The organism is Paenibacillus sp. J22P218 (assembly GCF_056269195.1).
On sequence record NZ_JBWDNL010000009.1, the window covers coordinates 115,344 to 173,014 of the forward strand.

The 57,671-nt window shown below is 49.3% G+C and carries 56 protein-coding genes, 1 pseudogene and 1 other annotated feature (1 of these 58 only partly in view); of the genes and pseudogenes, 12 read left to right on the plus strand and 45 right to left on the minus strand.

Annotated elements, in window-relative coordinates; genetic code table 11:
- Positions 1-83 precede the first annotated feature (83 nt).
- From AC0YN0_RS29040 to AC0YN0_RS29055, 4 genes are read right to left on the minus strand one after another with little or no spacing between them, the layout of a single operon-like run.
- Positions 84-1,148 carry a molybdopterin-binding protein gene (locus tag AC0YN0_RS29040; RefSeq protein WP_475824427.1) on the minus strand — a complete coding sequence of 355 codons (1,065 nt, stop codon included), beginning with the start codon at positions 1,146-1,148 and terminating at the stop codon, positions 84-86.
- Positions 1,145-1,639, minus strand: a complete 495-nt coding sequence (locus AC0YN0_RS29045; RefSeq protein WP_337100964.1) for a MogA/MoaB family molybdenum cofactor biosynthesis protein — start codon at positions 1,637-1,639, stop codon at positions 1,145-1,147. Before AC0YN0_RS29045 ends, AC0YN0_RS29040 begins: the two co-directional genes overlap by 4 nt.
- Before the next feature lie 27 nt (positions 1,640-1,666).
- Positions 1,667-2,146 (minus strand): cyclic pyranopterin monophosphate synthase MoaC, encoded by a 480-nt coding sequence (gene moaC / locus AC0YN0_RS29050; protein WP_475824523.1) that lies wholly within the window; start codon positions 2,144-2,146, stop codon positions 1,667-1,669.
- A gap of 36 nt (positions 2,147-2,182) precedes the next feature.
- On the minus strand, positions 2,183-2,791 hold the full coding sequence (locus AC0YN0_RS29055) for a 5-formyltetrahydrofolate cyclo-ligase (RefSeq protein ID WP_475824428.1): 609 nt from the start codon (positions 2,789-2,791) through the stop codon (positions 2,183-2,185).
- Between the two features lie 158 nt (positions 2,792-2,949).
- Between AC0YN0_RS29055 and AC0YN0_RS29060 the strand changes: the two genes are divergently transcribed.
- Positions 2,950-4,884: an ABC-F family ATP-binding cassette domain-containing protein gene (locus tag AC0YN0_RS29060; RefSeq protein WP_475824429.1), complete on the plus strand. Its 1,935-nt coding sequence runs from the start codon at positions 2,950-2,952 to the stop codon at positions 4,882-4,884.
- 153 nt (positions 4,885-5,037) lie between these two features.
- Here AC0YN0_RS29060 and AC0YN0_RS29065 read toward each other — a convergent pair whose 3' ends face one another.
- From AC0YN0_RS29065 to yyaC, 21 genes are all read right to left on the minus strand, one after another.
- A complete protein-coding gene (locus AC0YN0_RS29065; protein WP_442052064.1) occupies positions 5,038-5,688 on the minus strand; it encodes a response regulator transcription factor in 651 nt (216 codons plus the stop codon).
- Positions 5,666-8,065: a sensor histidine kinase gene (locus AC0YN0_RS29070; RefSeq protein ID WP_475824430.1), complete on the minus strand. Its 2,400-nt coding sequence runs from the start codon at positions 8,063-8,065 to the stop codon at positions 5,666-5,668. Before AC0YN0_RS29070 ends, AC0YN0_RS29065 begins: the two co-directional genes overlap by 23 nt.
- A gap of 39 nt (positions 8,066-8,104) precedes the next feature.
- Complete coding sequence (comX, locus tag AC0YN0_RS29075) at positions 8,105-8,278, minus strand: competence pheromone ComX (RefSeq protein WP_442051348.1); 174 nt, start codon at positions 8,276-8,278, stop codon at positions 8,105-8,107.
- 127 nt (positions 8,279-8,405) lie between these two features.
- A complete protein-coding gene (locus AC0YN0_RS29080) occupies positions 8,406-9,335 on the minus strand; it encodes a polyprenyl synthetase family protein (RefSeq protein ID WP_475824431.1) in 930 nt (309 codons plus the stop codon).
- A gap of 50 nt (positions 9,336-9,385) precedes the next feature.
- Positions 9,386-9,622, minus strand: a complete 237-nt coding sequence (locus tag AC0YN0_RS29085; protein ID WP_475824432.1) for a hypothetical protein — start codon at positions 9,620-9,622, stop codon at positions 9,386-9,388.
- Positions 9,623-9,645: 23 nt separating this feature from the next.
- Positions 9,646-10,431 carry an ABC transporter ATP-binding protein gene (locus AC0YN0_RS29090; protein ID WP_442051351.1) on the minus strand — a complete coding sequence of 262 codons (786 nt, stop codon included), beginning with the start codon at positions 10,429-10,431 and terminating at the stop codon, positions 9,646-9,648.
- Between the two features lie 484 nt (positions 10,432-10,915).
- Positions 10,916-11,728: a class I SAM-dependent methyltransferase gene (locus tag AC0YN0_RS29095; RefSeq protein WP_475824433.1), complete on the minus strand. Its 813-nt coding sequence runs from the start codon at positions 11,726-11,728 to the stop codon at positions 10,916-10,918.
- Between the two features lie 23 nt (positions 11,729-11,751).
- Positions 11,752-13,317: a 2-isopropylmalate synthase gene (locus AC0YN0_RS29100; protein WP_475824434.1), complete on the minus strand. Its 1,566-nt coding sequence runs from the start codon at positions 13,315-13,317 to the stop codon at positions 11,752-11,754.
- Between the two features lie 56 nt (positions 13,318-13,373).
- Positions 13,374-13,631 (minus strand) — a binding site (T-box leader).
- 465 nt (positions 13,632-14,096) lie between these two features.
- Complete coding sequence (gene tsaD / locus AC0YN0_RS29105) at positions 14,097-15,158, minus strand: tRNA (adenosine(37)-N6)-threonylcarbamoyltransferase complex transferase subunit TsaD (RefSeq protein WP_475824435.1); 1,062 nt, start codon at positions 15,156-15,158, stop codon at positions 14,097-14,099.
- Positions 15,159-15,160: 2 nt separating this feature from the next.
- The gene (rimI, locus tag AC0YN0_RS29110) at positions 15,161-15,649 is read right to left on the minus strand and encodes a ribosomal protein S18-alanine N-acetyltransferase (RefSeq protein WP_475824436.1); all 489 of its coding nucleotides are present in this window, start codon (positions 15,647-15,649) and stop codon (positions 15,161-15,163) included.
- Complete coding sequence (tsaB, locus tag AC0YN0_RS29115) at positions 15,646-16,482, minus strand: tRNA (adenosine(37)-N6)-threonylcarbamoyltransferase complex dimerization subunit type 1 TsaB (RefSeq protein WP_475824437.1); 837 nt, start codon at positions 16,480-16,482, stop codon at positions 15,646-15,648. The genes rimI and tsaB overlap by 4 nt, the downstream gene beginning before the upstream one ends.
- Positions 16,479-16,967, minus strand: coding sequence for a tRNA (adenosine(37)-N6)-threonylcarbamoyltransferase complex ATPase subunit type 1 TsaE (tsaE, locus tag AC0YN0_RS29120; RefSeq protein WP_475824438.1), 489 nt, complete (start codon positions 16,965-16,967; stop codon positions 16,479-16,481). The genes tsaB and tsaE overlap by 4 nt, the downstream gene beginning before the upstream one ends.
- Before the next feature lie 18 nt (positions 16,968-16,985).
- A complete protein-coding gene (gene thiL / locus AC0YN0_RS29125; protein ID WP_475824439.1) occupies positions 16,986-18,047 on the minus strand; it encodes a thiamine-phosphate kinase in 1,062 nt (353 codons plus the stop codon).
- Between the two features lie 33 nt (positions 18,048-18,080).
- Positions 18,081-18,950, minus strand: coding sequence for a YitT family protein (locus AC0YN0_RS29130; RefSeq protein ID WP_475824440.1), 870 nt, complete (start codon positions 18,948-18,950; stop codon positions 18,081-18,083).
- Positions 18,951-19,092: 142 nt separating this feature from the next.
- Entirely contained in the window at positions 19,093-19,443 is a 351-nt protein-coding gene (locus tag AC0YN0_RS29135; RefSeq protein ID WP_442051359.1) for a hypothetical protein, read from the minus strand.
- Between the two features lie 110 nt (positions 19,444-19,553).
- A complete protein-coding gene (locus AC0YN0_RS29140) occupies positions 19,554-20,636 on the minus strand; it encodes an HD-GYP domain-containing protein (protein WP_475824441.1) in 1,083 nt (360 codons plus the stop codon).
- A gap of 129 nt (positions 20,637-20,765) precedes the next feature.
- Complete coding sequence (locus tag AC0YN0_RS29145) at positions 20,766-22,442, minus strand: histidine kinase N-terminal 7TM domain-containing diguanylate cyclase (protein ID WP_475824524.1); 1,677 nt, start codon at positions 22,440-22,442, stop codon at positions 20,766-20,768.
- Between the two features lie 122 nt (positions 22,443-22,564).
- On the minus strand, positions 22,565-23,743 hold the full coding sequence (locus AC0YN0_RS29150; protein ID WP_475824442.1) for a class I SAM-dependent methyltransferase: 1,179 nt from the start codon (positions 23,741-23,743) through the stop codon (positions 22,565-22,567).
- Between the two features lie 30 nt (positions 23,744-23,773).
- Positions 23,774-24,430, minus strand: coding sequence for a DUF6483 family protein (locus tag AC0YN0_RS29155; protein WP_475824443.1), 657 nt, complete (start codon positions 24,428-24,430; stop codon positions 23,774-23,776).
- Between the two features lie 13 nt (positions 24,431-24,443).
- The gene (locus AC0YN0_RS29160; RefSeq protein WP_475824444.1) at positions 24,444-25,307 is read right to left on the minus strand and encodes an alpha/beta fold hydrolase; all 864 of its coding nucleotides are present in this window, start codon (positions 25,305-25,307) and stop codon (positions 24,444-24,446) included.
- Positions 25,308-25,336: 29 nt separating this feature from the next.
- Positions 25,337-25,891: a spore protease YyaC gene (gene yyaC, locus AC0YN0_RS29165; RefSeq protein WP_475824445.1), complete on the minus strand. Its 555-nt coding sequence runs from the start codon at positions 25,889-25,891 to the stop codon at positions 25,337-25,339.
- 176 nt (positions 25,892-26,067) lie between these two features.
- Here yyaC and AC0YN0_RS29170 point away from each other — a divergent pair, with 176 nt between their 5' ends.
- A complete protein-coding gene (locus tag AC0YN0_RS29170; protein WP_442051396.1) occupies positions 26,068-26,295 on the plus strand; it encodes a DUF1128 domain-containing protein in 228 nt (75 codons plus the stop codon).
- A gap of 138 nt (positions 26,296-26,433) precedes the next feature.
- Here AC0YN0_RS29170 and AC0YN0_RS29175 read toward each other — a convergent pair whose 3' ends face one another.
- The 4 genes from AC0YN0_RS29175 to AC0YN0_RS29190 all read right to left on the minus strand — a co-directional run bounded on the left by AC0YN0_RS29175 (position 26,434) and on the right by AC0YN0_RS29190 (position 30,967).
- Positions 26,434-26,889, minus strand: coding sequence for a hypothetical protein (locus AC0YN0_RS29175; protein WP_475824446.1), 456 nt, complete (start codon positions 26,887-26,889; stop codon positions 26,434-26,436).
- Positions 26,890-27,092: 203 nt separating this feature from the next.
- Positions 27,093-28,682 (minus strand): UDP-glucose--hexose-1-phosphate uridylyltransferase, encoded by a 1,590-nt coding sequence (locus AC0YN0_RS29180; protein ID WP_475824447.1) that lies wholly within the window; start codon positions 28,680-28,682, stop codon positions 27,093-27,095.
- A 65-nt stretch (positions 28,683-28,747) separates the two neighbouring features.
- Entirely contained in the window at positions 28,748-29,737 is a 990-nt protein-coding gene (gene galE, locus AC0YN0_RS29185; protein ID WP_475824448.1) for a UDP-glucose 4-epimerase GalE, read from the minus strand.
- 57 nt (positions 29,738-29,794) lie between these two features.
- A complete protein-coding gene (locus AC0YN0_RS29190; protein WP_475824449.1) occupies positions 29,795-30,967 on the minus strand; it encodes a galactokinase in 1,173 nt (390 codons plus the stop codon).
- 250 nt (positions 30,968-31,217) lie between these two features.
- Here AC0YN0_RS29190 and AC0YN0_RS29195 point away from each other — a divergent pair, with 250 nt between their 5' ends.
- Positions 31,218-32,093, plus strand: coding sequence for an AraC family transcriptional regulator (locus tag AC0YN0_RS29195; RefSeq protein WP_475824450.1), 876 nt, complete (start codon positions 31,218-31,220; stop codon positions 32,091-32,093).
- A gap of 92 nt (positions 32,094-32,185) precedes the next feature.
- A complete protein-coding gene (locus AC0YN0_RS29200) occupies positions 32,186-33,415 on the plus strand; it encodes an NAD(P)/FAD-dependent oxidoreductase (RefSeq protein ID WP_475824451.1) in 1,230 nt (409 codons plus the stop codon).
- A gap of 68 nt (positions 33,416-33,483) precedes the next feature.
- Here AC0YN0_RS29200 and AC0YN0_RS29205 read toward each other — a convergent pair whose 3' ends face one another.
- Positions 33,484-34,056 (minus strand): hypothetical protein, encoded by a 573-nt coding sequence (locus tag AC0YN0_RS29205; RefSeq protein WP_475824452.1) that lies wholly within the window; start codon positions 34,054-34,056, stop codon positions 33,484-33,486.
- A 243-nt stretch (positions 34,057-34,299) separates the two neighbouring features.
- Between AC0YN0_RS29205 and AC0YN0_RS29210 the strand changes: the two genes are divergently transcribed.
- Positions 34,300-35,517 carry a CorA family divalent cation transporter gene (locus AC0YN0_RS29210; RefSeq protein ID WP_475824453.1) on the plus strand — a complete coding sequence of 406 codons (1,218 nt, stop codon included), beginning with the start codon at positions 34,300-34,302 and terminating at the stop codon, positions 35,515-35,517.
- A 65-nt stretch (positions 35,518-35,582) separates the two neighbouring features.
- Here AC0YN0_RS29210 and AC0YN0_RS29215 read toward each other — a convergent pair whose 3' ends face one another.
- The gene (locus tag AC0YN0_RS29215; RefSeq protein WP_475824454.1) at positions 35,583-36,551 is read right to left on the minus strand and encodes a Gfo/Idh/MocA family protein; all 969 of its coding nucleotides are present in this window, start codon (positions 36,549-36,551) and stop codon (positions 35,583-35,585) included.
- Positions 36,552-36,759: 208 nt separating this feature from the next.
- On the opposite strand from AC0YN0_RS29215, the gene AC0YN0_RS29220 reads away from it, so the two are divergent.
- Positions 36,760-37,578 (plus strand): lipase family protein, encoded by an 819-nt coding sequence (locus tag AC0YN0_RS29220; protein ID WP_475824455.1) that lies wholly within the window; start codon positions 36,760-36,762, stop codon positions 37,576-37,578.
- Between the two features lie 83 nt (positions 37,579-37,661).
- Here the strand turns inward: AC0YN0_RS29220 and trhA are convergent, their stop codons facing one another.
- From trhA to efeO, 9 genes are all read right to left on the minus strand, one after another.
- A complete protein-coding gene (gene trhA / locus AC0YN0_RS29225) occupies positions 37,662-38,306 on the minus strand; it encodes a PAQR family membrane homeostasis protein TrhA (protein ID WP_475824456.1) in 645 nt (214 codons plus the stop codon).
- A gap of 47 nt (positions 38,307-38,353) precedes the next feature.
- Entirely contained in the window at positions 38,354-39,055 is a 702-nt protein-coding gene (locus tag AC0YN0_RS29230) for a hypothetical protein (RefSeq protein WP_475824457.1), read from the minus strand.
- A gap of 60 nt (positions 39,056-39,115) precedes the next feature.
- Entirely contained in the window at positions 39,116-40,507 is a 1,392-nt protein-coding gene (locus tag AC0YN0_RS29235) for a glycoside hydrolase family 26 protein (RefSeq protein ID WP_475824458.1), read from the minus strand.
- Between the two features lie 147 nt (positions 40,508-40,654).
- A complete protein-coding gene (locus tag AC0YN0_RS29240) occupies positions 40,655-40,855 on the minus strand; it encodes a hypothetical protein (protein WP_442051378.1) in 201 nt (66 codons plus the stop codon).
- Positions 40,856-40,887: 32 nt separating this feature from the next.
- The gene (locus tag AC0YN0_RS29245) at positions 40,888-41,814 is read right to left on the minus strand and encodes a TRM11 family SAM-dependent methyltransferase (RefSeq protein WP_475824459.1); all 927 of its coding nucleotides are present in this window, start codon (positions 41,812-41,814) and stop codon (positions 40,888-40,890) included.
- A 24-nt stretch (positions 41,815-41,838) separates the two neighbouring features.
- Positions 41,839-42,210 (minus strand): LapA family protein, encoded by a 372-nt coding sequence (locus AC0YN0_RS29250; protein ID WP_475824460.1) that lies wholly within the window; start codon positions 42,208-42,210, stop codon positions 41,839-41,841.
- Positions 42,211-42,322: 112 nt separating this feature from the next.
- Positions 42,323-44,158, minus strand: coding sequence for an FTR1 family iron permease (locus tag AC0YN0_RS29255; RefSeq protein WP_475824461.1), 1,836 nt, complete (start codon positions 44,156-44,158; stop codon positions 42,323-42,325).
- A gap of 45 nt (positions 44,159-44,203) precedes the next feature.
- Positions 44,204-45,535 (minus strand): iron uptake transporter deferrochelatase/peroxidase subunit, encoded by a 1,332-nt coding sequence (efeB, locus tag AC0YN0_RS29260; protein ID WP_475824462.1) that lies wholly within the window; start codon positions 45,533-45,535, stop codon positions 44,204-44,206.
- 5 nt (positions 45,536-45,540) lie between these two features.
- Positions 45,541-46,398, minus strand: coding sequence for an iron uptake system protein EfeO (gene efeO / locus AC0YN0_RS29265; RefSeq protein ID WP_475824463.1), 858 nt, complete (start codon positions 46,396-46,398; stop codon positions 45,541-45,543).
- Between the two features lie 401 nt (positions 46,399-46,799).
- On the opposite strand from efeO, the pseudogene AC0YN0_RS29270 reads away from it, so the two are divergent.
- Together AC0YN0_RS29270 and AC0YN0_RS29275 are read left to right on the plus strand one after the other, a co-directional pair.
- Positions 46,800-46,937 (plus strand): annotated as a pseudogene (locus tag AC0YN0_RS29270) (YiaA/YiaB family inner membrane protein); the annotation flags it as partial.
- Between the two features lie 30 nt (positions 46,938-46,967).
- Entirely contained in the window at positions 46,968-47,222 is a 255-nt protein-coding gene (locus tag AC0YN0_RS29275; RefSeq protein WP_475824525.1) for a YiaA/YiaB family inner membrane protein, read from the plus strand.
- 92 nt (positions 47,223-47,314) lie between these two features.
- Here the strand turns inward: AC0YN0_RS29275 and AC0YN0_RS29280 are convergent, their stop codons facing one another.
- On the minus strand, positions 47,315-48,394 hold the full coding sequence (locus AC0YN0_RS29280; RefSeq protein WP_475824464.1) for a Gfo/Idh/MocA family protein: 1,080 nt from the start codon (positions 48,392-48,394) through the stop codon (positions 47,315-47,317).
- A gap of 317 nt (positions 48,395-48,711) precedes the next feature.
- Complete coding sequence (locus AC0YN0_RS29285) at positions 48,712-49,278, minus strand: hypothetical protein (protein ID WP_337101015.1); 567 nt, start codon at positions 49,276-49,278, stop codon at positions 48,712-48,714.
- Between the two features lie 380 nt (positions 49,279-49,658).
- On the opposite strand from AC0YN0_RS29285, the gene AC0YN0_RS29290 reads away from it, so the two are divergent.
- The 4 genes from AC0YN0_RS29290 to AC0YN0_RS29305 all read left to right on the plus strand — a co-directional run bounded on the left by AC0YN0_RS29290 (position 49,659) and on the right by AC0YN0_RS29305 (position 51,688).
- Positions 49,659-50,603 (plus strand): hypothetical protein, encoded by a 945-nt coding sequence (locus tag AC0YN0_RS29290; RefSeq protein ID WP_475824465.1) that lies wholly within the window; start codon positions 49,659-49,661, stop codon positions 50,601-50,603.
- Between the two features lie 110 nt (positions 50,604-50,713).
- A complete protein-coding gene (locus tag AC0YN0_RS29295; RefSeq protein ID WP_475824466.1) occupies positions 50,714-50,956 on the plus strand; it encodes an NHLP leader peptide family RiPP precursor in 243 nt (80 codons plus the stop codon).
- A 33-nt stretch (positions 50,957-50,989) separates the two neighbouring features.
- Positions 50,990-51,232 (plus strand): NHLP leader peptide family RiPP precursor, encoded by a 243-nt coding sequence (locus AC0YN0_RS29300; RefSeq protein ID WP_475824467.1) that lies wholly within the window; start codon positions 50,990-50,992, stop codon positions 51,230-51,232.
- Between the two features lie 213 nt (positions 51,233-51,445).
- Positions 51,446-51,688 carry an NHLP leader peptide family RiPP precursor gene (locus tag AC0YN0_RS29305; RefSeq protein WP_475824468.1) on the plus strand — a complete coding sequence of 81 codons (243 nt, stop codon included), beginning with the start codon at positions 51,446-51,448 and terminating at the stop codon, positions 51,686-51,688.
- 27 nt (positions 51,689-51,715) lie between these two features.
- Here AC0YN0_RS29305 and AC0YN0_RS29310 read toward each other — a convergent pair whose 3' ends face one another.
- The 3 genes from AC0YN0_RS29310 to AC0YN0_RS29320 form a co-directional block, all read right to left on the minus strand.
- Positions 51,716-53,644, minus strand: a complete 1,929-nt coding sequence (locus AC0YN0_RS29310; protein ID WP_475824469.1) for an ATP-binding protein — start codon at positions 53,642-53,644, stop codon at positions 51,716-51,718.
- Positions 53,645-53,750: 106 nt separating this feature from the next.
- Positions 53,751-56,990: a UvrD-helicase domain-containing protein gene (locus AC0YN0_RS29315; RefSeq protein ID WP_475824470.1), complete on the minus strand. Its 3,240-nt coding sequence runs from the start codon at positions 56,988-56,990 to the stop codon at positions 53,751-53,753.
- Positions 56,983-57,671, minus strand: the 3' portion of a protein-coding gene (locus AC0YN0_RS29320) for a PD-(D/E)XK nuclease family protein (protein ID WP_475824471.1). It continues 2,293 nt past the right edge of the window; the window shows 689 of its 2,982 coding nt (coding positions 2,294-2,982); its start codon lies beyond the right edge, outside the window — the gene reads right to left on this strand; the stop codon is at positions 56,983-56,985. The genes AC0YN0_RS29315 and AC0YN0_RS29320 overlap by 8 nt, the downstream gene beginning before the upstream one ends.

Sequence of the window (57,671 nt, forward strand, 5' to 3'; positions counted from 1 at the left end):
AAAAACCTCCTATACAATAACGTAATTAGCAGTTGCGATCTCACAATTATTACCCTGTATGGCAAAACAATGCGAGGCTCGCTTTAACAGCCGTATAGCCCTCCGTACCCCATATCTACAATGTCGTCCTGCACAATCGTATCTCCAGCGAGAATACGAGGCAGCAGTACATCGAATGATGTATATGGATCATGCATAACGCAGCCTGGCAGTCCCATAATCGGCACGCCGTCCAAATAGCCGATCAATAGCATAGAGCCTGGCAGCATCGGCGTCCCGTAGCTGACAATGTGAGCACCGGCTTCCTTAATCGCGCCTGGCGTTCGATCATCTGGATCAACCGACATTCCGCCTGTTACTAGTATCATATCATACCGCTTGCCCAGCAAGTAGTGTATTTCCTTGACAATTATTTGTCGATCATCAGGGGCGAAGCGCTGTTCTGCGACTTCTGATCCGAGTGCTTCCAGCTTGCTCTTAACGGCTGGACCGAATTTGTCCTCGATTCGTCCACTGAACACTTCTCCGCCCGTCGTAAGCAATCCCGCCTTTAATGAACGAAGCGGACGCACACGGATGGGCGCGGCGCCATCATGTGTTGCCCGATATTCTTCAGCCAATCGTTCGACTTCCTCCACCTTCGCTTTCGGAACATACAGTGGAATCGCTCTCGTTGCCGCCAACTGCCTGCCTGGCTCAGCAATCGTATTCGTCTTCACCGTAGCCAGCGCGATTTCGCCAAGACGATTAATAGCATCCACAATTGAACGATCAATATGAACAAGTCCCTGAGCGCTCGCCTTCATGCTGACCTTGCCCTCATGCGGCTCATTAAGTACTATTCCTTCACCGTAAAGCGCTTTGGCCATCCGTATAGCAGCATCATCCTCATGGAGATCATTATCGCCAAGCTCCATGATGTAAATATGCTCTTTGCCAATGTCGAGCAGCTTAGGAATATCAGCTTCCGTCACCAAATGGCCTTTCTTGAATAACCTTCCCTTGAACTGGCCAGGGATAATCTGCGTTAGATCATGCGCAAGTCGAAGGCCGATCGCATCGTACACCGACACTTCCCTCAGCCTCGTCGATTGAACCAATGATGTAGATAAAGTCGTTATTTCCGAGCTATCGTTCGTGTTGCTCATGCTCTATGATCACCAAGTCTTCCCGACAAAATGTCCAACGCATGCGGCAATTGATCCATAATCGCCATCAAACTCTCATGTACACCCTTCGGGCTGCCAGGCAAGTTAACGATTAACGAGTTGCCGCGAATGCCGCATACACCTCGCGAGAGCATCGCACGTCTCGTCTTCTGCAAAGCGCCCATTCGCATAGCTTCAGCAAGTCCCGGCACGACACGATCGATCACCTTCATCGTCGCCTCCGGCGTAATATCTCTTGCGGCAAGGCCAGTACCGCCTGTCGTAAGCACGAGATCCGCATGGAAATATTCCGTCATTTCGATAATAGCGGCCATAATCTCATCCTGCTCATCTGGAACGATTCGATAATCGACGATTTCCCCGCCAAGCTCTTCTTCGATAAGTTCGCGAATCACTTGTGCGCTCGTATCCTCGCGTTCCCCGCGCGAGCCTTTGTCGCTTGCCGTCAGTATGGCTACTTTCCAACGCATCTGCCATTCCTCCCATCCCAAGTCCGATTACAGGTTTGTTGATATTCGGTAATCGCCGCTCTTGCCGCCGCTCTTCGCAACGAGCTGTGTCGGCCCGATTATCATATCCTTCTGCAGTGCTTTGCACATATCGTACACCGTCAGCGCAGCCGCAGATACTGCAGTTAGTGCCTCCATCTCAACGCCTGTCTTACCTGTCGTCTTAACTGTTCCTTCTATATAAAGCTCATCCGATCCATTATCAGTGAATACAATATTCACGCCTGTTAGAGGAATTGGATGACACATCGGTATCCAGTCTGATGTTTTCTTAGCAGCCATAACCGCTGCCACCTGAGCAACAGCAAGGACATCGCCTTTGCCGATTGTTCCTGCCTTGATGCGCGATAATGTGTCCGGATTCATCTTCACCAGCGTACTTGCTGTTGCCGAGCGAGCCGTAACTTCCTTATCCGATATATCCACCATGCGCGCGCGGCCTTGTTCGTTAAAGTGAGTCAGCTCCACCACTATTCGCTCCTTCTATCCATACTCTTCTGCTTCCTATATTGTCAAATATAGCTGACGCTGCGTCAATATTCCATTCATACGAATATCATGCGGCTCAAGCATCAATTCCTCTACCAATTGGGCTTCGAACGAGGCTCCTATCCACTGAACACGATGAGCAGCTCCCCCAGCATCATATAGCTTCGCAGCGAACCGATCATAATAGCCGCCTCCGTAACCCATTCTGCCACCGTTCAAATCGAAAGCAATACCTGGTACAAAAACAACCTGCGGCATCCGCTTAGGATTAAGCTCCTCGGCTGCAAGCGGGTCCGGTTCCATAATGCCATATTCGCCAGGCTTCAATTGATCCCAGTTCTTGAGTCGATAGAGCGTCATGGAGCGATCGGCAGTATTACACTTGGGAACGATCACTTCCAGCCCCTTCTCCCAGCCCCACTCGATAAGAGATGAAAGATCCAATTCGCTGCGGAAGGATACATACGCCATAAAAGCTTCCACCGAGCTCGCTTCCAAATACGCCGCTGCGTGTCCGCTGGCCGCGAGTGACCAAGCTCTCCGCTGCTCCTCGGCTATCCCATTCCGTAATCGCGTCATTTCCGAGCGGATAGCCTGCTTCCCATTCCGTTCCTTATCCTCCATTAGGGCAGACCACCTACTCTATGTCCCGTCATATGCTTTCATTTATTTTAGTTTACCACTCTTATACAACTTTCGCCAATGGAAGCGCCTTTTTATGGTAAACTAGAGAGGATGGCAAGCAACAAATTCTGATGCAATTATTGGCTGGAGGTTTCAAGATGCTGCTGCAAGTATCCAATATAACGAAGAGCTACGGCGTTGACGTCGTACTATCCAATATTTCAATGCAAGTGCTGGAGCGCGAACGTATCGGACTCGTCGGCGTCAACGGTGCAGGCAAGTCGACATTATTAAAAATTATTGCCGGCGAGATCACTCCCGATTCCGGTGATATTCATAAGGCGAAAGAAACCAGAATCGGTTACTTAGCGCAAAATAGCGGTCTTAACACGGATCGAACCATCGAAGCCGAGATGAGGGCTGTCTTCTCTCACCTGCTGGAGGCTGAGCAGGAGCTGCGCGATCTCGAAGTGAAGATTGCCGATCCTGCCTTGCATGACGATGAGAAGCGATATGCTGACACGCTTGAGAGATATGCGAAGCGTTCGGACTGGTTCCGCGAGCAAGGCGGATTCGAGATCAACACCCGCATTAACAGCGTACTGCACGGTATGGGCTTCGGACAGTTTCCGCCTGATACGCGAATCGCTACATTAAGCGGCGGACAGAAGACGAGGCTCGCGCTTGCCCGTATTCTATTGCAAGCACCTGATCTACTAATGCTCGATGAACCAACGAACTACTTGGACATCGAAACGTTGACATGGCTTGAGGGTTACCTGCGCGGATACTCCGGCGCAATCGTCGTTGTCTCTCATGACCGCTATTTCCTTGATGCGCTCGCCCAGACTATCATTGAAATCGAGCGGCATGTCTCTAAGCGCTATACAGGCAATTACAGCCGCTACATGGAGCTGAAGGCTGCCGATTATGAGAGTAATATGAAGCAATTTGAGAAGCAGCAGGACGAGATTTCCAAGTTGGAGCAATTCATACAAAAAAATATCGTACGTGCTTCTACGACAAAGCGAGCGCAGAGCAGACGCAAAGCACTGGAAAAGATGGATCGCCTCGACAAGCCGATGGGCGACTTGAAGAAAGCCCACTTCAGCTTCGAGATCGAGCGAATGACCGGCAAGGACGTACTTGACGTTAGCGGCTTGTCCGTTACATTTCCTGGACAACCGAAGCCGCTATTCAATAACGTCTCCTTCCAGCTATCCCGCAGCGAAACGGTTGCCTTAATTGGACCGAACGGGATCGGCAAATCAACATTGCTTAAAGTTCTTGTCGGACAGAACGAGCCATCCAGCGGTACCGTGCGATGGGGGACAAACGTGAAGATCGGCTATTACGATCAAGAGCATACCCGTCTGAACGGAAGTAACACCGTCTTGGAAGAAGTGTGGAGCGCCTATTCTCACATGGAAGAAGCTCGAATTCGCACTGTACTAGGCAACTTCCTGTTCAGCGGTGAAGATGTATTGAAGCGGGTCTCGTCACTAAGCGGCGGAGAGAAGGCACGAGTTTCGCTAGCCAAGCTTATGCTCGCGCAAGCGAATGTGCTTATTCTCGATGAGCCTACCAACCATTTGGACTTGTTCAGTAAAGAGGTGCTTGAAGCAGCGCTTATGGATTACGAAGGCACGCTGCTATTCATCTCCCATGACCGTTACTTCCTAAATAAGATGGCCGAGCGAATTGTCGAATTAAATCCGAACGGTACAGATCATTTCCTAGGAAATTATGACGATATGATAGAGAAAAAAGCCGAGATCGAGGAAGCTCGCCTTGAAGCGTTAGCGAAGCAAGCCACAAACGCCTCCAAATCGGCAGCAATTGACAATGCTCCCGTTACCTCGTATGAGGCAGACAAGCAAGCAAAGCGAGAAGAGCGAAGCCGCCAGCGGAAGCTTGAACAGCTCGAGCAAGATATCGCTTCCGAGGAGCAGCAGATCGCTGAATGGGAAGAGAAGCTGGCTGATCCGGCTATTTTTAACGATTATGTTCGCATTCAAGAAATACAAGCCGAGATTGAGAAGCATAAGACCGCTCTAGCAAGCGCATATGAGGAATGGGAGAAATATATGTAGCTACGAAACGGTAGAATCGTTTCATGCAGCATTTCAGCCATCCATTATCTGAGCAAACGATGCAATGGTTATCGAATATAATTGAACCCACAGCCCACATACAAACCAAGAAGCCGGCTGGACATGAATAACTCATGTCTAACCGGCTTCTTCTTAATACTGCTCCAAGCTTATTAAGCCTAAGCGTTGCGCCTCTTTGATCGCTTCTGAACGTGAGCGAACACTTAGCTTCTCGAATATTTTAGAAAGCTGATATTCAACGTTGCGCTGGCTCACGTGCAGCATTGCGGCAAGCTCCTTATTGCTGACGCCCGTCGCAACCTCGTGCAGGATCGTTTGCTCCTTCTCATTAATCGATACATCCTCGATCGACAGCTCCGGACGTTCAAGCTTAATCTCGTTCCTTCGCAGCTGCTTCAGGAGCGAGATTGGAATGACCGCGTCACCCCGCATCGCACAACGAATCGCATTATGTAATTGCTCCCTCGATATCGTCTTCGAGATAAACCCAGATACCCCTGACTCGATTAACAAGTTAAAGTGCGTGCCGATCTCATAACCGGTATAAATAATGACTTTCCGTTCAGCATCCTGCTGTATTAACCGCTTCGTTAATTCCAGCCCGCTTATTCCCGGCATGTTCAAGTCGCACAAGATCAAGTCGAAGCTTTTCGTTTGAATCATATCAAGCGCTTCTATCGCTGAGAGAACGACCGTTACTTCCATGTCGGGGTCTTGCTCAATCATCGTTTTTGTCCCTTCGCCTACAGAAGGATGGTCGTCAACTAATAAGATACGAATCACGCGAAATCCCCATTTCCGACAGCCCAGAGGTCATTTTCTCCGGTATCAAAATAATTACTTCGAGGCCTCTTCCCCGCTGCGAATGGAAGGTGATGTCGCCTTCAAGGCTTGTCACTCTCTCTTTGATGCCGGATAGCCCCATATGCTCGAATGTCGCAATCATCTGATTGACATCCATTCCAATTCCATCATCTTTATATCTGAAATAAATCATGTCATGCTTCATTTCCAGCTCAAGCCGAATGAGCTTAGCATTGGAGTGCTTGCCCGCATTCCGTAGTAGCTCTTGTACGATTCTGTAAATAGCAGTAATCTGCTCTTCATTAAGCGGACGGTCGAATGGCTTCGCTCGGAAATCAACCGCGAAGTTTACGCGCATCTGCGTAAGCTCAATAATGGATTCAACCGCCTCAATAACCCCCATTTCCTTCAGAAGAGGAGGACGAAGCTCATTGCACGTTTCCCGAATTTGATGAATAACGTCGAGCAAGCCTTCCTTAATATCCTGCAGCTCCGTCTCGAGCGTATCCGTCATTGGATGATCCATCATAATCGCTTCCAGCTTGCGATACCATAGAAGCTGATCCTGCAGCGCGGAGTCATGCAGATCGGCGGCAAGCTTCCGACGCTCGTTTTCGGACAGACAGAATAAGAGGCGCAGTACCCAAGGAGAAGTGTTATGCTCCTTCTTAAGTTCCGATTCCAAATCCTCGATCAAGCCTTCAATTAAATACAGATTTTCGAAAACAATGCTTGCGTAGTTGGACATCGTCTTCAACCAACGCAGCTCATCCGAATTGAATCTCGTATGATTCGTCTTCATGCCGATCCACAAAATATGATAGCGAGTCCTCTGACGTCCGATAACTAATCCCAGTCCGTAAGGAAGATCTATCAACTCGCCAACCTGCATAGAGTATGACGCCCCTAACAAAAACTCTCCCGTAATAAGCTCCTCGGGCGTCTCGCCTATTGGATATACGGCGTTTTCCGAGTAATCGACGAGCAAGAAATGAATGCCGCTTACCGGCAGAAGCTCATTGATCTCCTGCTTCAAGATTTCTTCTAAGTCGGCTTGCTTCATTACACGAGCAATTTTGCGGGAGAAGCGATCAAGACTATCTTGATAACTGTACATCGCTTTGAACAGCTTGGGACGATAACGATGGTCAATTTGTTCCTTCATGTACAAGAACAACGTCATACCGGTATAAATAACGACAAACATAACCAATCCGCTGCTCCATGTTGAATGGTAGCTAGTATTGCTCACGATAAACAACAATGCGGCAGCAATGGCCATCGAGGGCACAATCGCAAGCAACGTATAATATTTAAACCTTGTTAGGATAAAGTCGATATCGAATAGTTGATTGGAGGTCAACAAATAAAAATACACAATTGGAAGGACAAACAGAAAGAGCGCTGTGAAAGCTGCAGGCAGTATTTGACCTCCACCGACAAAAAGCGGAAGCAAATTCATCGTAGTAAATGGCGTAAAGGCAACAAGATGAGACATAAGCGTAATCTTAAATAACGAGATAAGTTTAGAATTACGATAAAACAAAAACTTTCGTACTAATTGCAATACGATAATAAAGTTGCCCACTAAAATGATGCCAAAGTAAAACATTTTCACATAAAAAAACGCATCTTGAGAAATCAGATCCGTCCATACGTATATGAGGCAGGATGCAGCTATGACCGCTGCAATTATCGACAATATGATCAGATGTTTCTTGGCTATGAACACAACCTTGAACCGGCTGAGATACTTATTCATGAATAACATAAATAGAATGGAGACGTAAGGCAGCAATAGATAAATAAAAGAGATACCCACCCGATCGCTTCGATAGGATGCAGCTGAGGAGTAATAGCTTAAGCCTATTACAACAAAAAACAAAATAAGCATAAGCGCCGCGCCATCATTTCTACGCTTCATATATAGAAATATCGACAATGCGGAGAAAAGCAAAAAAGAAATAAGCGGTATGTAGAGTTGGATGAGAAGCTCCCAGTTGGAGTGATCCCCTGTCCAGCCGCCGGTAAACGTCATGCGCTGAACATTGCCGTCCAAATGCTTAACGATTACAGTGTCGGCCATTTCAATTGAATTGAACTTAATTACGTTCTTGTATTGACCCGCCGGATCGCCATTAACCTCCATAATGAGATCTCCGGCACGTATTCCCTTGAACACGGCTTGTCCGGCAGGTTCAACTAGCTTAACAACGAATTGTCCGTCATCGTTTTTTACAACTTCTGCGCCTATGAAAGGTTCGCGAACGATAATAATGGTTAGGTAGGATAATATCGTTATTAAAACCAACAGGAATAGAAGAAATATGACTCGATTTGGTATGTAGGACTTCATGCTCTTTCCCCCATTGCCTGCACAAGAATATCTTATTTCTTATACCCAGAACGACAAGCGATAGTTTTCTTTTTTATCGTTTTTGTTTTTCAGTTCTCCGAAAAGAGCTTTTTGTTCAGCTACAGAAACACCCGCTAATTGCATTTGTCCACCCATAACCATAGACATTTTTTCTGTACTGCTTGCCAACTGACGAATCGTTTCTTTCAACATTTTAACTCCTCCGTTCCTCTATTAAAATCGATTTTTTATTACACACTTCTAATATAACAGGAAAAGATTCGACAGAAAACGCAAAAATGATTCGTATTTACCGAAAGAGATTTTGCGTGATTTGTTTTTATGCAATTTCACCGTTCAATATGTGCAAAAACTCAGCTTTCCAAGGACTTATTTCCTGCATGGAGTTCAGCAGTTCCTCGAAGCGATTATAGTGCATACGACTCATGACTGCCCCGTATAACAGGGTTCCCGATCGTTCGCATGCCTCTTCGAACAGCTCTGATCTTCGTTCTACTTCTTGCTTGCTGAGCAAGCCTTCGAAGTAATCAGCAATCCATTGATCGTCACCGGTTACACTCTCTATTATGTACATCGTTAATAACGTACGCTTGCGCTGCAAGAAATCGCTTTTCTCGTCCCATCTCAGCAAATCTCGCAGATCATTGCGAATTTGTGCGGCAATGCCGATCTCAATTGCATATTCGGCCACAATCGGCTGCCAGGGCTTTCCTGCAGCAATAACCCCCGTCATACAAGCGAACAGCAGCAGCGAGGCGGACTTCAATTTCACCGTCTCCAAATACGTTTCTTCATCCGTAGCATGATCCATCAGATCAAGCATCTGTCCATTAGCTGCTTGCAGAAGCTGTCTGTTCATTAGATCAACGAGCTCTAGTCGCACGGACGGGTCAAGCTTGCAGCTCTGCATTGCCTGCTGCGACAACGTCAACAGGGAAGTAGCGACGTGAATCGCAATCGGCCGCGGCACCTGCATCCAGCTTCTTCCCGGAGCATCCTGATCCTGCAAATCATCGATTATATCAGACGCTAATATGAACAGCTCGACCGCTGCAGCCGCTTGGTAGATAACAGGGTCTGCGCCTCCGAACATGCGATAGTGGAGAAGCGTCAACTGACCGAACTTAATCGTTTCGCTAAGCTTATCCTCCGTAAATTGAAGCGCATAACGCAACAGCGGTTCCGCCGTAAAATATTGCCCGATTAAGGCCCGCATATGCTGTTCTATTAACGTATTGCCGTTCATCATTCGCTTGCCCCCGAGAGATACAATTTATTACCAAGTATACTATGAATCTCTTAAGTAAACATACGATAAACGACATTTAACCATTTTTCAAGCCCAATCGCTTTCGATAGACGCTCCCTAATGCCTGCCTTCTTCTTCCCTTTGCAAACTTCGGCTGTTAATTTAATTTGTTCGTCATTCGCCTCCTCATCTGGTCGATTCATTAAACGCGATATCATCTCCATTCTCTTCTGATATAACTGTGTCTTGCGGGCTGACGGACTACTGGTGTGATCGCCATGATCCATGTGCGCAAAGCCCTCCTTGAGGTTTACATAAGCAAATTGAGCGCCCTAATGCTGTCATCCGTAATATGATGTTGTTGTTCTTTCTTATATTCAACCGCATACTGCATATATACGGCCTCCATTGTCATTCCTCCACCCGGCAAGTTGGAGATAAGAGCCGGCGGGCTATCGCATGCAACCAATTCCCCTTTGCGCATGACGGCAATGCGATTGCAATTGCGTTGGAGCTCCTCCATATCATGTGAAGCTACTACGATGGTCTTCCCTTGATGCTTAAGCTCAAGCAGAAGCGACCAATAATCCCTTTTGGCTGCCGGGTCAAGCCCGGTCGTCGGCTCGTCGAGAAATATAATATGAGGATCGTTAACAAGTGCAATAGCAAGCGCTGTACGCTGCCTCCAGCCGCCTGATAAACGCTTGACCATCTTGTCGACATAAGGCTCTAAACCGAATTGATTTATAATAAAATCGAGATCATTTTTTCGTTTGTAAAAGGATTGGAACAGCTCCAGCGCTTCGCGAACATTCATTTTATCGATCAACGTCGTGCTTTGCAGATGAATGCCAATGTCCTCTTTCAGCAAATCCGCCTCAAACAAAACATCGCGTCCGAGCACATGAATCGTACCCAAATCAGGCATTCGCAAGCCCATCAACATTTCGAGCAACGTTGTTTTACCGGCTCCGTTCGTGCCAACGATCCCGAACAGCTCACCTTTCTTCACTTGAAACGATACATTGTCAACCGCTGTGTTCGACCCATAATATTTGCTTATTGAGCTTACCTGAATGACTGTCTGCGTATCCATTTATGATTGGCCTCCATTCACGCTTAAGCGCAGTTTGAGATGCTCGTTTTCATAGAAATCATACTCTTACGATAACGTATACATCTCTATTTTTCACCGAAAACCTATCTCGTAATTTCCGCAAAAATTTTGCGCTCCGCAACAAATGCGCAAATTGGAGGCCAAAATTGGATACACAACGCCATCAGACTTATGCACATAGTTATCCACATATCTGCATAAATTGTTAGTTAATTCAGTCGATACCGACTATTTCGACATATTATAAATTCACGAAAAATATCGCCCGACTGTAACTGTTAACAATTCCCTTCTTAATTGTCCACGTTATCCACATTATCCACAAGAAGGCTGTGAAAAAACTATCCCCGTTTACCCCACATTTACAATGGATCGAAAACGTTGTTGTACCAAGGCTTTCACAAGGTTATGCACAATTCACTTTATCTATGTGGATAACCCTGTCCGCTGGGAAAAGATCCTTTTATATCCGCCGTCCAATGTACATCACATGAGGGGAGAGGCCTAGAACGCTCCGTTCTCCCGCCATTTCGGCCATTAGCTTTATAGCCTCATCGTACGCATAATCCCCTTGATTACGCCAATAATCGAGTTGTTCTTGTTGGAATAGACCCGCCGTGCTTGATGAACCGACCAGCTTGACGCATTGGAAGCCATGCCCCTCCATGAAGGGCTCAATCTCCTCGAGCTTATAGAAGTAAGCACCTGTGAACCGACCTTGATCAAGATGGTTGAACACACCTGTTTCAAGAAAAGTCCTAATCCCTTCAATCGTATCGTTCGGCTTCCAAGAATGCGGATACAGTAGCGATGTCATAACATGTCTCGTTCTCGTCATCATCGCAACGAATACGTAGCCGCCGCTTCGCGTAACGCGATGCAGCTCTGATGCAGCCTGGCAACGATCCTCTTCCCTCTGAAGGTGATATAAGGGACCGAGCATAAGCGAAGCATCAAATTGCTGATCGTCTAGTCCGGTTAGATCGGTTGCATTGAAGGAATGGAAACCTCTGAACTTACCTAGCACCTCCAACTCCTTTGCCTTCTGTTGGGCTTGCTCCACGAGTCGAGGCGTAAGATCATTGAGCGTCACTTCGTAACCTTGCTGAGCCAGCTTAAGCGCATATTGTCCCGGTCCAGCGCCGTTATCAAAAACATGACCGGATGCTGGAAGGTAGCGGCTCATATAATGCCAATAAATGCGAAGCTCTAGTGGTTCTCTTTCCAACCGCCCCCATTCATCAAACCTATCGTAATAATCAATGACTTCCTTCATGCCTATACGCCCCCTTCGCCTCGTCAGTTCGCCTTCTGCTCCTTATTTCGTGCGACCGTTCTGCTGCCTGTCGTCATGACCGCCTGATTGCATGCCGAGATATAAGCCTGGGCCGCCGCCAATATGATATCTTTGTGAATCGATGTACCGCGGAAACGCTGCCCTTCATGAACGATGGATACGACCGCTTCACCATAAGCATCCTCACCTGTTGATAACGAATGCAGCTCCAAGTCCTCGAACTCGGACGCTACAGGAATAGCCTGTTGAATGGCATGGATAACAGCCTCGACCGGCCCTGAACCAATTGCAATATAAGCGCTCTCCAGGCTTCCTTCATTCTCACGAATCGTTACCGTTGCTGTGCGCGACCGCTGCGTGCCCGATTGCACCTGCAAATCAATTAGCACGTAAGGGTCTGGCTGTGTCTGCGTCAGATCGCCGGCAATACGAATCAGCTCGGCATCCGTAACGATCTTTTGTTCATCGGCTTTCTCTTTGAAACGGTCATACACATCCTGCAGCTGGACATCCGTCAATACGATGTTATATTCCGATAACCGATGCTTAATGGCATGACGCCCGGAATGCTTGCCCAGAATGATCATATTACGAGAGATCCCCATTGCTTCGGGCTCCATGATTTCATAGGTGCTGCGGTTTTTCAGCAAACCGTCCTGATGGATGCCCGATTCATGCTGAAAGGCATTGCGGCCGACAATCGGCTTGTTATAGGCAATCGGAAAGTTCATTGCGCGGCTGACCAACCGTGAGGATTCGTAAATTTCTTTTACCTGGATGTTAGTCTCAGCCTGCAATGCATCCTTACGCGTCTCAATGGCCATCACCAATTCCTCTAACGAGCAGTTGCCTGCGCGCTCTCCAATCCCGTTGACGGTTACCTCGATTTGCGTTGCTCCGCCTTTGATAGCGGCTATACTGTTGGCAACCGCCAGTCCCAGGTCATTATGGTTATGCGCGCTGTATCTAACAGTCTCACCGCCTCTGGCTTGCCTCCGTACCGCCTGGAACAGCTCTGTTACTTCATCCGGCATCGCATAACCAAGCGTATCAGGCAAGTTGATAATGGTGGCTCCTTCGGCAATTACCGCCTCTACCAGTTGGATAACGAAATCGCGGCCAGAACGTGTTGAGTCCATAGCCGAGAATTCGATCTCGTCTACGAACTGCTTGCCGTAAGCGACCATTTCACGGGCAATCTGCACAACCTCGTCGCGCGACTTGCGCAGCTGATGGTTCAGGTGGATATCCGAGGAGGAGATGAACAGATGCAGCCTTCTGCGCGCTGCATCTTGCGTTGCCTTAACCGCAGCGTCAATATCTCCTTTTACGGCACGGGCAAATCCTGCAATTTCGACGTTCTGCAGCTCCCTCGATATTTGCTGCACGGCAGCGAACTCGCCTGGGCTCGCGACAGGAAAGCCCGGCTCAATGACGTCGATGCCCAGCTTCGCCAATTGTCTTGCGATAATGATTTTGCGTTCTGGTGCTATAGATGCGCCTGGGGATTGCTCGCCGTCTCTTAAAGTCGTATCGAAAATTTGAATTTTTTTCATTTCGTTTGTCATGAGAATGACCTCCTAAAGTTGATTTTTGGGTATAAAAAAAAGCCCGCCGTCTCTATACAAGAGACGACAGACTTAATAGCTGCCGTGGTACCACTCTAATTGGCTGGATGTACGCATCCAAGCCCGCTCGTTGCCCGATATCGGCGGCCAGCCGTAACGTCCTATTCGGATAAGCCGCATGCCGCTTTATCCTATTCAGACGTTCCGCTCCCAGGCGAGCTTCGAACCTTAAGCCTCGACTGCGTTGCACCTCCCCGCAGCTCTCTTGCGCTTTGCCGGCTTTACGTTCTACTATTCCTGCTCCTTGCGTTGAATTTTTATTTTGTTGAAATCAAAAAAAGCCTGTCATCTCTATATTCAAGAGACGACAGGCTATTATAACCCGCGCGGTACCACCCTTGTTGACATCCAATCCTCGACAACATGACCTGCTAGTCGAGCGTGGATATCCACCTTAAGCATAGGTCAACTCCGGATGTTGACGCCATGCACCCCATTACGGAGGTTAACCGTAACGATGTACACGCGAGTACATCGATGCAGCAAAGCATCGTTCCTGCGCTTCCATTGTTCCGCTCCCAGGTGAGTTTCAAGTTTCCATCGACTGCGTCGCACCGCCCCGCAGCTCTCTGTTGTCGCCGCCCTTAGAGGCTGACGAGCGATCCCGGATGAACTTTACTAATCCTGATCTTTGCGTTTGTTAATATGTTGTTGAAGGTTTGTTGCTTATTATATGCTTCGGCAAGTTATCTGTCAATTTCGTTATGAGAAAAAATGAGCTAGCTAGCTCCCACCGACCATGCTTCCAGCGACAAGCCCGGATCGGCTTTCAGATCAAGGTCGCTGTATTCGCCGCGCTTCAGCTTAAGGCTCGCAGCCGCGCCGATCATGGCTGCATTATCCGTACAAAGCGGCAACGGCGGAATAAGAAGCGGGACATTGTCTGCCTCGCACTTCGCTTGCAAGGAAGTTCGCAACCCGCGATTAGCTGCTACACCGCCGCAAAGCAATAGCTGCTTGGCACCATATTGCTTAACCGCACGCAGCGCCTTCGTAACCAACACCTCGATGACGGACTCTTGGAAGCCGCGGGCAAGCGCTGCTTCGTTCAGTTCAAGCCCCTTCATCTTCGTCTGGTTAATGACAGCAAGAACGGCGGACTTGAGGCCGCTGAAGCTAAAGTCATAGCTGTCTGCTTCAAGCCATGCGCGCGGAAGCGGGACAGCCTCCTCCGCTTCGCTTGCCAAGCGGTCAATATAAGGTCCTCCCGGATACGGCAACCGCAAAGCTCGCGCCACCTTATCATACGCTTCGCCGACAGCATCATCTCTCGTTCGACCGATCATTCGGAAGCTGCCTTCGCTCTCCAGCAATACGAGCTCGGTATGTCCGCCCGATACGACAAGCGCCATGCATGGATATACCATCTCGGCGACAAGCTCATTGGCGTAGATGTGTCCGGCAATATGATGCGTTCCGATAAGCGGAATATCGAGCGCCATCGCAAGTGTCTTAGCTGCTACGATTCCAACGAGCAATGCACCGACAAGGCCAGGACCTTGGGTAACCGCAATCGCCGAAATATCGTTTAGCGTCAGACCTGACTCTTTGACGGCCTGCTCCATAATGACAGTAATCGACTCTACATGCTTACGGGAAGCAATCTCCGGAACGACGCCGCCAAAGCGCTCATGAATGTCGATTTGGCTCGATACGACATTCGACAATATATGTTTGCCGTTACGAATAACAGCTACGGATGTCTCATCGCAGCTCGTCTCTATGGCTAATATAATCTGATCCTCTGAACCGAGGCTTGTTCTTTTCTCTAGATGACTCACTGTTACAGCTCCTCTGTCTTCAGCCGTTCACGATCGAGCTCCGCCCACATAATGAGCGCATCCTCGTCGTTGTCCGAATAGTAGCGCGGCCGAATGCCGGAAGGCTCGAAACCGTGCTTTCGGTATAGCCGCTGCGCAATTTCGTTCGACACCCGAACCTCCAGCGTCATTTTGGCAGCGCCAAAAAACACTGCCGTCCGCTGAAGCTCTCCAAGCAGAAGATCTCCCAGACCTTGTCCGCGGTAGTCATCGCGCACGGCAATATTCGTCACATGCGCCTCATCCATAATGATCCACATGCCGCCGTAACCAATAATTTCACCGCTTAATTCCATGACCATATATTTGGCGAACATATTGTTCATCAGCTCATTCGTGAACGCCTCAGTCGTCCACGGGCTGGAGAATGCCTCTTCCTCAATCGCCACAATTGCAGCAATGTCGGCAAGCGCCATGAAGCGGAATTCTAATTGATTGACGTCTACGCTCATCCTTTTACGCCCTCTTCCGCTTGCTTCGCTTTCAGCTTCACTTCAGCCTCTGTAAGCTGCGTATAATTAGGAGCGAAGGTGTGAACATCATCAGTAACACCGGCTGCCAACAGCTGCTGGCCTAGATAAGCAATCCAGCGCCCTTCTAGTACATAGGGCTGCCTAATGATCTCAATCCCATTCGCCGCTCCTAATTCATGCAGACGTTCTGCTTCCGCTTCGTGCTGAGAGAGATCGCCGGCCAGCCATATCTGGCTTACTGGCGAGGAAGACTGCTGCGTCACCTCAGTTGCCCGCCCAATAACGTCATCCACCCAATTGTGCATAAGCTTAACAGCATCATTCTCCCATCGCTCCCAAGCGCCACCTGCAGTCATACGGAAGCCCGCGGTGTATACCTGTCCGCGCCTTGCGTCCATTATTGGGAGCACCCACTTCTCGCCGGAAACAGGCAACGATGCATGCGATGATTCGCTACCATGCTGTAATGCGCCGTAAGCGACTGCTTCCAGGCTTGACACACCGACAAGCGGCTTATTCCATACCCATGCGAGCGTCTTGGCGACGGACACGGCGATCCGCATACCCGTATACGAGCCCGGTCCTTTGCCTACCGCAATGCCGGCCAGCGATTGCTCGTTCACGCCGCAGCTTGCCAGCAGCTGCTTCAGATGCGTAACGACATGGACGGAGTGGTTGCGTTCTGCTAACGACTGTATCTCGCCGAGAACATTATGGCCTAGAACAACCGCTGCTGCCATCGATGCCGTCGACGTATCCAGCGCTATGACAGGCCCTTCGATCGATTTCATATCCTGCTGTTCCAATCTCATTCGCTTGCTCCTATCTCAAGTAAAGCTTCACACCAATCTGCGTACAGCTCACCATACCCAGTCAATGCGATGCGTCTAGATTCCTCGCCTGTATGTTCAATGAACAGCTCCAGCCTGTCCGGCGGCAACAGTTCTTTAATTAAGCTCGCCCACTCCACGATCGTCACGCCGCTGCCGTAGAAATAATCGTCCAAGCCAAGCTCGTCCGCCTCTTCCATTGACAGCCTGTATACATCCATATGATAAAAAGGGAGGCTTTCCCCCATATATTCCTTAATGATGGTGAAGGTCGGACTGTTCACAACGCCGTTAACGCCGATCGCCTTCGCGAACGCTTGCGAGAATCTCGTCTTGCCCGCGCCCAGATCACCGTCCAGCGCGATCATCGTACCTGGCTTCGCCCATGCGGCCAACTGCTCCGCCAGCCTGATTGTATCTTGCTCGGTATGGGCAAGCCAACTGCCCTGTCCTATCCTTTGCTGCATCGATGTCACCTGCTTTTTTTATCGCTCGAAATGATTATAGCCGCGCTTCTCCAGCGCGACTCTTTTCTCTTGTATATTGCTATGACTGCTGCCCGTTGCGCGGGCGCGCACTAGATCAACCTTGGCATCACCAGCTTCGACCTCGCCGATGATAAAGAATGGAATACCTTCCTGACGGAATGAATCCAGGGTCGCTTTGGCTGACGCTTTGTCTATTGTTCCCAGCAATACGTAATCTTCTCCGCCATAAAGCATCCAATCGAGTGGATCTATGCCTGCTTCCGAGGCATAAGCCGCCATACTGCCGCTTCGTGGCAGCTCCGTCTCGTGCAGCACAATCCGCACGCCCGACGCCGCGGCGATCTCCCACGCTTCGCTGGCGAGTCCATCGCTAACATCGTTAAGCGCATGACAGGAGCCATGCGCGGCAAGCAGACGGCCAGCCCTTACGGACGGCGCCGGCCTTCGGTGCGCTTGCACGATAACGGGATGCGCAGCTTCCGCAGCGCCATCCTCCCTCTGTGCAAGCAGCGCATGCAGACCGGCCGCCGACATGCCGACGGCTCCGGTCACGAATACAGCGTCGCCCGGCTTAGCGCCAGAGCGGCGCAGCGCAAGCGATGCCTCGACCGTTCCCGTCACGGTCACGGATATAACCATATGCGCCGGCGCAGACGTCGTATCGCCGCCGATCACGGCAACCCCGTAGCGCTCGGCGCACGCGTACAACCCGTCATACAGCCGCCGCATCCGCTCCGGCCCCCATGTACGAGGTACGCTGACTGACACGAGCGCATGCAACGGCACGCCGCCCATGGCGGCAATATCGCTGACATTCGCGGCCAGCGCCTTGTAGCCGATATCCTCTTCGCGCATCGTCACATCATTGAAGTGGACGGTTTCCACCATCGTGTCAACCGCCAACAGCATCTGCTTCGGCGCGGCAACGCCGTCCTCTGCCAGCAAGTCGTCGACAATTGCCGTGTCGTCGCCGATCCCAAGCACGACGCCTCGCCGCTGCTGCCAATCGGCGCTCTGCCGCGCCCCCGTCCAATGATGAATGCTTGCAAATTCATCCAATGCTTTGCACTCCTTCGCTGCCCCTCTTGCCTGTTAATGAATATCGCGTTTCTTGAACCGTCCGCCCTTCACGTCATGGATATTGCCTACTGCGAGGAAAGCGATAGGATCGAGCTCGTTCACGATCGACTTCATCTTCGCTTCCTCGAGTCGCGTGATGACGCAGAAGATAACCCGCTTGCTGCCTCCGGTGAAGCCGCCTTCCCCGTGCAAATAAGTAACGCCGCGGCCAAGACGGTTCATGATCGCGTCACCGATCTCCTTCCACTCCTCGCTAATGATCCATACCGCTTTCGATTCATCGAAGCCCTCGATCGTAATATCGATCATCTTATAAGCAATGTAATAGGCAATAAGCGAATACATCGCCCGATCCCAACCGAACACGAAACCTGCACTGCTTAGAATGAATAGGTTAAGGAACATAACCGTTTCGCCGACGGAAAGGGGAATCTGCTTATTGAACACAATCGCTACAATCTCGGTACCGTCGAGCGATCCGCCGAAGCGGATGACCATGCCGACGCCAACGCCGAGAATTACCCCGCCGAATATTGCGGCAAGAAAGGGCTCAACAGTCAGTGGGGGCACGGGGTGAAGAAGCGCCGTTCCGATCGACATAACCGATACTCCATATAGGGTAGACATCGCGAACGTCTTGCCAATCTGCTTGTAGCCAAGAAATAAGAAGGGAAGATTAAGAATAAATAAGAAAAGTCCGAGCGGCCATTCCGTCAAATGAGAGGCGATGATGGAAATGCCCACAATACCGCCATCAATAATGTGGTTAGGAACCAAAAAAATTTCAAGCCCCACTGCGACTAAAGAAGCTCCGAGTGTAATGAACAGCACTCGTCTAAGCAAGTCCAGCTTGGAGAGCTTATGATGCTGCAATGTTGCCATCTACGCACGCACATCCCCTATCGGTCTTTACTCATTATTTTACCTTAATCCTCCTACATATTCAAAGAAAAAACGGAAAGCCTCCCAAGCAGACGGCTGTTGCCGTACTGCCCGGAAGGCCCTCGCATGTTCCAAACAAATGTTAACCAATAACCGCAAAAGCCTCTACGCCGGCAGGAATCGTCCTCGTGCGGAACACGACACCGCTGTTATCATACAGCTGTACCGTATACGGAACTCTTGTCAGCGTCTCAACGCGACTGAAGAATACGACCCCGAAACGATCAAAGAACGCAGTCTGCACGAGCGTCGATCCTTGATATAATGCAGCATTGAATCCCGTCGTATTGAACGGCACGCCATTTCCATCGACCCAAAGCACTGTCAACCGATTCAGATACGGTCCGAGCGGCTGTGTCGCGCCAGTCGTTCTTTTGATAACCTTTTTCTTGCCTTTCGCGCCGTAAAATGGCGGCCTCACTCTATTCGCCATTTCTCTCACTCCTCTGCATCCATATGCAATAACATATGCAGAGAGGACTAAGCGCGTATGGTCAGGCTCCTAGAGGACAGAACCTATATTTATTCGTCGCTTGCGAAAGGCTACAGCTCTTTCACAATCGTAATATGCAGTTCATCTTTCAACTCGATCTCGTAAGGAGACGCCGGCTCTGTGCCATCCGCTTCCGTAATGATCCGAACGCGAGGCCGGTGTACGGCAAGTTCGTTATTTTCCGAAACGACGCCTATCTGCCCTGTGCTAAGCTGCAGCGTAGTCGCAACCGGATAAATCGATATATGCTTGCAAAAAAGCTTAATTAAATCAATATCAAAAAATGTGCCGCCAGCCGCGAACAAAAACTCGATCGCTTCGCTGGACGTATACCGTTTACGATGCGGCCTAGGCGAAGTCAATGCATCGAATGTATCAGCTAGTCCAACGATCTGGGCATACATATGAATCTCGTTTCCTTTAAGACCGCGCGGGTAACCCGTGCCGTTGAAGCGTTCATGGTGCTGCAAAGCGCAATGTGCCGATACGATCGAGATGTCGTGGTATTTGCGCAATATCTCGAACCCTTCGGTTGTATGATTCCGTACAAGAGCATGCTCATCCGGCGTCAGTCTGCCTTCTCGGGAGAGGATGCTTGCCGGCACCTTCGTCATTCCGATATCAAATAGCAGCGCCCCGATACCGAGTTCTTCAAGCTGATTGCGGTTAAAACCTTTGGCAATCCCCATGATCCCGGCAAGAACAGCAACATTGAACGAATGCTGAAATAAATAATTATCTTTGGAGTGGATGCTTGTCAGATTGACGAGCAGGTTCGGCCGCGTGCTAAGATCGGACATAATCTGCCCGAACACAGAGCGGAATGTCCGTCCCATATCCGGCGCGATCGTTCTTCCCTTTAGGTTGTTAGGCTCCTTGAAGGCGTTCATCGTTTTGTAGATCGCATCGACCGCTTGCTTGCGCGTCTCGTCTCTGACCGTTTCCTCGGGAATAAGATCGACCGTCTTCCCGTCCTCAACGAACAAAAAATCGATGCCCAAACCGCGCAATCGATCGATATAGCGATCATTCAATTCGATACCCTCGCCCAAGAGTACGCTTCCATTTTCTTGAAAAATAGGTTTTGCCAGTTTATCTCCGGGCTTTACCAGTTCAATTTGCACTTTTCTCATTTCGACCAGTTCCCGCTTTCAACAGTTATAAAGCTCTTAGTAGATTTTTATTTTATCAGAAATCGGTCAGATTGACTACGATAAGAAGAAAGACCAATAGTCCGAAAGCTCTGCCTTCGGACCACATGATTAAGCCAGCTTGCGCTTGACGATTCTGTTCCTGCCATTGTACTTAGCTTCATATAAAGCGGAATCGGTTTGAGCTAATATTTCCCTTAAGTAAGCTTTCGGATCTTCAATGACAGATGGTTCGAAGTGCTCAATGGTCACAACGCCCATACTAATCGTAACGGAGATAGACTGCTCTCCTGTTCCAATATGTACTCTGTTACTCTCAACGGCTTCTTTCACTAGCTCCGCAATAAGATCTGCCTGCTCGCGATTCGTATGCGGCAAGTATACGGTGAATTCCTCCCCGCCGTATCGCGCAAGTATATCGGTCTTTCGCAGAGCGCCTTTCACGGCATTGACCGTGCTGCATAACACCTCGTCGCCGACGAGATGACCGTATTTATCATTAATTAATTTAAAGTAGTCCAAATCGAACAAGAAAATGGAGAATGAAATGCCGAACTTCAAGTTCATCAGCACCTCTTGCTCCAATTGCAGCAGCAAGTAACGGCGATTGTAGCAGCCGGTCAAGCCATCCGTGATCGCCATTTGCTCCAGCTTCTTATTCGCCTGAGACAGCTCGTCCTGCATAAGCATTAAGTCCCTGTTGCGATCATGCAGCTGTGTGTTATGCCGATTCGACTCTTCCACTAGAAGCCTTAGTTCCGTTACGTCCTGGAACGTAAGCACTCGGCCGATCGCCGCTCTTCTTTGGTCCAAAATCGGAGCCGACTGAATGATGATGTGACGGAAACGATCATGCTCCAGCTCCAGCTCGAATTCCACGCGATCCATTGGACGGTTGCGAACCTCATTGAAGAACGCTTCGAACTCTTTCGCCGCTTCTTCCTTGAACGTGGCAGCAATCATTGCGGTGTCCAGCTTATCACCGATGCGCAGCCTGATAATTGGCTTAATGACCTTATTCACTTCAATAATCGTCTCGAATTCGTCCAGGACGATAATACCCGTTGACATCGTATTGATCACATCGCGCTGGGCAATTTGGATAATATCCAACACTTTGTTCCGGCCAATCGCGTGAACCAAATAAATAGCAGTAAGCGCCATACCGACCGATATTAGAGGCACATAGTGATCCAAGTGGTCTATGAACATAACATTAACGAATAGGTCGGCCAGTGAGAACAGCAGCTGTGTCATCAGTCCAATTAACACGGTTCTAACTAACGTCCGGTACCTCTTGGAATCAGAGGTCCGAAGCTTATAGATCATAATAGCGAATGAAACAGCCACATAAACGAGAAGCTGTCCAATCATGACCCAATAAAGCGGACCATGCTGAAGCTGCTTCTCGGATTCAATTGTATCGTTAATGGAAAGAAACATGCCGCTTGGGTTGATTATGATTGCCGCAACCGAAACAAGCGCAGGTATAGCCATCATGAATATACGGCTCTTCCTAACGACGTACGATTGGCCTGTAGAAAACACCGTTAATACGAACCAACCGACGCCAAGCAAAGAGAGACCAACATAGGAGCCCGATAAATACAACAGCTGATATCCAGAGTTGCTGGTAGTCTGCGCTACAAATTGACATATCGGCCATATCATAAAGATGATATGGAGCAATAAATAAATGCGATGCAGCACAGTAATGGAATTGGAAGAAAAAACATAAAAAAATAAGCAGAACAAAATGAGAAACATTGCCGGGTCTATCCAGAACATCCATCCCAATTCGGTTCACCCATCCATCGTAATAGCCATCTTCTTCCATTGTATCAAATCTAATTGGGAACGACAATCTACTAATTTGAGTGTGCAACGCTTTCAGTAGGCTTGCAGTTGGCTTATCGTCCAGGCAAGCGGTCAGACAGCGCTCTCTCCAAAGTTGGCGATACATGTAAGAAACTCTTGAACTGTTCATACTGCTCCCATTTCTTATCCGAGAAGGTGAGCTTTTCTCCGCGCACGGCACGGATCAACAAATTTTTGGGTGTATGCTCCGGGTCAACGAACTCCAGCATCGAAACCTTGTAGCCAAGCGATTCGAGCAACGTTCCTCTTGCAGCATCAGTGGCAAGCGCAGCAAATCGCTCCTTCAGCAAGCCTTGCGACAAAATCGGCGAAAGCACATCATTGTCGATCTGCCGGAACAGCTCATGCTGGCAGCAGGGTACTGACATAATGACAGAAGCATCCCAGTTCACGGCCTTCGCAAGCGCCATATCCGTAGCAGTGTCGCACGCATGCAGCGTAACGACCATATCGGCTGACTGCAGTTCTTCGTATTCTGCAATATCGCCAACAAGGAAGCGCAGCTTATCATAACCAAGCTTACCGGCAAGCTCATTGCAGAATGCGATAACGTCCGCTTTGAGATCAAGTCCGACAACTTGAATGCTCCGCTTCTGCTGGGTTGCAAGCAGATGGTATAAGGCGAACGTCAAATACGACTTGCCGCAGCCAAAATCAACGATCGTCAGCTCGCGATCCTTAGGCAAATAATCGAGCACATCCGTCACCATCTCGAGGAATCGATTGATCTGACGGTACTTGTCCTGTTTCTTCGCATGCACCTTGCCGTCAGGAGTCATAATGCCCAGCTCAACGAGGAACGGTGCAGCGTTGCCTTCCTCGATAACGCGCTGCTTCTGTCGGTTATGATCGAGATTAGCCTGCTTCACCGCTCCAGTCGGAGCATTCGACAGTATCGTCGCCTTGCCTTTCTTGTTGAAAAGCATTTGAATATCCGCGGAAGGCGTCTTAATAAGCGCTTGTTTGTACTGCTCTTCTAGCAATCCAGTTATACGTTCCGCAGCTTGACCCTCCGCAACGTTCTCATGCAGCACTTTGCTCGCGAAATGGGATTCAAATTGGTAATGCATGCCGCTCTTCAGCTGCACCTTGCGAATGACGGTCTTTGGTGCTGCATTTCCATCCTTGCGGCGCAAACCGCTCAGCGTAGCCTGCATCAGCTCGTCCTTGCCGATCCAATCATATATATGTTGCTGCCATTGCTCTGTCATACTATCGATCCACTCCTACTATTTCTCTATTCAGCCCAGCTTATATTGGTCATTCAGCTCGCGAAGTCCTTGCTCAATCTCCGCTCTTGGCAATCCCCCGGCAACAAGCCGTTCATCGTCCTGCAGCAGCAGGCGGCGATAAATGTCTGTCGCGTCCGCTGCCGAGAGAACCCTGTCATCTAACAGCTCATGCATCATGTTCTCCACCTGATCATAACGCCCTTCCGCTTCATGCCATGTAGACAGCAGCTTCTTCGTATGCACAGGAAGCTCGTAGGGCAGAAGCTCCTCCAGCAGCTCAGCGATCTGTTCGTTCGGATTCACAATGACTGTCTCCGTATCCGCTAACGATAGCCTTAGAAAAAGATGAAGCGCCTTGATCGACAGCACGAAGCTCTCGTCCTCTCGTCCAAGTTCAGCATGAAGCTCTGCCTCCTGCCGCACAAGTATTGCAATCGCACCCAATTGATCCGCCTCAAGCAAACCGTTCGTTGTCATCATGCGAACCAAATCCTCATCGGATAACGATCGAATGAGCTTGCTGCTGAGACGAAATCGCTTATCGAGCAGCTCATCAAGCACAAGCAGCGCTTCCTCCTGCTTCCTCTCTCGTCTGAGCTGCAGGATCTGACCGACAGCCTCTGTCATCTGCTCAATCATCCGCATGAAATAATCCCGTTGGAACAATGACTCTCACTCCCTACTTCTTCAACGTATCCGCGAACTTGCTGATGATCGCAGTCAGTTCTTCCGGCTGCTCCACCATTCCCATATGACCGGATGCCTCCAATAAATGCTGAACGGCATGCGCACCAGCAGCCGAGAACGTGCTCTCCGCGGGAATGACCCCATCGGCAGCTCCCGCTACGAGCAGCACCGGCAAGGACGTTGACTTCACAACCACTGTACGGTCCGGACGTTGCTTCATGCCTCTAGCCGTGCCGATCGCGCCTTGAAGCGAGGTTGCATAACCGATCTGCTTGCCGCGCTCGAGATCCGCTTGTCTAGCCGCAGCATGCTCCGGAGCGAATAGCTTCGGAATGAGTCCATCCACGAACGGCTTAACTCCGTCTTGCTGAAGCGACGCCGCAGCTTTGTCGCGATTAAGCTTAGCCGCCTCACTGTCTTCTTTGGCTGTTGAATGGATAAGGCCAAATCCGCTTAAACGCTCCTCATATTTCTCTGCGAAAGCAAGTGTTATATAACCGCCAAGCGAGTGACCGAGCAGACATGCTTTGTCGATACCCAGCTTCTCCAGCAATCCCGCCACATCGCCTGCATACGTCTCCATCGCATACACTTCATCGTCTGATGCTGCGCTTAAGCCATGTCCTCTTGCATCAGGCGCAATAACGCGCGCCGTACGCGACAAAGCGCCAACCACGCGTTCCCAATAGGCAGAGCTGCCGCAATACCCGTGCAGCAGTACGATTACATTGCCGGTCTTGTCAACATCAACAGCAGACGACAATGAAGAGTCATAATAAGCAAGCTCAATACCATTAATCAGCTCAACCTTAGCATTTGCTATCGAAATCAACTGTTGTTCTTCTCCGTTGCTCATCGTAGACACGCTCCTCTATACGTTTGTTTCTAGTATGGAATAGACAGCTTGATCGTTTCATCATCTTCGCTTATCGCCTTAGTCCCCGGTTGACTCCAGGCCTGCTCTGCCGCTACGGCTACCTTGCCCGCCATCTGCATAACGAGGTGCAGCGACGTTGTCTGAAGCTTCCAATACGCTTTCGGGCCATTCATGTTCACGACGCCGGCAATACTATAATGTCCTACCGACGGCAATTGTCTGCCTATCGCTTTGCCCGGCTGCAGCGCTCGTGCGGCTGCGATGAAGCTTCCAATCGATTTCGGATGTCCTAGACAGGCATCAACGGCAATTACCGTATCGCTTTCTTCTATAGATGCCTGTGCCTGTAAAACGGAATGCGCGTCGCAAGGCTCTGCCAGCGTGCCAATGACGCGCGGCCAACCACGCTCTTGAAGCAGCGTTCCAACGAGCGGACCGAATGCATCACCCGTCGATCGATCGGTACCGATACAGATGAATACGATGCGATTCCGATCAGGCTGATGCTTCGAAATGCTTTGAAAAAATTCAAGAAGTTCGTTATGTTCAAATTCAATTGTCATATTAATGCCTCGCACTCTATCGTTCCTCTATTCGGGTATTGCATTGATTGTATCCAATTTCGGGCTTCGCTTCAATTGATGAGCATCCCGTCTCAAAAAATGATACAATGTCGGAAACACCTATATAAGACATGTGTCGCTATTCGAACGGCACAGCAATTGAAGGAGGCATTATGATGAACAATCTAGAATCCCCAACCGAAGAAAACATCGAGTTCATGATCGAGACCATTAAAGCCAAGCTCAAGATGGCTTCCGCAGCCGCGATGCAGGCTTCTTCTTTTAAAGTTGAACAGTATGAGGATATTAAAGATCTATATGATGTTGTCGCATCGAAAGAAAAGTTCAGCATCAGCGAAGTGGAAGCGCTCGTGTCTGAGCTAGGCAAGCTGCGGGGCAAATAGCATTTATTATCAACCAATTATTACGTCTCCATTTTTTAACTTACATTTTATACCATTAACAGACAATATATCACAGAAAACGACAAAAGAACCGAGCGCAGTTATGACATGACTGCCTCGGTTCTTTGTGGTCGCTTCCTATTCTTGCTCATCTGCCGTCGTTTCAGCAGCTACAATAGACAGCTTAATCGTAACGTCCTTAAGCTCTCCCTTGAGGAAGTGAGCAATTCGCTCCAGCTTATCCGCAAGCTGCGGCCCGCTAAGCGTCGTATTCAAGTGATAGTCGAAACTGTCGGCAGGCAGTCTTGTCTCCTGCAGGTAAGACGGTTGGCCTCTCCAGCCGCGTTCCCCATTTGCACCGCTTTGGTTCAATAATTGCTCCTGGACAGGATAGAATTTATCGGATTTGTTCACTACGCGTTCGTAAATGCGCAGCTTCTTCAACAGCATATAATATTGAGCGGAATGCTTGAAATTCCAAGCCTCTCGAATGTCCTTCAGCGTGTAATCCATCTTCCATCTTTTCAACTTCTCTACTTGCTCGTCTGTGCTCAGCTCCAAAAACTCATCTAACGGAATCATCTTCTCGGTCATATCGATCCTCCTGATAAATTGTAAGTAACGTCAACAAAGTGAATTATGCAATAAGCAATGTTTTTCATATAAAAAATACCATAAATTTTTGCAGTTTACAAATTAATAATTTATTATTAAACAGACAACTGTATATTAAAGGTCAGTTTTTGCAAAACGAAAAAGAAGAAGCAACCAGATTGGCATGCTTCTTCAAATATTGTTTAAGCCTTTTGCAAGCCCATAGAAGAAAGGAATCGTTCGAAAGCGGCAGCGCCATCGGCAGTCCGCTTGAATACGCCGGCATCCTTCAGCACCTCAAGAAACTTATCACCGGTCTCTGCTTCCACGATTACTTGCGCCTGTTCAGGCGTGCAAGCCGTTCCGAACCGCGCTACAAGCTCTCTCAGCCATGCTGCATGCTTGTTCAGCGGGTGTGCTGCTTCGTCCAGCCCTGCGTCGCTCTCGCCCGTCAAATAGGCAGCGATCTGCTCCAGCTCCTCCTTTAATCGTCCCGGAAGAACCGCAAGTCCCATCACTTCGATAAGGCCGATATTTTCCTTCTTGATGTGATGCAGATGCTTATGCGGATGGAAGATGCCGTCCGGATGCTCTTCGCTCGTACGGTTGTTGCGAAGGACAAGATCAAGCTCATATTCGCCGTTATCTCTCAGACGGGCGATCGGCGTGATGGTATTGTGCGGAATGCGATTACCGCCGTCCTGCTCCGTAAAGGCCCGAACATCGGCTGCCTCGTCGCTATAGCCCCGCCACTCATCGAGCATGCGGCAAGCTGCGCTGTGCACCTCAATCTTATCGGCGCCAGACAGACGAACGACCGACATTGGCCAGCTCACGATGCTATAGCTTACACCCGGATGTTTCGGATCGGTAAAGCTGCTGTCTGCGGAAGCAACCTCCATAGGGAACACGTGACGCCCAGCCTGGTAATGGTCATGGCTAAGAATCGAGCCGCCAACGATCGGCAGATCGGCGTTCGAGCCAACGAAATAATGCGGGAACTGTTGGGCGAAATCAAGCAGTCTCGCGAATGAGGTATGCGTAATAACCATCGGCTCGTCTTTGCCCTTGAACACGATGCTATGCTCGTTGTAATACACATAAGGCGAATACTGGAAGAACCATTCCTCTCCTTGAAGCGAGAGGGGCACGACCCGCAAGTTTTGGCGAGCCGGATGATCGGCACGGCCGGCATAACCTACATTGGCGATGCTGAGCAGGCTCTTCGGATATTTCGACTGCGGAAGCGTCTTAAGCAGCGCAATTTCTTTCGGATCCTTCTCCGGCTTCGACAGATTGATCGTAATTTCCAGCTTTCCGTACTCCGTTGGGTGAAGCCAGTAGTTGTTCTTGCGAATGCGGTCCATTCGAATGTAGTTCGAATCGATGCTCAGACGGTAGAAGGCGTCTGTTGCCGCCTTAATGCCTTCCGCTGCAGCCAGACGCTGGAATGCGGCAGCGGCCTCGGAAGCGCGCGGCATGATGAGCCCCATAATTCTCGCGTCAAGCAAATCTCGGAACGTCGTCGTGTTGTCTGGAATTAACCGGATGGCATAGCCGTAATCAAGCAGCGGCTCGAGCAGTTCCACGGCGCTCTCCAACCGCTCGGAAGGGACCTCTCCCTCCATTGGCTCGGTGAATTGGAATAGATCCAGCAGGGCGTTGCGGCCAGCATGCACATCAAGCGAGTCAATCATGCCCCGCTGCTTCGCGAATTGAAGCAGACGTTCTATAAGCAGCAGCGCATCTTCGGCACTCACAGCTGGTGCCTGCGCTTGCAGTTCGGTTGTCATACGGTATTGCTCCCTTCTCTATCTGAAACAGCTATCGCCGTCAGAAGACGGCGATAGCTGACGTATTACTTGTCGTTATAGCCCTTAGGATTAGCCGAATGCCAGTTCCAAGCGCTTTGAATAATATCTTCGAGCTTATTGCGCTTCGGATTCCAGCCAAGCTCCTTGCGAGCGCGATCCGACGAAGCGACGAGCACGGCAGGATCGCCTGCGCGGCGAGCTTCCATAACTGCCGGAATCTCTTTGCCCGTTACGGCACGCGCGATGTCGATTACTTGCTTAACCGAGAAGCCTTGGCCGTTGCCTAGGTTGTAGACGGCGCTGTCCGCTCCGCTGCGAAGGCGGTCTACGGCAAGCACATGCGCATCAGCCAAGTCGCTTACATGGATGTAGTCGCGGATACAAGTGCCGTCTTCCGTAGCGTAGTCTTCGCCGAATACCGAAATATGCGGACGCTGTCCAAGCGCTGCTTGAAGCACGATAGGAATCAGATGCGTCTCCGGGCTATGATCCTCGCCGATCTTGCCGCTCTCATGAGCGCCTGCTGCGTTGAAGTAGCGCAGCGATACGAACTTGATGTTGTGGGCCACATCGAACCACTTCATCATTTTTTCCATCGCAAGCTTCGTTTCGCCGTATGCGTTCGTCGGCAGCGTACGATCGAACTCGTCGATTGGCACGCTCTCAGGCTCGCCGTAAGTAGCCGCAGTTGACGAGAATACGATTTTGCGGACATTGTATTCATTCATCTTCTCAAGCAGGCACAACGTACCGAATACGTTATTGTGATAGTACTTGCCTGGGTCCTTCATGCTTTCGCCGACCAGCGAGTTCGCCGCGAAGTGGATGACCGCATCGATCTCGTTCTCTTGGAACACGCGGTCAAGGAATGCCGCGTCGCGAAGATCGCCTTCATATAGCTTGCCGCCAAGCAGAGCTTGCTTATGCCCTTGCTGCAGATTGTCCACGACGACGATTTCTTCGCCGCGCTCCTGCAATGCCGCTACCGCGTGGGAACCGATATATCCGGCTCCTCCTGTTACTAATACTGCCATTGTTCATTTCCCCTCTCTATAGCTCGTTAATTGTTATTGCCCGTACCCTATATAGCGTTACACCAAGCGCTCTACGCCGTTGCCGATGGAGCATACATAGAAGTCGGCTTTCAGGCCGGTAGCCTCCGTATATTTGCTTCCCACTTCTTCTTTGAACGCTTCGATGCTGTCTTCGTGAACGAGCGATACCGTACATCCGCCGAAGCCCGCTCCCGTCATACGCGATCCGAGAACGCCAGGCACTTGGCGTGCAGCCGCTACCATCGAGTCAAGCTCATGTCCCGTCACTTCGTACAGATCGCGAAGCGAATCATGCGATCCGTTCATCAGTTGTCCGAATTGCTTCAGATCGTTGGCGCGAAGCGCCGTGATCGATTGCAGCACGCGGTCGATTTCTTCCACGACATGCTGCGCTCTATTGCGTACGATGTCGCTCTTAATTAAATGTTTGGCCGAATTGAACTGCTCAAGGCTGAGCTGTCCGAGCAATGTCAGCTCCGGATAAGCCGCCTTCAACTCTTCAACAGCTTGATCGCACTGGCTGCGGCGTTCATTGTATTTGGAATCGACGAGACCGCGGCGTTTGTTCGTATTGCCGATCACGAGCTGATAACCGCCCGGTTGGAACGGGATGAGCTCGTATTCCAACGTATCGCACATAAGCAAAATGGCATGGTCCGCTTTACCGTTGGCGACAGCGAACTGGTCCATTATGCCGCTATTGACGCCGTTGAATTCGTTCTCCGACTTCTGCGACAGAAGAGCGATCTTCACCTTGTCGATCTCGAGCCCTTCCAACGTTTGCAGGGCGAATGCCGTTACGACCTCGATGGAAGCCGAGGAGGACAAGCCTGCGCCGTTCGGAATCTCGCCATGGTAGAGCAAGTCATAGCCGTTCTTGAACGTGACGCCGCTCTGCTGAAGCATATAGACAATGCCTTTCGGGTAGTTCATCCAGTCGTCAGCGTCATCGTATGCGATCGAATCGATGGAGAACTGCTTCGATGCCGGGAAGTTCGTCGTTGCCAGACTGAGCTTGTTATCATCGCGCTTGCGGATAATTAGCGTCGTTCCGAAAGTTAATGCTGCCGGAAATACATAGCCGCCATTGTAGTCCGTATGCTCGCCAATAAGATTCACGCGGCCCGGTGCGTGGAATACTGCGATTTCATTACTGCCTTCGCCGTATTGCTGTATAAATTGTTGTGTCAGCGCTTGGAGATTTGCCATTTGCTATCACGATCCTTTTTCCTCGAATGTAGTTCAGCTAATGCTGGGTCGGCGTGGCCGCCGTTTTGACAGATCAACCGTTTGTTTCTGAACTTAGTATAAAATAACTGCTTCGAAAACAAAATGGCTCGAAGTGCTCTTTATATGGATTTATGTGACTTTCGTACCTTTGTCCAGACATGCTATCATGATCTTATCGCGTTACATGTTACGGATTTCAACTAAATGGGTAAAGCAGGTGTAAAGTCAGATGCAGCAAGAAATGTATGTGGTTGCGTCCAACCCGGTACACGCGCAGGGCGAGCATGCGCGGCTGAACGTATTATTCGCAGGCGAGAGCCAGACGAAGCCGTCCCACCGGCTTGGTCCGAAGGTGTACGACTTCTATCTCATGCATATTGTGCTGGAAGGAGAAGGCGTCTTCCAATTGGAAGGGAAGAGACATTCTCTTGCCGCGGGAGACACGTTTCTCATTGAGCCGAAGCAGCTCATCAGCTATGAATCGGACAGTGCCAATCCATGGCGCTATCGCTGGGTCGCCTTCAGCGGCGAGCATGCTGCCGAGCTCGTTGCGGCGGCGGGCTTCCAAGCAGATCAGCAAGTGATCGGCATGGCGAAGTGGAAGCGGGCAGCCCTCCTATTCCGACGCATCTACCAGACGTTCAAGGTCGGCGGAGCTGATGCACAGCTGTCGGCAACAGGCCATCTGCATCTGCTGCTGGCCGAATATATGAAGGCGCTGCATGCTGCCGGCGGCGACGATTCGGTTCGTACCGCTCACGGCCAAGGAGACTTGCTGCTGCAGCAAATGATCCATTACTTGTCTTCGCAATACACGCACCCTGTATCGATCGAGCAAATGGCGGAGTCGCTAGGATATAACCGCGCATACTTGTCCCGCTTCTTCAAGCAGCGGACAGGTGTATCCCCGGTCACCTTCCTGCTCAAGCTGCGCATCGACAAAGCGCGGCATATGCTTCGCGAGCGGCCTGAACTCACCGTTGAGCAAATATCAGCCTCCGTCGGCCTTCAGGATGCTTTGTATTTTTCCAAGCAATTTCGCAAGCTATACGGTCAATCGCCAACGGCCTACCGCGACTCCATGAGAAGTATGCATCGATCCTAAGTCAAGACATCTGCGGCAGCGTTATTTCATCCAACTTAATGTCGATCATAATACCCATTATTCGGGCATACTACGAGCGGGAGTGATGATCTATGAAGGAGCTGTATACAGGACATTTGTATTGGCCTGGAACAATGGGAGACTCATTGGAGCAGCCGGCGCTTAACAAAAATATAACAGTCGAAGTCGCCGTTATCGGAGGCGGCATGTCGGGTTCGATCTGCAGCCATGTGCTTGTCCAAAGCGGCTTATCCGTCGCCTTGCTCGAACGCGGTGAGATTGCCGGCGGGAGTACTTCCGCGAATACGGGCATGCTGCAATTTTGCAATGACGTCATGTTATGTGATCTTATCGATCAGATTGGGCATAAGGACGCGGTTGCTTTCTACAGAGCCTGCAAGGAAGCTGTTGATCAGATTGACTCAACTGCCAATCAGCTTGCCGTCGACGTAGGATTCAAGCGAAGAAGCAGCTTGTACTACGCTTCAAGCGAACAGGATCTGCCAAAGTTGAGAAAGGAATACGAAGCTCTTCATCACAACGGCTTCGATGTTGAGTTCTGGGATGGCGACAAGATTGCGAAGCATTTTCCTTTCCGCAAGTCAGGGGCCATTGTCACCCACGGAGATGCGGCAATCAATCCGTACCGATTCGTCAGCACCTTGGCGCGGCATGCTGTAGACGCGGGCTTGCAGGCGTACGAGCATACCGATATTGTAGACCATCGCACGCTGGAGAACGGCGCTCACTTGCTTCGCTCGGCAGACGGCTACGAAGTTGAAGCGCAGCATGTTATCTATGCGATTGGCTATGAACCGGAAGAGCTCCGAGGCAAGTTGATCAAAGCAAGCTTGAACCGCTCCTTCGCAATCGTAACAGGTGTTCAGCAAAGCCTTGCTGATTGGCATCAACATTTCTTTCTATGGGAGACCGCTCGTCCCTATCTGTATATGCGTACAGATGATCATAACCGAGTCATAGTCGGGGGGCTTGACGAAGAGATTGAGCAGCCGCTGCACGATGCGCAAAAGCAACAAAAGCATAGCGAGAAGCTTTATGATCAGATGCGGTCACTATTCCCAATGCTTGAAGCGCCTGTCGAATATGAATGGAATGCCACCTTCGGGGAGTCGCGCGACAATCTGCCGTTTATTGGCGAAGATCCGGCTTGGCCAAATGTGTACTACTGCCTCGGATATGGAGGCAACGGCTCGATCTATAGCATGATAGCCTCCCACCTGCTGCGCGATCAAATTAAAGGCATCCCCAATGACCTGTCGAAGGTCGTAGCTCTAGACCGCGAGTCGCTGAGTCGTGTGTAATTCTATATTTGAAAAAAAACGCTTGATTAGCCCCGTTCCGAACGCGGCCAATCAAGCGGTTTTTTTCATTAAGCACCGGCCACAATTAATGAGGCGCCGCAGCCGCGAAATACGGCTTCCGCAGCGCCAAGACGCGATAAGTCTGGACCGCCATCCTTATCCAGCAACGACTTGCTCTCATCCGTTTCGACGATCAGTACGAGAGAGCCCTCGCTTATCGCCTGCGAGCATATTTTGGTCTCTTCGTCATCAAGCCCTAGCGCATGAAGAGAGCTCGAATGCTCGTCTGTATCGAATAACGTGAACGCGGCAAGCGCAGCCGGAAATCCGCCGAGCGCCGTTCCCGTCCCCCAGGTGCTTGCCCCATAAGCGGCAACCGTTCCAGCACCGCCAAAGCCTGCCGCTTCCCCCATTGCCAAGCTTCCAATCCCGAGTCCATGCCCGAATCGATTGCCGTCCGTGTCCTCCAGCTCCCGCATCTCGTCCGCATGCACATCGCTCTCCGCCTCGATGCGTCTGGAATGCTCCGCATCCTTCGCAAGCACCTTCAATTCTCCAGTAACGAACCCTGCCTGCTCCAACTGTTCTATTGCTTCAATAACTTGCTGCTGGCTTTCGAACACGCCGATTTTTCTAGCCATATCGTTCCATAACCTCCTAATTCGCAAGAATAGAGCAAGGATTCTGCCTATGTACCTGAATCATTGCTGCTTTAGCTATCTTTGTTATGCCCCTCTTAGGCGGGATTGAGTCGTATTTTGGCATCTGAATGGATATTTTGACTATTGCTCGCATATTGTCCGAGGCAGGTTGTGCATACTTGCGGTTCAGGTTATGATGAAGGAATGAGTATGGAAAAAAACGGACAAGCAGGAGGCCAAACGATGATACATCGGATGCTTCGCTACCCCTCAGGCTGGGAGTGGCATGTCCTTCAGCAAGCAGGGCATCGTCCACTACAGAAGGAGCCTCTGCCGAGCCGCAAGGATTCCGCCAAACAAACGGCCACAGCCTTATTGGATAAGAGCGCGCTAGAGCTTGCCGAACATGCAACAGAGCAATCGGAAGCCGAACAACATATAGAGCAAACGAAGAAGCTGTTCCCGGAATGCGCGAATTGGATGGACGTCTGCGAAGAGCGGCGGACGAACCAAATTATCGTAGAGGATACGCATGAGCAAGGTCCGGTCATTTATGGCACGCTTATGTTTCAAATATCCGAGCATTCCGACGATGTGCAGCCGTTCCACTTTTGGCTGACAAGCAGACGGCTCATTACCATTCATGACGATATACGTTTGCCGCTGCGGCTGCAGACAGATGCATTGACGAAGAAGCTCGGAGAATGCGATACGGCCCCGGAAGCACTGTTTGCAATGATGAGCGTCATCCTGGAACCGTTCCATGAAGGGCTTGACGGCTTCGAAGCAAGGCTTGGCGAGCTTGAATCGTCCATGCGCAACGAGAACCGTACGGGCCTGATCGATATTATTTTCGAACGGAGATACGATCTGCTCCATTGGAGCCATCTATTCATTCCTATCCGCGAGCTGCACGGGGCTGCCAAGGAAGCATTCATGAACGATCTGATGGAAACGGAGAGCTTTAAGCGGATTACGCATAAGCTTGATCGGATCGAACTGCTGCTCAAGCATTATGCGCTTGAGATCGATACGCTCATCTCGATGGACGATGCGATCTCCAACTTCCGCGGCAACGACATCATGAAGACGCTGACGATCTTCACCGTCCTGTTCCTGCCCGCTACGATTGCTGGCTCGCTCTGGGGAAGTAACTTCATCAAGCTGCCATGGAAGGATGATTCTTGGGGCTTCGCCTTGATGGTCACGATAATCGTCGTAATCACGGCGATTATCTACGTCTGGTTATGGAAGAAAGGCTGGACCGGCGATTTGCTTCACGGCCGCAAGCCTCAGACCATTACAGGACAAGAGCCGCCGAGTCGACTCAGCCGCTCTAATCGGCATCGGATGAAGTCTAGCAGCCCATCTCCCCGTTCGACCGTTCAGGAACTGGCTGCCTTGTCTTCCGATCAGGCTTCACAGCCGCCGCTTAGCCGTTCCCGCAAGAAACGCCCTTAACGATAACGAGAAGAGTCCGGCGCTGCCTTCGCAGCTAACCGGACTCTTCTTCGTTCAATCGTTTATTACAGCTTCACGGGCAAGCCCGTCAGCGCCGACTGATTCGCCGCTATCGTAACGCGGTGCGTCAGCCATGCATCCTCATAGGTGGAACGAATGCGCGATACATCGCCCGTCCTTACCGCGTGGAGAAAAGCTTCATTCTCAAGCTCGTATGGATTCGTTCGATTCGCGTATTCCGTTTTGCGTCCAGCCTCGACATCGAGAAGTCCCCCATGGCTAAGCTCCAGTACGCCTTTATTCGTATAAATATGAAGACCTACCCGGTCTCCCGCCGGAATTGCGCAAGTGTTGCTGATCGTTGCCACAGCCCCATTCACAAGCTTCAAGGTCACCGTGCCTACATCCGGTACGGTAACGCCTTGCTCCACATCAGCCATTATGCGCGAGCCATATGCGGCATACACTTCGCTTACTTCGCCAAGCGTATAACGCAGCAAGTCAACGATATGCGTGGTTTGCTCCACGAATTGACCGCCCGAGCCCTCCATCTTACGCCACCAGCTTACACCTGGCATTGAACCCATCCAATAACCAAGAGCCATACCGACGGTCCGCTCGCGTAACAATTCTTGCGCACGGCTCGTTCCGTCCATATAGCGGAAGTGATAGCCGACAGATGTAATCAGCTTCTTGCTCTCGATTTCCTTAAGCAATTCGGCAGGTGTCTGTTCGTCAGCAGCAAGCGGCTTCTCTACCAAGAACGGAATGCCTCTTTCCACTAACGCCCTTTCAATCTCACCATGCGCGAACGGCGGCACGCATATGTATACGGCATCCAGCTTGCGGTCATCCAGCATCGTATGAATAGAGCTATAACCTCTAGCGTCCTCGTATTTGGCCGCCTCCTGATCCGCTTTCTCCTGCGAAGTGGCCGTGAATGCGGCAACCTTAACGCCCTCAAGCTTCGCCAGCTTCTCGGCATGCATACGGCCGAACCAGCCCGTGCCGACGATTCCAATGTTCAATGTCATCGATATGGCTCCTCTCGCCTATTGATATGGTCAAATGTAAACGGCTTCTTTCCTATATTATAAATTATACGTGTCGCACACAAGATGTACAACCAATCGAACATGAACGTTTCTCTTTTCCTGCCAATAAATCCGCAGGTACCTATTGCAGCTCCGCTTCATACTATACAACAACGATAGACCGGAATGAATGAACGGAGGGATGCCGATGGGAGTCACGATGAGTAAGTCAACGAGAGCTCAGGAGCTTGATTTGCGAACCGCCATGTTTCTAGCTGCGGTTTGCGGACAAACCTATGTACAGTTCAACAATTACGCGGATGGCTTATTTCTAGCTCCAAGAGGATACAGCTTAGTTGGAGAATTCAAGGCCAGTGCGTATGACAGCAACGAAGAACGATTCGGCTTTGTACTGACAAGCGAGCAAGCTTCCGTCCTTGCATTCCGCGGAAGCGGGTCAGCAGAAGACTGGGTTGCCGACTTCATCGCTCAGCAAAATGTATACCGCCCTGTCAAAAATGCCGGGCAAACGCATAAGGGCTTCACCGACATCTATATGTCGACGCGCAATGAAGTGCTCGCGCTCATCCAGACGCTGCCTGCCGACAAGCCGCTGTTTATTACCGGGCATAGTCTCGGCGGTGCGCTCGCAACGCTCGCAGCCATCGATATAGCAAGCAATACGGCGATCCGCTCGCCCATCGTATATACGTTCGGGGCTCCAAGGGTAGGCGATCCGAAATTCGTCCGCGCCTATAATACGATTATCAATACGCATTGGCGCTTCCAGAACGAGTTCGATATTGTCCCGCATTTGCCTCCGCACGTCTATCAATCGCCTAAGACAAAGCAAACGTATTATTACCTCCATGTCAAAGGCGAAGTGAAACGGTCGTTCAGAATGGGTTCTATATCCGGGAATCATATCTTATCCAGTTATTTCGCCGATCTAGTGAAAGAAGACCCCGCATTTGCCGTCTTGGTCTGCAGCGAGCCTCCAGGCTGGTGCCCGGCTGTAGAGCAATAATTTTTTTGACTACAAAAAAAACGCATTTCCGAGAAGCCATCAGCCAGCAAACTGGTTGAATCGCGGAGAATGCGTTTATTTTTTTAAGCAGGCAACACATAAAGCAATATCGCAAAGAAGTGGACGATCGAGCCGCCCAGTACGAACAGATGCCATACCGCATGATGATAAGGGAAGCTGCGCCACATATAGAACACTGTTCCGAATGTGTACAATAAGCCGCCGGTTATGAGCATTTGCACACCGCCTGGCGCCAAATGCGTCGTTAGCGGCTTCCAGGCGAACACGATGATCCAGCCCATTGCGATATAGACGAGTGTAGAAGTGAACAGAAACCTCGATGCGAAGAAGGACTTGAATATAACGCCGGCTACCGCAGCGCCCCATACGATCCCGAACAACACCCAACCAAGCGTGCCTTGCACGATGTGAAACAGAATTGGCGTATACGTACCGGCAATGAATACATATATGAATGAATGATCAAGCGCCTCGAATACCCGCTTCGCCTTCCCTGCCGGGAAGCTATGTACGAGCGTTGACGCCAAATAGAGCAGCAGCATCGCCGAGCCGTATATCGTGAAGCTAACGACGTGCATGGCTGTCCCCTTCAACGATGAGAACACGATAAGCAGCACGAGCGCCGCTATGCTTAAGATTGCGCCGATGCCATGCGTAACCGCATTCGCGACTTCCTCGCGCTTCGTATACGTATGCGTATTGGCCATACTGACAACCACCTCCAACCTTTCTTGATGATTATCAGTTTAAAGCATCATAGCCACCCTTTCAACCATCCCCGGACGGAGTCGATCGTTTTGTCCAGGTTGCAGATCGCTTGCTCGTCCGTATAGGGCTTCGTATGGCGAAAATAATCGGCATGACCGCCAACGGTTGGAATGCCCTCAACATAGCCGGGAGCGAACTTCAACCGATTCCATCTTGGCATCGTGCGCCCCGCCGCCGTCCAGCCTCCCCAGCTACCGATCCGGCTAATCGGATCGTTGAGCTTGCCGGTACCGTCAACGGAATGGAAGTAACTCACGCGCGCTTGCAGCTTAGGATGAATCGGCGTCTTCGGCGATCCGACCTGTACGATGCGTATATCGTTATCTTCACCGTATTCCTCCATCATCCTCGCAGCCTGATACGCTGCCGCGCCGCCGCCGCTATGTCCGATCAGCAGCATACGCTTGCCATTCTCATTCAACTGTTTAATATGTTGGAATGCCCGGCGTCCGCCTATCCGTCCGGCAGTCATACGATTCGACAGATCGGTCCGCACCTCGATTACTTGCCTGACCAGACTTTGGCTCGCATCGCCATAAGGAAAAAGCACATGAATGTGAGGCTCAATGCCGTCGTCTCGAAACAGCTTATCCAGTTTTTTGCGGCATTCGTTGAAAGCACAGGTCGTTGTTGCCACGCCGGCAAGCAAATATATGCTAAGCGATGATGCAGAATTGTTCGCCGTCATAACAGATCCCTCCGAATTCAGAAGAAGTTGTAATTACATTATGCGGGAGCTTGCGGTAAATCATGCTTCGATGTAAATGTCAGTTCCTTCTATTCTAAGCTTAAGGCCGAAAACATCAGCCGCGTCTCGAAGCGGTATCGCCTTCATGTACCGATAAACGCGCTGTCTGCCCCTCGCTTCCATTCCGCTCCATACTTTGCGTTGCAGGATAGGCAACTGCACAGCTTTCCCTGCGTCTGCCATACTCCGCTTCATGACCGCGACTAAATCCCCGGCAGCGCTCTGCTGGATACGAACGTTCAAATGAAGCAGCTCTCGGTAAAATTGCTCGTCCGCGTACAAGCGGCCTCGTTCAGCGAACACAGCTCCCCTATACGTGAATCGCTGGCGAACCGGCTTGCCCTCGAGCGACGTGTCGGTAATGCCTGCAGCCTCTATGCCCATTGATGTCGCCGTTCGATAAGCCTCTCGCAGAACCGGTTCGGTTGCAATAGAATAATCATTCACTCTTCGTGATTTATTGTATGCCGTTACATTGTTAACGTCGAAATAAAATATAGCTTTGACACGCGGATATTTGCGCTCCAGGCTGCCGTACAGCCGCTTGATCTTCGCTGCCGCGAAACCGATATCATGCGCATGATCAGTCGTATTATAGTGCGTAACGCCAAACTCCGATAATTGAATCGGCTTCCTAGCGCTGAATCGATTGTAGACGGTGTTAAGCAGATCTAGCGGATCTTCGAACGCAGCAGGTTCATCTTCATTGCCGTTATGATACTTCACATTGTATACATTGACTCCTACCCAATCAACGTAAGCATCCCCAGGATAGAAACGCTCTATTGGCTTCTCCGGCACCGTCAGCACCGTCCATACCATGGCAACATTCGGTGCCAGCTGCGCGAATCGATCGTGTACGAGCTGCCACTTCTGCTTATACATAGCGGGATCACCGCCATAAGCAGTCCAAGTACCGTTCATCTCCGATGCATAGCGCAGAAATATAGGTACACCTGCCTCGCTTGCGTCCTTGGCGAATTGTCTTAAATACGCATCGTCCTCCACCTGTGCAAGCCCCTTATTCGGTTCCCAGGCGATATGAGGGAAGGCCCCAACCGACTTCACCTGCTCCACCCATTCCATCGGGAAGGGTTGTCCATAACCAACATATTTGAAGAAGCTCGCATGCGTACGCCCCGTTAACTTGTTAAAAGAATTCATGCTGCTCGCAATCGCTTCATCTTGTAGTACATACGCGCCTAGATAAGTGCCCGTTTCAGGCTCTGCCTTCGCCAATTTGTACCACGCCTCTGCCCAGTTGACATGAATCGTCCAATCCTGTTTCTCCACAATCGGTACACTCCCGGCAGCCATTACGGATTGAACGGGAGAAAGAAGAAGGAAGAGGGCTGCAACGAGGCTATATAATATCATCCTGTTATGATTCAATAACGGTCACCTCCGACTTCCTTTTTCAAAGCTTTTGCAGTCCGATGACTCGTTATTCGGAAATATGGGAAAACAAAAAGAGCGATAAGGCCGCCTCGCTTAATGGCCCTTCGCTCTATTGGTACTGCTATGCTGGCTATGCTGGCATTACACACCCATTTTTTTGCGCTGATTGTTAACCTTCTTCGTGTTCTGGCTCTTCAATTCTTGCGTGCCGGTCGTATGATTCTTCTGACCAGGCAGCCCACCTTGCGCTTGTTTCTTCTGAGCAAGCAGTTGCTTGGCACGTTCGGCTTGAGTCAGCTTCTTCGGCTCTTCAGCCGATCCATTTTGTTCGTTCGTAGACATAGGTTCACCTCGCTTTATGCTCCACATCATTCTTATTCTACTACAGTTATAAATCTGGTAAAAGATCCTTTGCGAAGTCGGGCGACAGCTTGTACCGACCAATTCGCATTTTCGGCCAGCCGTTCGATTGGTTCCGTCGTCACAATGACAGCCCGTGCGGCAAAACGCCTCATGTTTCGCAGCATTTCTAGCTGCTTGTCCTCGGGGAGAACCGAGCATAAATTATAGGGCATATCGATAATGGCCGCATCGTAATGACCCGTCAGCCCGCGCATATCGGCAAGCTTCACCCGATCAGCATAGCCGAAATGCGCGAGGTTCATTCTTGCGCCGCGCACGGCCAGCGGATTGAGATCAACGCCTTCGATATCGATCCCCATCGACATCGCTTCAATCAACACCGTTCCGATGCCGCAGCACGGATCGATAAGCTTCACAGCTTCCGCACGTCCCGGCGCTGCAATATTAACGATCGCTCTGGCCGCTCGGACAGGAAGCGCAGTGGAATAGTTCTGCGGCTTCTTCTGATGCTCCAGCCAAATCGCGTCATTATCCTCGCAGAGGCCGAACAGCCAGCGGCCGTTCAGCCGAATAAGTCCGAATAATCGATCCGGCTTTCGCATCTCGGCTTTTCCGCGTATTGCAGCCCCTGCCAGCCGCTCTAGTTGTCTGCGTTCCTCATAAGTAATTGATGAGTCGCCAGCAGTTTGCGTAAATACGACCTTAAAGGTCTCGCCTTCACCCAGCCCTACTTCAGGAAGCAGCTCGACTAACTCCTCCATGCTTCCCGCAGACAGCTGGACATGAATCTTTTTTCGAATGAACGGACTGCGATTGGCGGCAATCTCAATATCACTCTGGGCAACGCCGCCGGCACACGGCTGAGCAAGCAGCAAGCTTAGCTCCAGCTGACATAACTCCGTCTCGTCCTCGTGGCAAGCATAGGTGTATATGAACATGGTGCGCCTCGCCTTTCTTTCCCTTTAATCGTTCATCGGCTCCGAATCTGTGCTTGCTGCGCTTGGCGGTCGCTCCTCTGCATGTGCAGCCGCGGAAGTCTCCGTGCCCTTCGCCTTTCGGTGTCCGGAACCGCTTGTCTCATGCTCGCCTGTCAGCTCATGAAGCTGTTTCTCCAACGATTTAATCGTCCGTTGAAGCCGATATTGACGGATTAGTCCGAACGAACCAACTGTCAGACCGCCCAAGAGGGTCGACACAAGGATCACGAGAATAAGCGGTGTCGTCGTCTTCGCGAACAGGAAATTCACTTGAACGGAATCCACATTGATGACGGCGAATATCGCAATAACGAGGGCAAATACGAACGCTGAGATCAGCATGCCTTGTCCCTTCATCTCATTCCCTCCCTTTTCTCCAAATCGTACCACAAAATCGAATTCATTTCTTACAATTGGCAAAAAAGAAGCGAATGCTCGTCTGCAAGCATCCGCTTCTCAAGACAAAATATTAACTTTCACTCAAAACGCCGGAACCCACTACACTCTTCTTCTTAGCTGAAAGCAGCCATTTAGTAATAATGTATACGAGTACGAGCGACTGAACAATAGTCGTCTCCCAAGTCGGATACGCCCCAAGGAAGCCAATCGTCGGAAATCCGGATAGCGTATGCGACGGCAACCAGCCCGCAACCTGTAAAGAATGAATGCTTTCGCCAAGAAAACGAACGACCAAATAGTAGATCAGCGCTGATGCAAGCAAGAAGAAAGGCTTTATCGGCAGCTTAGCGCTGAAACGTATAATGGCAAAGCCTAGTCCGATCAAGAGAACGAAGGTCACTCCGAATCCTAGTGCAAGCTGCAAAGGCTCGATCGATGGAGCCATTCCGATATAGAAAATCGTCGTTTCCGCACCTTCGCGGAATATCGCAAGCGCAGAAACCGCGAACAACGACCATAGACTGCCTTTCGCCAGCGCGCTGCCCATTTTGTTATCGATATATTGAGTCCAGCTCTTCATATTGGACTTGCTGTGCAGCCAATTGCCGACCGTCAACATTAAGACGACCGACAGCAGACCTGCAACGCCTTCAATCGCTTCGCGGGCACTGCCAGCTGCCAGCTTGGCAATGGCGTACGTAAGGACGAATGCCATTACCCCGCTAAGCGCGAGTCCAGTCCATACCCCTGACCAAATCCACTTGCTCTTGCTCCCGTTGCCCGTACGCTTCAAGTAAGCGAGGAGCGCCGCTAGCACTAGAATCGCTTCCAACCCTTCACGGAGCAAAATCATTCCCGCATCCCATGCCGTATAGCGCGTATCCCCGGTCATCGGGCGCAGTTGCTCTTGAAGCTCTCCAATGAGCTTGTTCGCTTTATCGCCTTGAGGCGGATTAGACAATAAGTAGCCTGCAATCTCAGCCATTCTCACCTCGACATTCGTATACACCGCGGCGGATCGAAGCTGAACCTCCCCCTCTACCGAAGGCCATTGCGCGATGAACGACTCCATCTGAGCAGCAGCTTCTGCATAGCGCTCGGATTGCGATTCCTTAAGCGCTAAGTCCAGCAGAGCTATCGCTCCGGCAACGGACAACTCCGTTCCGGCGCTTCCTGCATCGTCGGCAATGCTTCCCGCAGCATATTGCTCGATAAGCTGGATGAGGGCTTCTGCTTCTGTCGTAGCCTGCTCTTCACGCGGCGGTTCAGCTTGAATCGCAATGCGCAGCATACTCATCTTTGTTTCCAACAGGCCGTATACTTTGAAGTTATCTTTGCGTACGGCAGACTCTACCTGCGGCCATCCGCCGTTTATTTGCTTATACGCTTCACCGGCTTTCGTCCAGTCCGACTGCTGGACAGCATCAAGCAATTGCTGAACGATTGGCTTGATTGTAAGAGCCGCTTCCGTTCCTGAAAGCTTGCCCGAAGAGTCCTGTTCGCCCTTTACACTCTTTGCATAGCTGTTAATGGCCTTGGCAAGCGTGGAAAGAGATGACTTCGCTTCTGCTGCATCCTGCTCTTGCTCTCCCACCGTTAGAGCAGTAATCGCAGCTTCCAATGCTGCATCGACCGCCTCGGCCTCTTTGGTCTTTTCCGGCTGAAGTTTCACCCAGCCGTCTGCCGCCTTTACGACATGTCCTTTGGCCTCTTCCCACTTGCCTTGACCGGCTTCAACAAGTGCACCGCCGACAAGCGGCAACAGCCGATCCAGTTCTGCTGTATCCGCGCTGCCTGCTGAAGCGACTGTAACCGTACTCCATTGAATGATCGTTACAATAAGAAAAGCAGCCAAGCAGAAACGAATCGTTATTCGTTTCATACTGCTGCCATTTCGTGCGAACATAAGCGGTTCGCCCCTTCCCATGGTGCTTAATAATTCTTGTCCTGCTTAGAATAGCGTTTCACCGATATACCCGCCTTCGCGAACCCCGGGGAAACAAGCAAACTGTGCGCTTCCGACATGAACGATATATTCGTTCAGCAGGTCGTTCTGCCCCAGTTTTTTTTGCATTGGCGTGAACTGCTTGCTCGTATCGCGATTGAAGCAGATGAATAACAAACCTGCATCGAGCTGCCCCATCTTGTGATCCATGCCGCTGGAATACGAATAGGAACGTCTTAATATTTGTATTGAACCGTCACCGCGAGCAAGCCTCATATGCGCGTTGACCGGAATAACGGGCTTGCCTTTCTCATCGAGCTTATCGAAGTCTGGCGCGTCATGCTCCTGCGAGCCGCCAAGCGGCGCTCCGCTTGCACGATGCCGACCGAAGGTTGCCTCTTGATCGCCAAGCGTGGAGCGATCCCATACTTCAACGCGAATTCGGATACGCCGCACGACCATATAGGTGCCGCCTTCCATCCAGCCACTACCGTCAGAAGCACTAGCCCATACAACCTTGTTCATTACCGAATCATCGCTCGTGTCGGGATTGTTCGTGCCATCCTTGAACCCCATCAAATTACGCGGCGTAGCGCCAGACGGATCTGCACCACCTGTTCTTTGGAAGCCTTCCTGCGTCCAGCGAAGGACTGCCTTGCCTCTAGCTAGTCTTGCCAGATTGCGAATCGCGTGGAAGGCGATCTGCAGGTCATTCGCGTTCACTTGCACGCCAATGTCTCCGCCCGACCATTCCTCACGCAGTTCATCCCCTCCGAAAGGCGGAAGATCTGCAAGCGGCGCTGGTTTCTTCGCAGCCAGCCCGTATCGTGAATCGAAAAAGGAAGCACCTACGCCGAACGTTATCGTTGTACGTGATGGCGTTAAGCCTGCCGCCTCCCCCGTATCGGAAGGAGGCATATTCACATTGTCATTCGCTTCGCCGATCATATGCCCCTCAGCCATTGCTGCGGATGCTTTCGTCCATGTTTGGAACAGCTTCTTCACGTCGGCCAGCGAATCCGTCGTCAAATCGAACGCTGCGAATACGAGAAAGTCTTGTGCCGGCGTGGTAATGCCCGCCTGATGCTTGCCGTAGAAATCAACGGAATCGCCATTGTTCGACTTGCCCGTTTCCTTAACAACGCTAGCTGAGACGCTCTTCTCGGCAGCCGCCCACACGCCCCCCATGCCCGATGCGCCGAATAGAAGTCCAGCGCCTCCTACGCCCGCCATACGCAGCAAGTCTCTTCGGCTTATGGGCTTTTTCAGCATGCCATCCTGTTTGACGTTATCCACTTGCTGCTTATCTGGTTGGTCAGGATGCTTCTTTTCATCCATATGAACTATGCCTCCAAAATCGTGCCCATCTGCGACAACGGCTCAGCAAGAGCATCGATCAGTTGGCTCAGTTTCTTCGTATCTTCTTCTTTTAGAGCTTCATACGAAACATAGCCATCACCTGATTTGTATTCCGTCAGCGCTTGTTCCAGCTCCGTGAACGCTTTGCCGATAGATTCCTCTAGCGCCGCATCCTTCTTGTTAAGCTCCGGCTTCACAAGATCGTAGATCTTTCTCGCGCCTTCAACGTTAGCAGCGAAGTCGTACAAATCCGTATGCGAATATCTTTCTTCTTCGCCTGTTACTTTAGAAGAAGACACTTCGTTAAGCAGCTCAACCGCACCGGTTAACAGCAAGCTTGGCTCAACCTCGACGGTTTCCATAAGCGCACGCAGCAGCTTCGTATCTTCAAGCAGACGATCAGCATACTCCGTCATGCCGTCTGTCGTGTTGTTCGCCCACAATGCTTGCTCGATACGGTGGAATCCACGCCAGTCCTTCTCCTCGACGTCGTTCTCGCGAGCGTCAATATTAGGATCGAGATCGCCAAGCGCTTCGGCAATGGGTTCGATCCGTTCGAAGTACATCCGCGTCGGAGCATACAACGACTTGGCAAGCTCAAGGTCTCCGCCTTTCACGGCGTTAACGAATTTCTCCGTCTCGATAATAAAAGTATCCGCCTGCTCTATCGTGAATGTGCGATAGCTGTTCAAGATTGGCTCCCAGCTTGCATCGGCTGCCTCCGTGCTGCCGCCATTCTCTGCACCCGCATTCACCGTTTCATTGTTCTCTTCTCCGTTCGCTCCGCAGCCTGCCATGACTAGCGTGCAAGCACATAGAAAAGCAACTAACTTCATCTTCATTCTATTGATCTCCTCTTATTCAAACGAATAAATTACTTTAGCACTAAGCCAAAGTATAATCGCGGTTGATAATCATTGTCAATTGATGATTTATGAACTTTCGTCATTTTTACGCGCATCTTCCATTCAACAATGTTGATGAACGATGCGCCCCAGACTGAAACGGTACTATAGGAAGTTGGTACTATCGGGTAGAGGAATATGTTGGGATAATACAGATATCGAAGCAAGCAAGTTTGAACGAATAAGCAACTATCCGGGAGGCTAACCAAATGGAATCTTTTCAAATGAACGCTAACAATAACGTAAACACAAATGCAAATGCAACTGCAAACGGCAATCATATCCGCAAGCCAGCTAACAACTTCTACCGCCGCCGCAATACGCCGACTTACACATTCATGGCATGGGGCGCATTCATAATCGCCTGCGGATTCGAATTCATCGGCATCTACACGCTTAATCAGACCCTATCCGTGCAAGGTTATTACGCAGTAACCGGAGTTCTGCTCATCATAACTTCGTTCCTGCTCCAAAAGGTTGCCCGCGACAATGACGAGGATAAATTTCTGAAGGAGCAAAATCCATACCACAGAAACAGAAATACGTCGGCGTTCTCGTTCCTGGCTTGGGCAGGCTTCATCATCGCCATTCTCGCTCAATATATCGGCATATTCAACTTGGAAGAGCCGCTCTATGTGAAAGGCTACTATGCAATCGCCGGCGCATTCCTTATCGTTGCCTGCCTCGTGCTTCAGAAGACGATCAGAGACAACGAGGAAGACAAAGCTCATATGAATCTAATAGACGAATACCAGGCTTAGCATAAAAAGCGGCGCTGTCCACCAGAGTGAATTCACCTTGGGTGGGCAGCGCCGCTTTTTTATTACAAGTTGAAACTGTTTGACATACTTGCCTAAGACCATATTTGAGGCTGTGTCTTCACCGTCTCCCCCGTTGCGATTGCCTGCTGCATCATTAGGGCCAAATAATGATCTTGTGAAGCTTCAGCTAAGCTATAAAAGGAAGGCCGTTCATCAAGGGCATATTCGCCCATATGCAGCAAGGATGTGGCAATCGCGATCTCATCATCGGTTAGTCTAGCCGGCGCGAACGGATTGCGATAAAGCCACTCTTCCCCGTTCGTGATGCCGCGATGAAAGTAACCTTCTAGATTGCCATTATGCCCCGTATCTATCCGTCGAAGCTCTGAATAGACTGGCGTCGCATAATCAACCATATAGGCCGCTTCTGCGCCAACAATCTCGCCATGACTGCCGCGAACGAGAATGCGGTCACGACGAACCCATGAGAAATATTGCTCCCTCGTAAAATCATACACCCCAAGCTTGTCCCCAAAGCGAATTGTGGCAATGGTCTGTTCAGACGAGATGATCTCGCCATCCGCAGGGTCCCCTTCTCTGCCTCCGCTTCTTATCAATGGAGCCGTGAATCTCTCGCCTCGGATGATTGCTTGCTCGAAGTTAACTCCGAGCAATTGCCTAATCAAGCTGATTCCATGATAATCGTGGGCTGCCGATACTTGTACATGATTCACTTCGCCAAGCTTCCCTGAGCGGGCAAGCGTAATTCGCGCGGCATGCATCGGCTGGTATAAATACTGCTCCGCTACCTGAACCTTAGCGGATTGCGGTAAGGATTCGAAGAGAGCCGTGAGCGATTGAAGATCGGAAGCGGGAGGCGTCTCCGCCAGCACCGGTATATGTTCTGCCGCAAGTTCTAGGGTAATGGCTGGCGCAGCCGTACGGGGAACGGAAACAACAGCAAACTGGATATGCGGTTTCGCCAGTGCTGCGAATTGCTGGACCGTGCTTACCGTACGTACGCCCCATTTTTTCTCCATAGCCAGCGCCTTTTCCTTGTCTCTAACGAGCATGGTATGTACACGGAACTGCTGCGGAAGCGCCTGTGCGATTCGCAAATAAAATTCAGCCCTCCAGCCAGCTCCAACAATTCCGAACGTAATCAAAGACATATTTATACCTCCGCTTATCATGTAAATGTAGTTCCAACCCATTCGAATTTGATTTTATTTACTATTACGGACTCCATAGACCTTACTAGCTTAATTTTGGCCGATATCATTCCGTTACGGACTCCAGAGACTCTATTAGCACGCTTTTGAAATTTTGGACACCTGTTCGAGGCAGTTAGAGTCTCCTCGGTCCGTTAAATCCGTCACCAGTGTCGTTTTAACTCATTAGCGTCACCCGAGTCCGTAACCGAGCAGCTTCTACAGCACAATCAAGGTGGGTTAACAGAAAAAAAAGACCTCATGGACAGAGGTCTTCGTCATGCGGTTCTAAAGGTTGCGGCAGCCTGCCGTTGCTGGCAGCCTGTATAGTTATGCAGCTTGCCGTGATATACAAGTTCCAGTAATGGCGTATTGACCAAGTCGCCCGGGGTAACGAGCAGCGGCGATTTGTTGACCAGATTGACGCCGCCTTGCTCGAAGACGGAAGCTACGAATTGGGAACAGAAGTAAGCATATTCCCTCTTCATCTCAATATTGAACATGACGCCGAACATTCCAAGCAGATTGTACTTGTACTGATCCCGGTTCTGCTCCATGACGCTGATCTGCGTGCGAATGCTTTGATAGGCGTGCTGGCTAATCGTACATTTATATAATGCGCAGGTCGTCTGTTCGAAGAAATCTCCCCGCACATCTTCTTTCACGAATCCGGCAAAAAAAGGATTGTTCGGATTTTTCCTACCGAAACTATATACCTCGTTCAAGTTGCTGTCAAATGCTAGAGAGGCATGATTCAAAGGATCCCTTGTAAATAGCTTAATGGTCTTCGTAAATAACGTGCCTGTATCCGTCAATAGTACGTAAATTTCATAATCTCTATTCATGCCGTACAACCTCCACATTAAAGAACTCTTATCCTGGTATTAACTTTAATGCAGGAGCAACAAATCCTAAACCTGCTCAGGTAATAGAAGCACCCTCGACCTTAGTCCAGTTTTGTCAGTGTCATTCGATAACATCGGCGGACTTGCGTTAGCAAACGTTTCAATTGGAAAGCCTGTCTCTATTTTACTGGAAAAACCCTATTTCCTCAACTGGCAGTTCACCTATTTCCGTACTCTCTTTTTCGTGTAGAATGCTGTCGCATATTGGCAAATATTGATATAGTAGAAAGGAAATGATTTACTCTTGTTTATACATATGCATTTACATTTTTTTTATTATTTTGCTTAAGACAAATTTGAAGAACACGGAGGAAGATAAAATGAATTGGTATACCGACTATAGGGATCGTCTTGGGCTTATATTTGATGTCGCTCAGAAAAACATTGCTCAGTTTCCTGCACCAATAGGAGAAATTGGAGCATCCTTTTCGAACAGATATCATCCATTAAAACGTGACAAGGGACAAGATTACATTTGTACCCTGCTTCCTTTTTGGATGAAAGACGTCGCGGGTGTATCCGATGAGCAATGCGATCAATTCGCTCTCACTAATATTTATTTAATGCTCTATTTCTTTATCCAGGACGATGTCATGGACGATGGACCATCCAGTGATGTGAAGGAAAAGTTGGCTCTTGCTACTCTGCTTTATAATGAGATGCTTCGGATGCTGCGCAAATTATTCCCTTCTCATTCACCTTTTTGGGACTACTTCGATCAATATATTAATGTATGGGCAGATAGCGTCGTTAATGAATCCGCCCATAATTATTTTGTAAATAATCCTATTCAAATTGCTCATAAAGCAGGTCCGATAAAAATTGCAAGTACAGGACTGCTTCTATTAGGCGGGAAGGAAGAACTAATTCCAACTACAGAAGAGGCTGTGGACATTGCTCTCATGACCTTGCAAATGGCCGATGATTGGGTTGATTGGAAGAAGGACATTCATGAAGGCAGCTATAACAGTTTAATAGCATTGATTGAGTCTGATCTTTCAGAACTTCAGCCCGGCAGTACATTAACAGAAGAAGCAATAAATACCCACATTTATGTACGATGCTGCATGAATAAATATGTCTCGGTCGCTCAAGAGATGCATACTAGAATACTCCTTCTCGCTACTCACATCCCAGAATTAATAGATTTCAATAATTACATATTAATGCATTTAAATCAGACGGCAGAGACGATAAAAAACAATCGGGATATGATGAAAAAGGGCGGTTTACATCACTTTTTTATGACACATAGCAAGAACTAAATCGATTTTTCTTATATTATTTGTATGTTTGTCGGTTATTGTAGATTTATTGGTATATTAATGATAAACTCACATGGTAGATGTAACCAATTAAGAGGAGGAATATTACTATGTCAACTGATCTCGCATTAAAAGAACGAATCATCTCCAAAGTTTGGGAGGATGAAGCTTTCAAACAGCGATTGTTTGAAAATCCGAAGGCTGCCATTCAAGAAGAGTTCGGTGTGGAATTCCCTGATTCTTTTGAAATCGAAGCGTTGAAAGAGACTTCTAGTAAATTCTTTTTAGTTATTCCTCCAAGTCCAGCAGAGGGTTCAAAGAAAGAGCCTAATGAATTTCCAGCATGGTATTAATATTTCATACTACATACAGAAAGGAAGATTGCTATGTCAACTGACCTCGCATTAAAGGAACAAATCATCTCCAAAGTTTGGGAAGATGAAGCTTTCAAGCAGCGATTATTTGAGAATCCGAAGGCTGCTATTCAAGAAGCATTCGGAGTGGAATTTCCTGATTCTTTTGAAATCGAAGCGCTAAAAGAGACATCTAGTAAATTCTTCTTAGTTATTCCCGCTAGTCCTGCAGAGGACTCCAAGAAAGAACCTACAGAATTTCCTGCATGGTACTAATAATAGATAGAATACATTAACTAAAAATTTCATTTAAACATTAAGCACTATACCTTTTCAGACGGTATAGTGCTTTTTACTATTTTAAATCCAAAAAGTCAGTTCGTAAGAAATATTGATTTGTCGAAGTTTCGATTATTTTTGTGGATTTTGTCCTATTTTCATGGTAATATAGTCGTGGAAATCTTATACATATTCGGAAGGGTGATCAGTATGTCCGCAGATAAGTCCTTGCAAGATCAAATTATTCAAAAAGCTTGGGAAGACGAAGAGTTTAAAAAGAAACTACTAGCCGATCCTAAAGCAGCGGTCAAAGAAGCCTTCGGATCAGAAATTCCAGATTCATTCGAAGTTGAAGTAGTAGAAGAAACTTCTTCAAAAAAATACTTTATCCTCCCACAAAATCCGAAAAGTGTTACTTCAGATGAAAACGTGGAATTCCCTATGTGGAATTAATAATCACTAAACAACGCCGAGTGCAATTTATATACTCGGCGTTACTTGTTTTATTTTGGGCAAATGAATTACTGCTTCAGTTCCACTCCCCTTTGTACTATAATATTTCAACTTTCCATCCATAAGTTCAATTATTCGAAATGTGACCATTAAACCAAGACCCGTTCCTTTAGTTTTCTTAGAGTAGTATGGTTCACCTAATCTTTTTAAATCCTCTTCATCTATTCCCTCACCGTTATCTCTTATTTTGATAACTATTTCATTTGAATTTTCATTGCACTCAGAAGATATTTCTATTACGCCTTCAGAACCTAGAGCCTCAATACTATTTTTTATTATATTCATTAAAGCTTGCTTGAATTTCGATGAATTCCCCTTTATGTAAAGGTTTGGAGCAGCAGAAACTCTAATTACTCCACCCTGCATGGTTACCAGTGGTCTTAAAATACCTTCTATTTGGTAGAGTTCATCAGTTAAATTTAGAATATACGTCTTTTCAAGTTGTGGTTTTGCAAAGGTCAAAAAGTCTGTAATGATTTCTGAAGCTCTGTCCAATTCATCGATTGCCAGCCTCATATATCCTTTGTCCTTATCATTCTCTGATTTCTGCCCAAGTAACTGCAGGAAACCTCTAGTAACTTGTAATGGATTGCGAACCTCATGAGCAACTGAAGCAGCCAACTGACTGATCATTTCCATTTTCTCTGATCGTTGAAGTTCATTATTAAATACTTCTAGCTGCTTTGAATATTCAACTACTTGTTCATAATTCAACATAATCTTTCTAACTAAAATAATCATCAATGCTGCAAGGAAGAAGAGTATCCCCCATTTCCAAATGTACAAGTACGAGCCGCTTCCAACTGCAAAAAACTTAACAACCTCAGCGGCACCTACTGCCGTGAATAGACAAGAACCTATGGAAAGAATAATTGCATCTCTGTTTCCTTGTTTACAATATACAATCATTAAAATGATTAAAAGTACACAACTCAATAGAATAAAGCCACCAAACCCTATCATTCCTATAACCAAATACCAGTCTCTTATGCCATTTGATATAAACCCTAAGAGAAAAAGGATAATATTCAATACTGCAAGTACTACTTGGATTTTTCTAAAAATAATGATTGCGTTAAATGGTCCTTTTCCAAAAACCTTCTCGAAGAAAAAGAATAGAGAAGGCATAAGCAACGTTGAAGCAACATCAAAAAGATAAAAACATAACTCTCCTAATCCTCCTGTGCCCATATGAATGTAAGGAGAATGTGTAATAATCATTAACCCAATTGATAAAATAAGTGTACTTAGAGAGTTCCAGCCAACAAGATGTGACTTGTTTACAAAAAATATACTTATAAACATTGCAATTGAAATAAAAACTAACGCTGCCCCTAAAATTACATCTAAAATACCAATTCGCATATATTCACGGTTTAGTTTTGTATATTCGCCAATTACAAACTGATCTGTCAAACCGAGGCTTGCTGCATCTGACTCTACCTTTATATATACAACTTTGCTTGCTTCCTCAGGAACTACAGGTAACAAAATTTCATTTTTATTATATGAATAATTCCTTTCAAACTGATAAATCAATTTTTTATCGCTGTAAATAGCAACATTTTTTGCAACTAGCCTATTTATAAACAATGTAGGTCTGACTAATTCAAATTTTGGTAAGCTAATTCTTAACCAAGCATCGTAAACACCACTCGGTTTTTCCGGCAAGTCATCACCATAGGAAACAGGAAACCACCCCTCCGCCTGTTCTTCGGACATAATGTCCTCGATCGTAGCGTCGGGGTTGGTTTCCCATTTCATTTCCCATTCGTTAATGTAGATGGTGTCGTTGTCTTCTGAGTTGGCTTGCGCATGGGTCGGTTGAACTAGAATGGATAAGAATATTGCGAACACGAATGCGATAAATACAGTATATTTGAGCAAACCCTTCATACATACACCTCAGAAAGTCGATAATAGATTGCTACTTCTCTACTAGAGTTCGACAATCTTCGGCAATGACCTTCTAGCAATTCCTTAATTTATGAAAAATATTTAATTATAGCTCCACGTATTTGTCATGATGAATGAAGTAAAGTCCCGCTTCCTTGGCCGTAAAGCCGAAGGTTTCCGTCCATTCGGTCTCATAGGCCTTCACTTGGTTTCGATAAAATTCGACAAATTGCCTCTCATTCTCTAAAGCGAACTGGTCTGTCTTAAAATCCACAATAACCCATCCATCTAGTTCCTCGAAGACAAGATCAATTACTCCACGGATCAGCCTCTCCCGGCCGTCTTGCTGCCGCTTAATCATGAATGAATATTCGAAGTGCCTTTGAATAGCTCGCTCACTGCGTTTCCACAGGTCACTGGCGATTACTCTTTCAATAGCTGCCATTGCACGTCCGCGCCATTCCAGCTTAAGCCCCTCTTGCTCGGCAACGAGCTCGCAGTAATCTGGCAGCAGCTCATCCTGGAGTCCTTCACCAAGCGCTTGTAAGCAGCGGTGAACCGTGCTACCAAATGCCATGCCCCCGCCATCTGTAGGCCTAGGCAGAGAACCTGCGTCTTCTCCTTTGGCAAGCGAAGTAACACTCGTTACTTCATAAGTCGCCTCTGACGCGACAGCAGCATACGCTTGCCAATTGGCGACAGCTCCCACTACATCTTCACCAGGACTGGATACAAGTGAAGGAGCAGTAACAGGCATGAAAGGTTCATCTTCCAGCTCTTGCTGACCGCTAAGCGAACTGCCAAGTAAACTCCATGGATCGATGGCAGGACGTACAGGATATCGGCTTATAATAAGCAGCTGTTTCGCCCTCGTCGCAGCTACATACAATAGGCGGTCAGTCTCGGCATGCATGAACGTCCGCTCACGCTCGGAAAGCCGTTCCCACTCTACCGGTTCACCGATTACTTCCATATGATTGCTGTCCTTCGGACGAGATATCGTGAAGTAGCCTTGAGGAGGCTCAGACAGCCGATCAATATGCTCCTTCGCGTCGTGGCTATTGTCCCCGCAAGGCGATGCGAGAAAGACGACCGGAGCTTCAAGTCCCTTCGCGCGGTGCACATTCATAATCCGCACTGCTTCTCCGCTGCCTGCGAATAAGCTCGTTCCTTCGATTCCGCGCGATTCCGTTACCCTCTGCAGGTAGCTTGTCAGTGAACTCCAATCCGATGCTGTCTCCGAATCAGCTCTTACCGTCTCAAGCAGCTTAAGAAGCGTGCCGCTTCGCAGTGCACCTGTCTGGCCTATTGCAGATAGCGGCAACAATCCTAGATCATGAACAATATGGGTCAATGCTGCTAACGCAGGCAGTTCGCGAACAACTACAGTATATTCACGCAGCTTAAGCAAAGCAGCTAGAACCGGCTTTGCATCATCACTTAACTGATCTTCCACAGCCTTCGTGTAGATCGAGATCGAGCCCGCTTCCTTGCGAAAATGGTACAAGCTGTTGTCACTCACGCCATACAACATGCCTCTCAAGACGGCTAGCAGCGGAATGCGGTTCGAGCTATCACCGACTGCCTGCACAAGCTGATATAGCATATAGATTTCTTCATAGAGAACCTCGCTGCCCGAAGTATAGGCAGCCACTCCGTATTGCTCTAGCTTCGATGCGTATAGATTAATAAACTGCTTATGCTTCAGTAAAATCATGAAGTCGCCTGGGACTGCAGGCCGCAACAGCGGATTTCCGGCACTATCCTTCTCTTGAATGGTAAGCTCTCCATTACAAGCTCTTGCAATATATCTAGCGATACGGTCAGCGTCTTCCTCCGCTATAACCGCTTTGCGGTCATAATCAACCTTCGGAATCGTAATTGTGTATACGCCATGAGCCGCCCCTTTGCCCTTTGGATTAGGCAACTGCGTTAGCATTGGAGCGAAGGCAGCCTGACTATCGGAGGGCTGCTGGACCTTGGCGAACTTGCTCTCGAACGCATAGTTCACATAGTTGCCAATACTTTGTACGGAACGGAAATTGCGCGTTAGCTGCAGCACCTCTCCGCTCAAGGCTACTCTTTCCTTCACGAAGTTATAGGTTGATATATCTGCTCTCCGGAACCGATAGATTGACTGCTTCGGATCGCCGACAATGAATAAGGAGCCGGGACGGGGCAACTGACGTCTCCAATCCGACTCCTTCGGATCGCTTCCTGTTAGTAGAAGCATCATCTCCGCTTGGATGGGATCGGTATCTTGGAATTCGTCCACGAACAACCGTGTATATCTTGCCGCAAAGTACACCCGCACCTCGTTATGCTCACGCAACAAGGCAGAGGTCTGCATCAGCAAGTCCTGAAAGTTCAGCTTTCCTTCGGCAGCGCGTCTCTCCCCGCAATACTTCACAGCCGGTTGAACGAAGGAGATGAGCTTCGGGTGCATATACGATCTCCAGCGGCCAAGAAATGGCCACAGCACTTTGATCTGCCAATCATGGAATTGCCCCAGCAGCATCTTCGCCGTATCCTTGTCATGCCACTTCTTTTGCGTAATCTTGAGCTCCTTATCAAACTGCTTGGCGAGCGTCAATACGTTCATTTCTTGATCCATTGAGCTGAGCAATCGTAACTTGGTTGCTTGCTGGATTAGCTTCTGAAGCTCATCATAACCGCCGACCGGTGCGTTAGAAGGGATATGTTGGTACGCCTCATCCAGCAGGGGGAATAGAGAGAGACGAATTAGATCAAAGTCCGGTCGCCGTACAGGCTGAACATGAATGTGAATATCCTCGTATTGAGACACGCGATGATAAGCAGCGCGCAAATCCTCTACATGAATCAAGTGCTCAGCGAGCTCATCGATTAACCGCTCATTCCCTTGCTCCCGCAGCATAACCAAATAATCGTCCCAGCAGTCGTCTCTGAACTGTTGGTCCTCCTCCTGCTCCATCTCTCGGAAGGAGGGATCAAGCTTCGCTTCGATCGGCCGCTCCCGAAGCAGCTTCCCGCAAAAGGCGTGAATGGTACCGATAAATCCCTCGTGAAGTCGAACCATTGCCTGCTCCAGCCGTTGCTTCTCCGCTTCATCCTTGCTTGCTCGCAGCTCCTGCTCCAGCCTCATACGGAAGCGGCTGGCTAGCTCCGATGCCGCCTTGTTCGTGAACGTTATTGCAGCAATCTGTTGCACTTCAGCGCTGCCTGACTTGATGAGCGCAAGCATGCGGCCGACAACAGATGTCGTCTTCCCTGATCCGGCACCCGCCTCAATGAGCATATTAACGTCCAGGTCGCTAGCTATACGCTCGCGTGCGCGACCATCGTCATCCACCTGCTGCTTAAGCATGACCGTTCACCTCCGTAATCGATCTTAGGCGCTCTTCATTCGCCTCATGCAGCCTCTTATCCTTGAATACTACCGCATGATTCCCGCATACCTCACGATAATCGCACCACTTGCAATGTTCAGGGTTATCGGTAGGCGGAAACACGCCTTGGCTGATTGCTTCTATGACAGAGCTGACGAGCGTCGATAGTTCCTCTCTACGGTTGTCGGTTTGTTCACGAATCGCTTCCTCTCCCAAGCCCTTGACCGTCGGAAAATAATAGGAGGAGGTGACGACAACAGCGTCCTTATCCAGTCCTGATTGCCGCAGCAATTGTTGTGCGGCTACGCCGTACAAAGCTAGCTGCACCTGCGTGCCTCCTGCGAAGTACACGTCTTCCTTGTACTTCTTCGGGCTTCCTGTCTTATAGTCGTAAATCTTATATTGATGCGGAGCGATCTGATCGACCCTATCGATGAACCCTTTGACAGGCATCCGCAATCCTTCTGACAATTCTACCTGCAGAGGCTCACCGTCCTCATGAAGCGGAAGCTCGAACCATATCGGCATCGAGGATCGTTCAAGCTCACTCGCATAGAAAATTTCGGTATCCTGCCGAATACTTTCGCACTCCTTGTTATACACCGAAGTGCTTGGTGCCGGGATTAGCTCTGCATATTCAAGAAGTGTCTCATCTGTTA

Excerpts from the sequence above, each read along its gene's own strand:
- AC0YN0_RS29040 (WP_475824427.1), bottom strand. The coding sequence starts at position 1,148 with ATGAGCAACACGAACGATAGCTCGGAAATAACGACTTTATCTACATCA.
- AC0YN0_RS29045 (WP_337100964.1), bottom strand. The coding sequence starts at position 1,639 with ATGCGTTGGAAAGTAGCCATACTGACGGCAAGCGACAAAGGCTCGCGC.
- AC0YN0_RS29055 (WP_475824428.1), bottom strand. The coding sequence starts at position 2,791 with ATGGAGGATAAGGAACGGAATGGGAAGCAGGCTATCCGCTCGGAAATG.
- AC0YN0_RS29060 (WP_475824429.1), top strand. The coding sequence starts at position 2,950 with ATGCTGCTGCAAGTATCCAATATAACGAAGAGCTACGGCGTTGACGTC.
- AC0YN0_RS29070 (WP_475824430.1), bottom strand. The coding sequence starts at position 8,065 with ATGAAGTCCTACATACCAAATCGAGTCATATTTCTTCTATTCCTGTTG.
- comX (WP_442051348.1), bottom strand. The coding sequence starts at position 8,278 with ATGTTGAAAGAAACGATTCGTCAGTTGGCAAGCAGTACAGAAAAAATG.
- AC0YN0_RS29080 (WP_475824431.1), bottom strand. The coding sequence starts at position 9,335 with ATGATGAACGGCAATACGTTAATAGAACAGCATATGCGGGCCTTAATC.
- AC0YN0_RS29085 (WP_475824432.1), bottom strand. The coding sequence starts at position 9,622 with ATGGATCATGGCGATCACACCAGTAGTCCGTCAGCCCGCAAGACACAG.
- AC0YN0_RS29090 (WP_442051351.1), bottom strand. The coding sequence starts at position 10,431 with ATGGATACGCAGACAGTCATTCAGGTAAGCTCAATAAGCAAATATTAT.
- AC0YN0_RS29095 (WP_475824433.1), bottom strand. The coding sequence starts at position 11,728 with ATGAAGGAAGTCATTGATTATTACGATAGGTTTGATGAATGGGGGCGG.
- AC0YN0_RS29100 (WP_475824434.1), bottom strand. The coding sequence starts at position 13,317 with ATGACAAACGAAATGAAAAAAATTCAAATTTTCGATACGACTTTAAGA.
- rimI (WP_475824436.1), bottom strand. The coding sequence starts at position 15,649 with ATGAGCGTAGACGTCAATCAATTAGAATTCCGCTTCATGGCGCTTGCC.
- tsaB (WP_475824437.1), bottom strand. The coding sequence starts at position 16,482 with ATGAGATTGGAACAGCAGGATATGAAATCGATCGAAGGGCCTGTCATA.
- tsaE (WP_475824438.1), bottom strand. The coding sequence starts at position 16,967 with ATGCAGCAAAGGATAGGACAGGGCAGTTGGCTTGCCCATACCGAGCAA.
- AC0YN0_RS29130 (WP_475824440.1), bottom strand. The coding sequence starts at position 18,950 with ATGGCAACATTGCAGCATCATAAGCTCTCCAAGCTGGACTTGCTTAGA.
- AC0YN0_RS29135 (WP_442051359.1), bottom strand. The coding sequence starts at position 19,443 with ATGGCGAATAGAGTGAGGCCGCCATTTTACGGCGCGAAAGGCAAGAAA.
- AC0YN0_RS29140 (WP_475824441.1), bottom strand. The coding sequence starts at position 20,636 with ATGAGAAAAGTGCAAATTGAACTGGTAAAGCCCGGAGATAAACTGGCA.
- AC0YN0_RS29145 (WP_475824524.1), bottom strand. The coding sequence starts at position 22,442 with ATGTTCTGGATAGACCCGGCAATGTTTCTCATTTTGTTCTGCTTATTT.
- AC0YN0_RS29150 (WP_475824442.1), bottom strand. The coding sequence starts at position 23,743 with ATGACAGAGCAATGGCAGCAACATATATATGATTGGATCGGCAAGGAC.
- AC0YN0_RS29160 (WP_475824444.1), bottom strand. The coding sequence starts at position 25,307 with ATGAGCAACGGAGAAGAACAACAGTTGATTTCGATAGCAAATGCTAAG.
- yyaC (WP_475824445.1), bottom strand. The coding sequence starts at position 25,891 with ATGACAATTGAATTTGAACATAACGAACTTCTTGAATTTTTTCAAAGC.
- AC0YN0_RS29170 (WP_442051396.1), top strand. The coding sequence starts at position 26,068 with ATGAACAATCTAGAATCCCCAACCGAAGAAAACATCGAGTTCATGATC.
- AC0YN0_RS29175 (WP_475824446.1), bottom strand. The coding sequence starts at position 26,889 with ATGACCGAGAAGATGATTCCGTTAGATGAGTTTTTGGAGCTGAGCACA.
- AC0YN0_RS29180 (WP_475824447.1), bottom strand. The coding sequence starts at position 28,682 with ATGACAACCGAACTGCAAGCGCAGGCACCAGCTGTGAGTGCCGAAGAT.
- galE (WP_475824448.1), bottom strand. The coding sequence starts at position 29,737 with ATGGCAGTATTAGTAACAGGAGGAGCCGGATATATCGGTTCCCACGCG.
- AC0YN0_RS29190 (WP_475824449.1), bottom strand. The coding sequence starts at position 30,967 with ATGGCAAATCTCCAAGCGCTGACACAACAATTTATACAGCAATACGGC.
- AC0YN0_RS29195 (WP_475824450.1), top strand. The coding sequence starts at position 31,218 with ATGCAGCAAGAAATGTATGTGGTTGCGTCCAACCCGGTACACGCGCAG.
- AC0YN0_RS29200 (WP_475824451.1), top strand. The coding sequence starts at position 32,186 with ATGAAGGAGCTGTATACAGGACATTTGTATTGGCCTGGAACAATGGGA.
- AC0YN0_RS29205 (WP_475824452.1), bottom strand. The coding sequence starts at position 34,056 with ATGGCTAGAAAAATCGGCGTGTTCGAAAGCCAGCAGCAAGTTATTGAA.
- AC0YN0_RS29210 (WP_475824453.1), top strand. The coding sequence starts at position 34,300 with ATGATACATCGGATGCTTCGCTACCCCTCAGGCTGGGAGTGGCATGTC.
- AC0YN0_RS29215 (WP_475824454.1), bottom strand. The coding sequence starts at position 36,551 with ATGACATTGAACATTGGAATCGTCGGCACGGGCTGGTTCGGCCGTATG.
- AC0YN0_RS29220 (WP_475824455.1), top strand. The coding sequence starts at position 36,760 with ATGGGAGTCACGATGAGTAAGTCAACGAGAGCTCAGGAGCTTGATTTG.
- trhA (WP_475824456.1), bottom strand. The coding sequence starts at position 38,306 with ATGGCCAATACGCATACGTATACGAAGCGCGAGGAAGTCGCGAATGCG.
- AC0YN0_RS29230 (WP_475824457.1), bottom strand. The coding sequence starts at position 39,055 with ATGACGGCGAACAATTCTGCATCATCGCTTAGCATATATTTGCTTGCC.
- AC0YN0_RS29240 (WP_442051378.1), bottom strand. The coding sequence starts at position 40,855 with ATGTCTACGAACGAACAAAATGGATCGGCTGAAGAGCCGAAGAAGCTG.
- AC0YN0_RS29245 (WP_475824459.1), bottom strand. The coding sequence starts at position 41,814 with ATGTTCATATACACCTATGCTTGCCACGAGGACGAGACGGAGTTATGT.
- AC0YN0_RS29250 (WP_475824460.1), bottom strand. The coding sequence starts at position 42,210 with ATGAAGGGACAAGGCATGCTGATCTCAGCGTTCGTATTTGCCCTCGTT.
- AC0YN0_RS29255 (WP_475824461.1), bottom strand. The coding sequence starts at position 44,158 with ATGTTCGCACGAAATGGCAGCAGTATGAAACGAATAACGATTCGTTTC.
- efeB (WP_475824462.1), bottom strand. The coding sequence starts at position 45,535 with ATGGATGAAAAGAAGCATCCTGACCAACCAGATAAGCAGCAAGTGGAT.
- efeO (WP_475824463.1), bottom strand. The coding sequence starts at position 46,398 with ATGAAGATGAAGTTAGTTGCTTTTCTATGTGCTTGCACGCTAGTCATG.
- AC0YN0_RS29280 (WP_475824464.1), bottom strand. The coding sequence starts at position 48,394 with ATGTCTTTGATTACGTTCGGAATTGTTGGAGCTGGCTGGAGGGCTGAA.
- AC0YN0_RS29285 (WP_337101015.1), bottom strand. The coding sequence starts at position 49,278 with ATGAATAGAGATTATGAAATTTACGTACTATTGACGGATACAGGCACG.
- AC0YN0_RS29290 (WP_475824465.1), top strand. The coding sequence starts at position 49,659 with ATGAATTGGTATACCGACTATAGGGATCGTCTTGGGCTTATATTTGAT.
- AC0YN0_RS29295 (WP_475824466.1), top strand. The coding sequence starts at position 50,714 with ATGTCAACTGATCTCGCATTAAAAGAACGAATCATCTCCAAAGTTTGG.
- AC0YN0_RS29300 (WP_475824467.1), top strand. The coding sequence starts at position 50,990 with ATGTCAACTGACCTCGCATTAAAGGAACAAATCATCTCCAAAGTTTGG.
- AC0YN0_RS29305 (WP_475824468.1), top strand. The coding sequence starts at position 51,446 with ATGTCCGCAGATAAGTCCTTGCAAGATCAAATTATTCAAAAAGCTTGG.
- AC0YN0_RS29310 (WP_475824469.1), bottom strand. The coding sequence starts at position 53,644 with ATGAAGGGTTTGCTCAAATATACTGTATTTATCGCATTCGTGTTCGCA.
- AC0YN0_RS29315 (WP_475824470.1), bottom strand. The coding sequence starts at position 56,990 with ATGCTTAAGCAGCAGGTGGATGACGATGGTCGCGCACGCGAGCGTATA.